Source organism: Lederbergia wuyishanensis (genome assembly GCF_022900255.1).
Lineage (GTDB): Bacteria > Bacillota > Bacilli > Bacillales > Bacillaceae_C > Lederbergia > Lederbergia wuyishanensis.
Genome location: NZ_JALIRM010000009.1, coordinates 1 through 57,671, shown reverse-complemented (window position 1 = coordinate 57,671; position 57,671 = coordinate 1). Strand labels below are relative to the sequence as shown.

General features: G+C 36.8%; 62 protein-coding genes and 2 riboswitches (1 of these 64 running past the window's edge). Of the genes, 25 read left to right on the top strand and 37 right to left on the bottom strand.

All coding sequences use genetic code 11. From position 1 onward, the window contains the following. Window positions 1-174 carry the 5' portion of a phytoene desaturase family protein gene (locus tag MT489_RS12750; protein WP_244681945.1) on the bottom strand. Its footprint begins 1,125 nt before the window's first position, so 174 of the gene's 1,299 nt are visible here — the first part of the coding sequence; the start codon lies at window positions 172-174; the stop codon falls past the left edge of the window. Window positions 175-386: 212 nt separating this feature from the next. After that, window positions 387-2,294, bottom strand: a complete 1,908-nt coding sequence (locus MT489_RS22325; RefSeq protein WP_307415721.1) for a family 43 glycosylhydrolase — start codon at window positions 2,292-2,294, stop codon at window positions 387-389. Window positions 2,295-2,703: 409 nt separating this feature from the next. On the opposite strand from MT489_RS22325, the gene MT489_RS12735 reads away from it, so the two are divergent. The 3 genes from MT489_RS12735 to MT489_RS12725 all read left to right on the top strand — a co-directional run bounded on the left by MT489_RS12735 (window position 2,704) and on the right by MT489_RS12725 (window position 4,297). Then, the gene (locus tag MT489_RS12735; RefSeq protein ID WP_244681944.1) at window positions 2,704-3,165 is read left to right on the top strand and encodes a VOC family protein; all 462 of its coding nucleotides are present in this window, start codon (window positions 2,704-2,706) and stop codon (window positions 3,163-3,165) included. A 75-nt stretch (window positions 3,166-3,240) separates the two neighbouring features. After that, on the top strand, window positions 3,241-3,651 hold the full coding sequence (locus tag MT489_RS12730) for a VOC family protein (protein WP_244681943.1): 411 nt from the start codon (window positions 3,241-3,243) through the stop codon (window positions 3,649-3,651). A 241-nt stretch (window positions 3,652-3,892) separates the two neighbouring features. Then, window positions 3,893-4,297, top strand: a complete 405-nt coding sequence (locus MT489_RS12725) for a VOC family protein (RefSeq protein WP_244681942.1) — start codon at window positions 3,893-3,895, stop codon at window positions 4,295-4,297. 261 nt (window positions 4,298-4,558) lie between these two features. Here MT489_RS12725 and MT489_RS12720 read toward each other — a convergent pair whose 3' ends face one another. The 6 genes from MT489_RS12720 to MT489_RS12695 form a co-directional block, all read right to left on the bottom strand. Beyond that, window positions 4,559-4,705 carry a YvrJ family protein gene (locus tag MT489_RS12720; protein WP_244681941.1) on the bottom strand — a complete coding sequence of 49 codons (147 nt, stop codon included), beginning with the start codon at window positions 4,703-4,705 and terminating at the stop codon, window positions 4,559-4,561. A 70-nt stretch (window positions 4,706-4,775) separates the two neighbouring features. Further along, window positions 4,776-5,000, bottom strand: a complete 225-nt coding sequence (locus MT489_RS12715) for a DUF2922 domain-containing protein (protein WP_244681940.1) — start codon at window positions 4,998-5,000, stop codon at window positions 4,776-4,778. Window positions 5,001-5,033: 33 nt separating this feature from the next. Beyond that, complete coding sequence (locus tag MT489_RS12710) at window positions 5,034-5,252, bottom strand: DUF1659 domain-containing protein (protein ID WP_244681939.1); 219 nt, start codon at window positions 5,250-5,252, stop codon at window positions 5,034-5,036. A 427-nt stretch (window positions 5,253-5,679) separates the two neighbouring features. Then, window positions 5,680-5,913: a hypothetical protein gene (locus tag MT489_RS12705; protein ID WP_244681938.1), complete on the bottom strand. Its 234-nt coding sequence runs from the start codon at window positions 5,911-5,913 to the stop codon at window positions 5,680-5,682. Between the two features lie 216 nt (window positions 5,914-6,129). Then, window positions 6,130-6,351, bottom strand: coding sequence for a hypothetical protein (locus MT489_RS12700; protein WP_244681937.1), 222 nt, complete (start codon window positions 6,349-6,351; stop codon window positions 6,130-6,132). 252 nt (window positions 6,352-6,603) lie between these two features. Further along, window positions 6,604-7,467: a gamma-glutamylcyclotransferase family protein gene (locus MT489_RS12695; protein ID WP_244681936.1), complete on the bottom strand. Its 864-nt coding sequence runs from the start codon at window positions 7,465-7,467 to the stop codon at window positions 6,604-6,606. 397 nt (window positions 7,468-7,864) lie between these two features. After that, window positions 7,865-7,969, bottom strand: a riboswitch (SAM riboswitch). 139 nt (window positions 7,970-8,108) lie between these two features. Between MT489_RS12695 and MT489_RS12690 the strand changes: the two genes are divergently transcribed. Continuing rightward, window positions 8,109-8,576, top strand: coding sequence for a DUF2269 family protein (locus tag MT489_RS12690; protein WP_244681935.1), 468 nt, complete (start codon window positions 8,109-8,111; stop codon window positions 8,574-8,576). A 45-nt stretch (window positions 8,577-8,621) separates the two neighbouring features. Here MT489_RS12690 and MT489_RS12685 read toward each other — a convergent pair whose 3' ends face one another. Continuing rightward, on the bottom strand, window positions 8,622-9,548 hold the full coding sequence (locus MT489_RS12685; protein ID WP_244681934.1) for a prenyltransferase/squalene oxidase repeat-containing protein: 927 nt from the start codon (window positions 9,546-9,548) through the stop codon (window positions 8,622-8,624). 128 nt (window positions 9,549-9,676) lie between these two features. Between MT489_RS12685 and MT489_RS12680 the strand changes: the two genes are divergently transcribed. Continuing rightward, window positions 9,677-9,940 carry a hypothetical protein gene (locus MT489_RS12680; RefSeq protein WP_244681933.1) on the top strand — a complete coding sequence of 88 codons (264 nt, stop codon included), beginning with the start codon at window positions 9,677-9,679 and terminating at the stop codon, window positions 9,938-9,940. A 233-nt stretch (window positions 9,941-10,173) separates the two neighbouring features. Beyond that, window positions 10,174-10,731, top strand: coding sequence for a GNAT family N-acetyltransferase (locus MT489_RS12675; protein WP_244681932.1), 558 nt, complete (start codon window positions 10,174-10,176; stop codon window positions 10,729-10,731). A gap of 65 nt (window positions 10,732-10,796) precedes the next feature. Here the strand turns inward: MT489_RS12675 and MT489_RS12670 are convergent, their stop codons facing one another. The 4 genes from MT489_RS12670 to MT489_RS12655 form a co-directional block, all read right to left on the bottom strand. Then, window positions 10,797-11,375, bottom strand: a complete 579-nt coding sequence (locus MT489_RS12670; RefSeq protein ID WP_244681931.1) for a hypothetical protein — start codon at window positions 11,373-11,375, stop codon at window positions 10,797-10,799. Window positions 11,376-11,452: 77 nt separating this feature from the next. Beyond that, window positions 11,453-12,526, bottom strand: a complete 1,074-nt coding sequence (locus MT489_RS12665; RefSeq protein ID WP_244681930.1) for an NAD(P)H-dependent flavin oxidoreductase — start codon at window positions 12,524-12,526, stop codon at window positions 11,453-11,455. Window positions 12,527-12,862: 336 nt separating this feature from the next. Continuing rightward, a complete protein-coding gene (locus tag MT489_RS12660) occupies window positions 12,863-13,054 on the bottom strand; it encodes a hypothetical protein (protein WP_244681929.1) in 192 nt (63 codons plus the stop codon). Between the two features lie 63 nt (window positions 13,055-13,117). Continuing rightward, window positions 13,118-13,220, bottom strand: a riboswitch (SAM riboswitch). 253 nt (window positions 13,221-13,473) lie between these two features. Next, window positions 13,474-13,695: a gamma-type small acid-soluble spore protein gene (locus tag MT489_RS12655; protein WP_244681928.1), complete on the bottom strand. Its 222-nt coding sequence runs from the start codon at window positions 13,693-13,695 to the stop codon at window positions 13,474-13,476. An 84-nt stretch (window positions 13,696-13,779) separates the two neighbouring features. Between MT489_RS12655 and pcp the strand changes: the two genes are divergently transcribed. Beyond that, window positions 13,780-14,427 carry a pyroglutamyl-peptidase I gene (gene pcp / locus MT489_RS12650; protein ID WP_244681927.1) on the top strand — a complete coding sequence of 216 codons (648 nt, stop codon included), beginning with the start codon at window positions 13,780-13,782 and terminating at the stop codon, window positions 14,425-14,427. 169 nt (window positions 14,428-14,596) lie between these two features. Here the strand turns inward: pcp and MT489_RS12645 are convergent, their stop codons facing one another. Next, the gene (locus tag MT489_RS12645; RefSeq protein ID WP_244681926.1) at window positions 14,597-15,961 is read right to left on the bottom strand and encodes an RsmF rRNA methyltransferase first C-terminal domain-containing protein; all 1,365 of its coding nucleotides are present in this window, start codon (window positions 15,959-15,961) and stop codon (window positions 14,597-14,599) included. A 180-nt stretch (window positions 15,962-16,141) separates the two neighbouring features. Between MT489_RS12645 and MT489_RS12640 the strand changes: the two genes are divergently transcribed. From MT489_RS12640 to MT489_RS12630, 3 genes are all read left to right on the top strand, one after another. Beyond that, window positions 16,142-17,284 carry a cation:proton antiporter gene (locus MT489_RS12640; RefSeq protein WP_244682114.1) on the top strand — a complete coding sequence of 381 codons (1,143 nt, stop codon included), beginning with the start codon at window positions 16,142-16,144 and terminating at the stop codon, window positions 17,282-17,284. 44 nt (window positions 17,285-17,328) lie between these two features. Beyond that, a complete protein-coding gene (locus MT489_RS12635; RefSeq protein WP_244681925.1) occupies window positions 17,329-18,009 on the top strand; it encodes an HAD family hydrolase in 681 nt (226 codons plus the stop codon). 448 nt (window positions 18,010-18,457) lie between these two features. Beyond that, window positions 18,458-19,657 (top strand): MFS transporter, encoded by a 1,200-nt coding sequence (locus MT489_RS12630; RefSeq protein WP_280518622.1) that lies wholly within the window; start codon window positions 18,458-18,460, stop codon window positions 19,655-19,657. Between the two features lie 174 nt (window positions 19,658-19,831). Here MT489_RS12630 and MT489_RS12625 read toward each other — a convergent pair whose 3' ends face one another. Next, the gene (locus tag MT489_RS12625) at window positions 19,832-21,244 is read right to left on the bottom strand and encodes an FMN-binding glutamate synthase family protein (RefSeq protein ID WP_244681924.1); all 1,413 of its coding nucleotides are present in this window, start codon (window positions 21,242-21,244) and stop codon (window positions 19,832-19,834) included. Between the two features lie 116 nt (window positions 21,245-21,360). Between MT489_RS12625 and MT489_RS12620 the strand changes: the two genes are divergently transcribed. The 10 genes from MT489_RS12620 (at window position 21,361) to MT489_RS12575 (ending at window position 32,265) form a co-directional block, all read left to right on the top strand. Beyond that, on the top strand, window positions 21,361-22,095 hold the full coding sequence (locus MT489_RS12620) for a YqjF family protein (protein ID WP_244681923.1): 735 nt from the start codon (window positions 21,361-21,363) through the stop codon (window positions 22,093-22,095). 83 nt (window positions 22,096-22,178) lie between these two features. Beyond that, window positions 22,179-23,735, top strand: coding sequence for a spore germination protein (locus MT489_RS12615; protein WP_370876395.1), 1,557 nt, complete (start codon window positions 22,179-22,181; stop codon window positions 23,733-23,735). A 25-nt stretch (window positions 23,736-23,760) separates the two neighbouring features. Next, complete coding sequence (locus MT489_RS12610; RefSeq protein WP_244681922.1) at window positions 23,761-24,930, top strand: Ger(x)C family spore germination protein; 1,170 nt, start codon at window positions 23,761-23,763, stop codon at window positions 24,928-24,930. After that, entirely contained in the window at window positions 24,923-25,156 is a 234-nt protein-coding gene (locus MT489_RS12605; protein ID WP_244681921.1) for a hypothetical protein, read from the top strand. Before MT489_RS12610 ends, MT489_RS12605 begins: the two co-directional genes overlap by 8 nt. A gap of 40 nt (window positions 25,157-25,196) precedes the next feature. Further along, complete coding sequence (locus MT489_RS12600; RefSeq protein ID WP_244681920.1) at window positions 25,197-26,303, top strand: GerAB/ArcD/ProY family transporter; 1,107 nt, start codon at window positions 25,197-25,199, stop codon at window positions 26,301-26,303. A gap of 34 nt (window positions 26,304-26,337) precedes the next feature. After that, entirely contained in the window at window positions 26,338-27,459 is a 1,122-nt protein-coding gene (locus tag MT489_RS12595) for a GerAB/ArcD/ProY family transporter (RefSeq protein WP_244681919.1), read from the top strand. A gap of 49 nt (window positions 27,460-27,508) precedes the next feature. After that, the gene (locus MT489_RS12590; protein WP_244681918.1) at window positions 27,509-28,615 is read left to right on the top strand and encodes a GerAB/ArcD/ProY family transporter; all 1,107 of its coding nucleotides are present in this window, start codon (window positions 27,509-27,511) and stop codon (window positions 28,613-28,615) included. 223 nt (window positions 28,616-28,838) lie between these two features. Further along, window positions 28,839-29,507, top strand: a complete 669-nt coding sequence (locus MT489_RS12585; protein WP_244681917.1) for an SIMPL domain-containing protein — start codon at window positions 28,839-28,841, stop codon at window positions 29,505-29,507. Window positions 29,508-29,888: 381 nt separating this feature from the next. After that, a complete protein-coding gene (gene ilvA / locus MT489_RS12580; RefSeq protein WP_244681916.1) occupies window positions 29,889-31,157 on the top strand; it encodes a threonine ammonia-lyase IlvA in 1,269 nt (422 codons plus the stop codon). A 187-nt stretch (window positions 31,158-31,344) separates the two neighbouring features. Beyond that, entirely contained in the window at window positions 31,345-32,265 is a 921-nt protein-coding gene (locus MT489_RS12575) for a DUF3895 domain-containing protein (RefSeq protein ID WP_244681915.1), read from the top strand. A 58-nt stretch (window positions 32,266-32,323) separates the two neighbouring features. On the opposite strand, the gene adhE is transcribed toward MT489_RS12575, so the two are convergent. The 15 genes from adhE to MT489_RS12500 all read right to left on the bottom strand — a co-directional run bounded on the left by adhE (window position 32,324) and on the right by MT489_RS12500 (window position 48,196). Then, entirely contained in the window at window positions 32,324-34,927 is a 2,604-nt protein-coding gene (adhE, locus tag MT489_RS12570; protein WP_244681914.1) for a bifunctional acetaldehyde-CoA/alcohol dehydrogenase, read from the bottom strand. Between the two features lie 427 nt (window positions 34,928-35,354). Then, entirely contained in the window at window positions 35,355-35,762 is a 408-nt protein-coding gene (locus MT489_RS12565; RefSeq protein WP_244681913.1) for a VOC family protein, read from the bottom strand. Window positions 35,763-35,862: 100 nt separating this feature from the next. Continuing rightward, entirely contained in the window at window positions 35,863-37,068 is a 1,206-nt protein-coding gene (locus tag MT489_RS12560; protein ID WP_244681912.1) for an ABC transporter permease, read from the bottom strand. Continuing rightward, window positions 37,065-37,745, bottom strand: coding sequence for an ABC transporter ATP-binding protein (locus MT489_RS12555; RefSeq protein WP_244681911.1), 681 nt, complete (start codon window positions 37,743-37,745; stop codon window positions 37,065-37,067). Before MT489_RS12555 ends, MT489_RS12560 begins: the two co-directional genes overlap by 4 nt. Continuing rightward, window positions 37,729-38,967: an efflux RND transporter periplasmic adaptor subunit gene (locus MT489_RS12550; RefSeq protein WP_244681910.1), complete on the bottom strand. Its 1,239-nt coding sequence runs from the start codon at window positions 38,965-38,967 to the stop codon at window positions 37,729-37,731. Before MT489_RS12550 ends, MT489_RS12555 begins: the two co-directional genes overlap by 17 nt. Window positions 38,968-39,095: 128 nt before the next feature. Further along, entirely contained in the window at window positions 39,096-39,857 is a 762-nt protein-coding gene (gene yidC / locus MT489_RS12545) for a membrane protein insertase YidC (protein WP_244681909.1), read from the bottom strand. A gap of 30 nt (window positions 39,858-39,887) precedes the next feature. Beyond that, a complete protein-coding gene (locus MT489_RS12540; protein ID WP_244681908.1) occupies window positions 39,888-40,163 on the bottom strand; it encodes a hypothetical protein in 276 nt (91 codons plus the stop codon). Between the two features lie 99 nt (window positions 40,164-40,262). Beyond that, window positions 40,263-41,087, bottom strand: coding sequence for a formate/nitrite transporter family protein (locus MT489_RS12535; protein WP_244681907.1), 825 nt, complete (start codon window positions 41,085-41,087; stop codon window positions 40,263-40,265). 185 nt (window positions 41,088-41,272) lie between these two features. Continuing rightward, window positions 41,273-41,638 (bottom strand): ArsR/SmtB family transcription factor, encoded by a 366-nt coding sequence (locus MT489_RS12530; RefSeq protein WP_244681906.1) that lies wholly within the window; start codon window positions 41,636-41,638, stop codon window positions 41,273-41,275. Continuing rightward, window positions 41,639-42,058, bottom strand: coding sequence for an SRPBCC family protein (locus MT489_RS12525; protein WP_244681905.1), 420 nt, complete (start codon window positions 42,056-42,058; stop codon window positions 41,639-41,641). A 182-nt stretch (window positions 42,059-42,240) separates the two neighbouring features. Then, window positions 42,241-43,251 carry a DUF3231 family protein gene (locus MT489_RS12520; RefSeq protein WP_244681904.1) on the bottom strand — a complete coding sequence of 337 codons (1,011 nt, stop codon included), beginning with the start codon at window positions 43,249-43,251 and terminating at the stop codon, window positions 42,241-42,243. Between the two features lie 258 nt (window positions 43,252-43,509). Continuing rightward, window positions 43,510-44,730: a sugar efflux transporter gene (locus tag MT489_RS12515; RefSeq protein WP_244681903.1), complete on the bottom strand. Its 1,221-nt coding sequence runs from the start codon at window positions 44,728-44,730 to the stop codon at window positions 43,510-43,512. 97 nt (window positions 44,731-44,827) lie between these two features. Next, window positions 44,828-45,805: an aldo/keto reductase gene (locus tag MT489_RS12510; protein WP_244681902.1), complete on the bottom strand. Its 978-nt coding sequence runs from the start codon at window positions 45,803-45,805 to the stop codon at window positions 44,828-44,830. A 202-nt stretch (window positions 45,806-46,007) separates the two neighbouring features. Next, entirely contained in the window at window positions 46,008-47,216 is a 1,209-nt protein-coding gene (locus MT489_RS12505; protein WP_342345945.1) for an MFS transporter, read from the bottom strand. Continuing rightward, on the bottom strand, window positions 47,216-48,196 hold the full coding sequence (locus tag MT489_RS12500; protein ID WP_244681900.1) for an aldo/keto reductase: 981 nt from the start codon (window positions 48,194-48,196) through the stop codon (window positions 47,216-47,218). Before MT489_RS12500 ends, MT489_RS12505 begins: the two co-directional genes overlap by 1 nt. Before the next feature lie 231 nt (window positions 48,197-48,427). Between MT489_RS12500 and MT489_RS12495 the strand changes: the two genes are divergently transcribed. Then, window positions 48,428-49,345, top strand: a complete 918-nt coding sequence (locus tag MT489_RS12495) for an AraC family transcriptional regulator (RefSeq protein WP_244681899.1) — start codon at window positions 48,428-48,430, stop codon at window positions 49,343-49,345. Between the two features lie 175 nt (window positions 49,346-49,520). Continuing rightward, the gene (locus MT489_RS12490; RefSeq protein ID WP_244681898.1) at window positions 49,521-50,066 is read left to right on the top strand and encodes a TetR/AcrR family transcriptional regulator; all 546 of its coding nucleotides are present in this window, start codon (window positions 49,521-49,523) and stop codon (window positions 50,064-50,066) included. A gap of 101 nt (window positions 50,067-50,167) precedes the next feature. On the opposite strand, the gene MT489_RS12485 is transcribed toward MT489_RS12490, so the two are convergent. Next, the gene (locus tag MT489_RS12485) at window positions 50,168-51,001 is read right to left on the bottom strand and encodes an alpha/beta hydrolase (RefSeq protein WP_244681897.1); all 834 of its coding nucleotides are present in this window, start codon (window positions 50,999-51,001) and stop codon (window positions 50,168-50,170) included. A gap of 224 nt (window positions 51,002-51,225) precedes the next feature. Continuing rightward, complete coding sequence (locus tag MT489_RS12480; protein ID WP_244681896.1) at window positions 51,226-51,855, bottom strand: DJ-1/PfpI family protein; 630 nt, start codon at window positions 51,853-51,855, stop codon at window positions 51,226-51,228. A 145-nt stretch (window positions 51,856-52,000) separates the two neighbouring features. Between MT489_RS12480 and MT489_RS12475 the strand changes: the two genes are divergently transcribed. Next, window positions 52,001-52,330, top strand: coding sequence for a four-helix bundle copper-binding protein (locus tag MT489_RS12475; protein ID WP_244681895.1), 330 nt, complete (start codon window positions 52,001-52,003; stop codon window positions 52,328-52,330). Between the two features lie 275 nt (window positions 52,331-52,605). Here the strand turns inward: MT489_RS12475 and MT489_RS12470 are convergent, their stop codons facing one another. The 4 genes from MT489_RS12470 to MT489_RS12455 all read right to left on the bottom strand — a co-directional run bounded on the left by MT489_RS12470 (window position 52,606) and on the right by MT489_RS12455 (window position 54,664). Beyond that, a complete protein-coding gene (locus MT489_RS12470; RefSeq protein ID WP_244681894.1) occupies window positions 52,606-53,157 on the bottom strand; it encodes a TVP38/TMEM64 family protein in 552 nt (183 codons plus the stop codon). A gap of 127 nt (window positions 53,158-53,284) precedes the next feature. Next, the gene (locus tag MT489_RS12465; protein WP_244681893.1) at window positions 53,285-54,100 is read right to left on the bottom strand and encodes an EcsC family protein; all 816 of its coding nucleotides are present in this window, start codon (window positions 54,098-54,100) and stop codon (window positions 53,285-53,287) included. 36 nt (window positions 54,101-54,136) lie between these two features. Next, window positions 54,137-54,523 carry a sporulation protein gene (locus tag MT489_RS12460; RefSeq protein ID WP_244681892.1) on the bottom strand — a complete coding sequence of 129 codons (387 nt, stop codon included), beginning with the start codon at window positions 54,521-54,523 and terminating at the stop codon, window positions 54,137-54,139. Between the two features lie 18 nt (window positions 54,524-54,541). After that, window positions 54,542-54,664, bottom strand: a complete 123-nt coding sequence (locus MT489_RS12455) for an FbpB family small basic protein (RefSeq protein ID WP_244681891.1) — start codon at window positions 54,662-54,664, stop codon at window positions 54,542-54,544. A gap of 572 nt (window positions 54,665-55,236) precedes the next feature. On the opposite strand from MT489_RS12455, the gene MT489_RS12450 reads away from it, so the two are divergent. Further along, window positions 55,237-56,085, top strand: coding sequence for a DUF2935 domain-containing protein (locus tag MT489_RS12450; protein ID WP_244681890.1), 849 nt, complete (start codon window positions 55,237-55,239; stop codon window positions 56,083-56,085). A 289-nt stretch (window positions 56,086-56,374) separates the two neighbouring features. After that, window positions 56,375-56,581: a hypothetical protein gene (locus tag MT489_RS22320; protein WP_307415704.1), complete on the top strand. Its 207-nt coding sequence runs from the start codon at window positions 56,375-56,377 to the stop codon at window positions 56,579-56,581. Window positions 56,582-56,934: 353 nt separating this feature from the next. Here the strand turns inward: MT489_RS22320 and MT489_RS12440 are convergent. Then, window positions 56,935-57,671: transposase (locus MT489_RS12440; RefSeq protein ID WP_244681889.1), on the bottom strand; the 737-nt coding region annotated here is incomplete at its 5' end.

Below are 57,671 nucleotides of genomic sequence, written 5' to 3'. Positions count from 1 at the left end.
TCCATGCGGTCCTAAATTCATAAGAACGCCATTTTTATTGTTCGTCATCGCCCTTCCACCAAGACGATTGGATTTTTCCAAAACAATAACCTTTTTTCCTTCCCTTGCTAAAAAATTTGCTGCAGTAAGCCCTGCTAATCCCCCACCAACAACAGCAACATCATATTTAAACATAAAAAAATCCCTCCTGATTATCGTTCTGTAATCAAAACGATTAAGGAAAGGATTTTGTGACAGCTGATTTTTTAAAAAAAATAAATATTCATCTCATATCTACACAAAAGGCTGCCCCACTTTTTTAGACAGCCTTTTCCAATCTTTCTTTTTTTATTTACATAATTTTTTCTCTAATTATTCCAGAGCAACCATTTTCTTTAGTCTCATAATCAATCTAGTTTGTAAAATAACCACATTTGTGCAATTCCACCTGGGAGGTCCTCCCAGGTTCCTACATTCTCATTTTCAATACTCGCCCCACCCACATCTAGTGCCTTTCCGCTTGCGACATTGAGTAATTTGTAGTATCCATTACCTACATGGGCTAATCTCCATTTTTGTATATCAGTACCATTCCAATCTTGAACATTCACATTTACCCATGCCTCCGCAGGGTTGCCATCTAACGAAAGCACTTTACCATTGGCGGGATGGATAACTTTATAACTTCCATCTGCCAACTCAACCATTTGCCAAGTTTGAGAAGCTCCTCCATTCGAGTCATCCCATGCTAACACATTATTTCTATCATCGACATGTAATGCTTTATTTCCATTAGGATTCACTAGTTTATAAGTTGCATCAGCTTCAATTGAGAAGCTGACTTCGCCGGAGATCTCAATATAATCAATTTCAACCAAATGTTTATCTTTCATAAATTGTATGGTATTGTTATATCCCTTTTTAAGATCAACTTCCATTGTAACTGTACTGAAATTATTCTTGCCAGTAGTTGGATAAGTTAAAATAGACTGAGATTTTCCATTAACAGATACGTAGTTTGTCGCATCTGCCCCTGCATAATTGGAATACGTAACTGTCATCGTATACGTTCCTGCCTCTGGAACATTTATATCCTCGATGAGCAAGGAGCTATTCACATTATTAAGGGTTACTGTTTGATTGGAAGCACCTTTTCTACTATTTAATTTTACTTTATGAAGAGTACCGTGTTCCGCTTCAATTTTATATTCAGCAGATGGAACTTCTAAAGGACCATTCGTTGGAACACCGAAGTTTGGTGTGCCATCATCATTCCAAGTGATTTTTTGCATCCTTGTTGGACGCGCTCCACATCCTTGTCCAGGTGCACTGTTTCCGTGATAAACAATCCACTCTTCAGTTCCATCTTTTGTTTGAACAAATGAATTATGCCCTGGACCATATACACCGTTTTCTATAGATTTACTAAATAATGGCTCTGGTGACTTCGACCAAGAAGCAGGATCTAACAGATTACTATTCACTGAAGTTGTTAACATCCCGATAGCATAATCATCTTCCCAACAGGCACTTCCTGAAAAGATGAGGAAGATTTTATCATCTCGCTTTAGGATGACAGCGCCTTCATTAACGTGCATCCCTTTCTTTTCCCATTCATATTCTGGATAAGTCAAAATATTATTTTCTCCACTTAATGTCCATGGATTAGACATCTGGGCTATGGCAATAGCACTGCCGTGTTGACCAGACCAGTTTCCATATGCTGCGTAAGCGAAATACATTTGACCATTATGTTCAAATACGGTTCCATCAAGTCCGGAGTATTCCGTATTAACTTTCCCTTTATCAACCCATTCCCCTTCTAAGGGATCGGCAGAAGAATTCTCCAGAACATAAATCCCGCGGCATGCATCTCCACAACCAGTGTTGGCTGTATAGTAGATATACCATTTACCATTAATAAAATGAATTTCTGGAGCCCAAATGTCTCTTAAATGTGGCGGAGTTGTCCATACAGTTTTACGCTCGCCAAGGTCAATTCCGGTTAACGTCCTTGACTTCCATACATCAAGCCGATGTCCTAAAGTACGAGTAAAATAATAGTAACCATCTGAATGTAGCATAACGTGTGGATCTGCTCCTGCAATATTAACAGGATTTGCAAATTCCGAAGTGCTAACTGTCCTAGAATAAGCGTTCATTTGACTCACCTTACCTAAATTAATCCTCTCGGAAGATACATCCAAGGGATTCGTCCCCGTAATGTTTTCAGCGCTAAATGAAGATGTAAGTAAAAGTGAAAATAACAACACGATTGTAGCAATCCCAAGAAACTTCACTTTTTTATTCCGCATTTTTCAAACTCCAACCCCTCTCTCAATTATTTCATTTAAATTTTGTATCTTCTCGATAGCTTTAAGTTATAAGCACCACCCTCTTACAAAAACTGTTATATTTAGATTCCATTATTCTAATTTAATTACCTTTATTAATTTTCATTTTAGGTATTTGTAACTAAGATTGCTGGTTTGCATAAGGATATTAGTCACAGTTTCCATAAGAAAAGGTACACCGAATTCACTTTTAGGTGACTTCTTGTGTACCTTCATTAAAACCCTACCACACGTTATTTTAGATTGTAAAAAAATATACTTAAATATATTCGCAAAATCCTCTTTTTTTAAAAAAAATAGCAGGAAAACGTTTTTTATAAACAGAAGATAATTATAGATTATTTACCACATTACGGAGAGGAGATGGAGTATGCAAACAAATGAAGAAACCAAAGTAGAAAAAAGATTACGAGATATTACAGGAATGACTTGTATTTATGTTCCAGTCAGCGACGTCTATGAGTCAGTAAAATGGTATCAGAAAAATTTAGGGTGCCAACCTGCGGACAACCATGAAGTTGAACCTGGAATGAAAATGGCCATCATGAGGTTTTTCGAAGCAGACGGAAACACTTCAGACCCAGCTACGTGTACGATACCTGCTTTGTTCCTTCACGAGTCGGCGGAAGAAGGCGGGCGGTTAGGTTTTTCGTGGACACTGGACGGGGGTAAACGGCATGCGGTTGGCTGTTTCATTACCCCGCATATCCAAGAACTGTTCGAACGTTTTAAGGAAAATGGAGTGAACATTATTGGCGAACGGGTGACTTGCGGTCCAAATATAACATTCGCTGACCCTGATGGGAACATGTGGGAAATTTGGCAACCTTAATTGTTTAAGCATGAATAAAAAGAAGAAAGTGAATGAAAATGAGAAGCTATTCCAAAAGAAATGGAGAAAAGCGTTATGAGTGAAAAGGATGAAGCAGTAGAAGAGAAAATTGTTATGCAACCATTATTAAAAGCAGTCAATTGTATTTACATCCCAGTTGCTGATCCCAAAGAAGCAGCGGATTGGTATGAAAAACACTTAGGTTTAAACAGGGTGAGTCCTGGAGGAGATGTTATGTTACTTGGTAATGGAATGTGGATGTTCCTTTCTAGGTCTCCTGGCCAAACATCGAATTTCGTAGGAGGAGACGGGAGCGTGATATCCCCATTCACTTTTGAAACAGAAGATATTTCCACATTGCATCGATCCTTAACTATGAGTGGAATTTGCGTTGAACCTATTGAAGATTTTGGCGGATGTGGTTTAAAATTTTGGTTTAAAGATCCAGATGGTAATAAGTTTCATGTCTGGCAGGATTCCGTATAAGCGTTCTGAGAATACCGATTAGAATCTAACGGTTTTAGATTCAAGAAGGAGTACGCCAATCAGCGACTCCTTTTTGATTATGTTCTGACGCTTTATTAACTGTTCATGAGGCTACTACAAGGATGATTAGCAGCTTTGTTCACCTATCGGAAAGTTGTGTTGAGTAATGTAAAAAAGAAGGAAACGGTTAATTATTAGCGAATATAACATGAATGAAAATATTCTATTAGGAGTGTGCTTAATGACAGAAATCAACATCAATGGATCTTCTTTCGTCTTGCTAGTCAAAAATTTGGAACAAACCATTCAGTTTTATTCAGAATTAGGCTTCAAACATGAAGTGATTGGTGAGAAAGTACCACATCATCATGTTTCGAGAGGTAAATTGACTCTCATTCTCGTTGAAGCGAGACATGAGGATGAGGTGAAACCAATTAGCTCTAGTTATCAGGAACAATATTTTGATGTGTACTGTTATACTAATGCCGTAGATTTGCTAACTAGTGAGTTCATAGATAAAAAGGTTACCATCGTTAGAGGGCCTAATTATGATGAATTTTGGAGCGAGGTTACCATTCGGGATATTAACGGATATCAAATCACTTTCGGTGGAGGAATTGTAGACAAAGAACTTATTTTGAGTTAATCATAGAGAGAATTCCGCTAACGGGAACTTGAATAATCCTATCTAAAAGTCCGTATCATTACGTACAAAACTAAAATGTATAGATTAAATTTTACAATTAGTATTTTTAATACTTTTTTAAAAATGGGTATTTTGGGGAAAGGCAAGCCTATTACCCATGTTTACATCTATCTAGCTTGAAAAATTTCCACTTTCAAATTCGACCCTGTTATTAAGAACTTAACGCCTGCCCTAAACGGCAGGCTGTTCCTTCCCAATAACTCATTCCCTCATTTTCTGCATTTGCTCTGGAAGGCTTTGCAGGGTTTGAAGGACGGCTTCCAGTTTTGTTTCGATCCGGTACAGTAAGTAGAAGGTTACGAGTGCCGGAAAACCAACCTCACTTAGGAATGGGAGAATTTGTTCCACTTTTGGGTCAACTCCTTTCTTTATTTATAGACAAGATAGGCTGACCCACACTCGAGTCAACCTATTGTAATTATTCAAAATCTATGTCGATTTCCTCAACGTTTCTTTCAACGAGTCGTGCTGACTTGGCCTCAACAAACGGATTGCCATCCGTGTCGACGAAAACGTTAGAAGCGATGATGTTTTCCATTGCCTCTTTTACTTGTGCAGGATTTACTGGCTCAAGCGGCTGATCAACGGTCAATTTCGAAGTTTTTCCCTCTGCTGATAAAAAGTTAAGCTCTAATACCTTCATTCCTTCTCACCTCACTTTCTACTAATTTCGCTTTTACTCACCAATCTCGTAACTATCATTTCTTTCAATTGCCCAAATTGGTTCTTTCGATAAGGAGCCAATTGCTGTAGCAGCGCTGTAAAGCTCATCTGCTGTAGAGTTTCGACGAATGCGATTTAACGTCTTTGTTTTGAAGATTGGCTTGTTATGCTCGTCAACTCCGTAATCAAAAACAACTTTTAAACTGCTTGACTTCAAAATCCCCTGTGCCATTTGCCTCACCTCACTTTCACCTTCTATATAGGAGGCAGACGTAAAAAAGGACACCCTGTATAAAAATTCTTAAATTAATCACTAACCACGACGACCATGTAGTGGTAGTTATTCTTTTTCTTTTTCTTTTTCTTTTTCTTTTTGTCCACGTATCGTGGTACGTACCGTGCACGTATCGTCCAAACCCTTGTTAATACGGATTTTATTGCTATCGCAACAAAAAAAAGAGACTATCCGGACATAGATATGCTTCACCTTAGATAGACAGATGATAAAAAAATAATCTGTTTTTCTAAGGGTAGCATACTAGCCATCGATAGCCTGACCTGTGTATAAAAGTTCTACATAGGTTTGGTAATTTCTCTTGATATGTTCATGGCCTATTTTTACCATTCGCTTTCACCACGTTCGTGAGCGAATGGTAAATCTAGACTATACTTGTCTTCTGTGCATTATTGTCATTGACATCCATATCATTGACAAGATTGAGAGGTACATTATTGATGACAAAATCCCCGTTTTCTTCCCCAAAACCGTAATTTTGTTTATTCGTTAAGAAGGTATCTATACGCGGAGAAGCTGCAAAGTTTAGTGAGGCATTTCGATCCATGGCATTTATTTTAAAACCCAACACGTTTATAACTACAGGTCCAAATACCATTTCATCCTCCCTTCCTCTTTTAGTGATTATATTACAAAGTCTTATTTTTTATGAGATAAAACCAAAAGAATTCCAATGCTTCGGGAATGTATCAGTGTAATGATTGCATCACTGTATTAATAAAAAGGTAATTTGAACTAAAATTCAGGGAGGACTCCTGTTTGTAACTTGAATGAGGATATATCCAACACGAAATGCTTCAGATTTTATAGAGTGTTATATCCTCCAAATAAGGGAATCAATAAAATCGGAATCCTCTACGACTGAAACAGTAAAATGCTTTAGGATGCCATCACCACTTTGCTCACCAAATCCCTCACTACGATGATTGAAAACAAAGTTGCCATGCTGAATTGCCCTGCTCATATTAACGAAAGAGCCTCTATCCATTGACCGTATTTGCAAATCACCTAATTCAATAATCGTCTTATTTTCCATTTGAAAAATCTCCTTACATTTTTTTATTGGACAACCTTTTTTATAAAATAAAAGGGTCTCAAATGTTAATGCCTATAATAAGGATTATTCAATTGAAATGAAAATCATACTGATGAATAGAAAGATAGGAAAAGAAGAGCGCAGCTACCTTCCTAATTAACAAGACTTTTTGATTGCCTAAAAACACAAAAGAAAAACCAAAACCAATAGACATCGTATGTTTCCATTAGTTTTGGCTTATATTGATGAAAGCTAAACAATCGATTCCTTACCTTTTAGGTAAATCACTTTTTCTTTTATCTTTTCCAAATAATCGAGACTTAACGTACCCTCACCACCTCGCAAAATCTCCTCGGAATAATGATCAGGTGGTGCTAGTTCTTCCTCCTTTTGCACAACAATAAAAGTTAATGCTTCTTTTACCATTCCATTAATCTTAATCTCTATGATGGCTGGACGGTAAAGACGGTCGCCAACCCCTTCTCTTCGAAAAAGATAAGGAACAGCATCAGAGGTAATTTCATAAGCTTTTCCTTCAACGACACCGCCTGTTTCTAGAATATCAGCTCTACCTCCATCTGAAAACCGTACAGTAAAGCCCAGAGAATAACCATCCAAAACACCAAGGCCGACCAATTTCTCAAAATGATGGTCTTCTCCCGCTATTTTAAAACGCTTATCATCCATACAGCTTCCGTAAGCAAAATACAGAAAGTGATTCTGCTTGATAAAGTTCTGTACTTTCCAGTCTTCATGCTCTACTTTGACACGAAGCATATCCGTTTGTTGTTCGGTCATGACATAAACGAATGCATGGTAAATTTCTTTATCTGTAAAAATGGTTTTTACAACTCTATCATAAAAATTAATTTTTCCTTCTCCGTAGTAACCTTCCAATTCATCTAATCTAGCAAGTTGATTATCATCCACTTCATACAATTCACCATAAACAACATCTATATCATTAATATTTTTCAAAATAGGGTAGCCATTGTCTGTATTAAACAAGATTCCATTTGTCCAAGCCTGTTCTGCAATACAGGTAGCCCCATTTAACAAATGATGGTTTCTTTCGTTTCTCCTTAACGTACCATAAACAAATACGAGATTACTCATAATAACCCATCCCCTTATTAATTATCCCTAATTTCTCTATGCTGTAGACGTCTTATAGTCATGAGTTTAATGTTTTCCGAAGATACGAATATTCCCCCTTTTTATTCTCAAAATGATACTTCCCGTACTATTATCAGTTTATTGATGATACCCTCGTGTTCCTCATCTTTTGATACATGAAGCTCCTGCTCCAAATCTAATCTCGAAGGCGTCATCATGATATGATATTGCCCATAGCTATTTGTTTTCATCTTAAATATGCTGTGTGAGCTCTCATTATTCCAAGTTCATCTGCTATAACTTTTAAAACGACTTTTCCACTCTTTATCATATTCTTTCCTTCGCCAAAAATAAGACCTCCTTTCTGCATTGAATGCCGAAAAGAGGTTCTGTCTCCGTTTTATCAACCAAAGCATGTGCTTTGCTGGTATTAGCACCTTACTTAAAAAGCAGGTTGCTGTGGTGTCTTTGAGCCAGTTCTCTCGACCACTCTTGATAACTATTCAATTGTAAATATTATACCATAAATATCCACTTAATACCACTCCAAAAATATTTGCGCCATACCTTTTCTCCCCATTCTAACCTACTCAAACTATTCATATATAAATATTATTTATCCACATTAGGAGGGAAGACCTATGTTTACGTTTTTATTAATTCTTCATCTAATTGCAGTTTGTTGTTGGCTTGGAGGGGCATTGTATGAACGCTTCTTTATCGTAGGAGGAATTCGTAAAGCCAAAGGTACGGAGTTGGAAGCATCGATGCTAAAATTAATGTTAAGTACAGTTCCTTTCTTTTTAACATCAGTATTAACGATACTCATAACGGGAATCATCATGACGATTATGCATAATTATATTTTCCTTAGCTGGTCATGGATTGGATTGAAGCAATATATTATGCTTATCGCCCTCTTAGGCTTTTTCTTCTATATCGGTCCGCGCATGGGTAAAATAGGAAAGCAGTTAAACAGAAATTTAGAAGTGGGAAAAGGGCTGGACGATGAAATGCGTTCCCAATTCAACCATATCATTGTATTATTTGATATTATGCATATTGGAGTATTGATCAATTTGATTCTTGGGCTAACGAAATTCTTTTAATGTCGAGAAATTCCCCTTCTTTCTAACAAAAAGAAGGGGTGTTCGTTAAATATACTCAAACGTCTTCAATGTTTTATATCTATTAACCGCAAGGATTCCTTGCCAATATCTCCTTGCAATCGGAAATTCCTCTGGATAACTTCCCCAGTTCCATGGAATATCCCAAATCCCTTCCTCCGACACCTCATCTTCGAAAAATTGGAGATTCCTCTCCACTAAGGTCCTAAATTCGCAATACAGAGGATGCTTCGGACTATCGATGATATCTAACGGAAGAACTTTATAGCCTGATGACCATGTTGAAACATCGCGATCAATACATTTAGCTGCAAGTGTCATGGTTTTATCGGAAACTTCACTCAAATCTCGGCCAACTTTCGTATAAAATGTTTCTTTTTTAGATTCCATAACCTTTAAAAACTGTTGATAATTATTGACTTCATGCCTGTCCATTTCATTTGCATTCATTAATCGCTCTACTGCTTTTTCAATAGAATTCCAACCAATCTGTGCAGCCTCATGATGCTCAGGAGACCAATGGATAAGATATGCAGCTAATTCAACGCTAGGGTTAAACATCCAATTATTTTGCACTCCTTCGTTCCAGTGCCACCAAGGAGCATGTGGATATTGATTGTTTTCCTGAAGTACTGACTCCCACATACCTGTTTCAATGTTAACGTTAGTCGCTAAATACTTGAGCATTTTTTCAACGATTTCTTCCTTTTCATTTTCACCGATTTCCATTAACAATTGCCCTGCTGTCCAAGTTGCCATCGGAGAAGAAGATGGCAACCAAAAATCAGGTTCAATCCCGTGTCCAAAACCACCATCTTCGTTTTGATAAGCAACTAAATAGCGAATGAGGTGATCCCGAGAACCCCCTTCAAACAAATATTCCCATCTTGCCGCTTCTAAAGGACGTGCATTGCGTTTAATCCAATCGCCTGCTGTTTGAAATGGATGTTTCATGTATATCAACCTTCCGTTTTATTGATATGTATATATTTCCATGCAAGTACCGAAATTCCTTTGCGGTTCTAAACTTTTCGTACAAGCATTATGGTAGACTATCTCTAATGTGAAAGGTGGTGAAATAATTGGAGAATTCAGGAGTTCAAGAAATTTTAAATGTGTTAAAGCTTTATTCAGAGCAAATTGATGTAAAGTTGGAGAAAATAGAAGACGGACTAAACACCCGTATGGATAAACTAGACTCTCGTATGGATAATTTGGAAGCTACATTGAATGGACGCATGGAAAACATGGAAGCTAGATTTGAAGATCGATTCGATCGCTTGGAGAAAAAGCTAGACGTCTTCCGAATTGAATTACAAGAGACTCAAAAAACGGTCGACTCTTAGCAAGCAAGAACTTACAACACGAACGAAAACTGCGTAACATTACAACTTAACCCACTCATTTTGACCCTCTAAAAAAATTTTTTTCTCATCCACTGAATGGAAGGAACAAGATGAAGCTGTCGGTCTTACGCTGATAGCTTTTTTTTGGCTCGTGAAATCCAGCTTCCGGTGTTTTTCTGAAAGATTAGGTATAATAAGAGTATTCGTTAATAGAAAATAGGAGTGCAACCACCATGATTAGACAGGCACAAAAACGAGATTATCAAGAGGCAGCCGTCCTTATTTATGATGCGATACATGATATAGCCCACGCATTGACCGGGGAAAAACAAAAAGAGAATGTATTAGAACAGTTAGGAAACTATTTTATTCAAGAAAAAAATAGATTAAGTTATCGAAATTGCTTTGTAAAAACAGTTGATGATATCCCTGTTGGCATTATTGTCGCCTACCACGGAAAAGATGCTTACGAACTTGATGAGCCCATTCGCACTCATATTGAGGAGAAAACTGGAAAGGAAGCTTACTTTGATCAAGAAGCGGATGAAACAGATTTCTATTTAGATACATTAAGTGTGAATCCACAATTTGGAGGAAAAGGGTTTGGAACGGAGCTAATCCAATCAATGACTACCTATGCAAATGAACAAGGCTTTGCTACTTTTTCTTTAAATGTAGAAGAATCGAATTATAAAGCGTGTAAGCTGTATGAGCGACTTGGTTTTATTTATAAGAAAACCATTACGATTAACCATCACCTTTATCATTACCTGGTAAAGACGTTATCGTAAAGGACATGAAAAAGAGAATATCACATAAGGATTCGTTACCATGTGATACTCTTCTTTTCATTCATTTAAAATGAAGCATGAATCATAAATAATAGGAGAAATGCAATGGCCAATTTGAAATGCCATTTATTATCTTTCCGTTTAAATCGCTTAACGCCCATAAAAAGTAGAAAAACTAAGATTATCATCGAAATGATGCCACTTATATTTGTAAAGTCCCATTTAAATCCCCGTATTATCGCTAAATAGCCATGAATCAATGCCACTCCAGTTGCTGCTATCGCAAGGGGTACGTGCCACTTTCTCACTAACTTCCCAAGAAGCTGAATAAAGCTTTTTAATTGAAATTTCCCCCACTCTATCGTTTTCAGACGTTTCCATTTTAGTAAAAGAAACACAGGGTAAATAGCCAAAACGGCAAAATATATGATTCTTGAAATTGATCCAAATTGTTTAAAAAATTCCTTATAATGTTTGTACTCTTGCATCATGAGCTGTTGATGATTTAAGGATATGAGTAAAAGTGCAATCAAAAATAAACAAATAGTAATAATAAAACTAACAACGATGACTTTCCGATCTTTTGGATTTGGAATATATCTGGATAAAAGGGTGTTTTTACTAGCATTCGTCTTTGTGTTCATTTTTAAAACCCCTAGCATATGAATTAAATTTCATTGTTAGTATAGGTTATAAAAATGAAATTACGATGAAAATATTATTAACTATTTTTTATTTTTATCGCTTCATCCACTATCTTTTTCATTAACATTTCAACTGATTGATTTTTAGCTAATCTTGGGCTTTGACCGGACCACAATGACATGAAATCTCGATTGTTTTGTAGAGAAGCAGCTTTTCTAATATCTTGGGTTAAAGAATTTTGAATGGGGAAGTCCGGTAATGCTCTTTCGTCTTCATGTAAATCCTTGATAAACTTATTTTTAACGCCTCTTGCCCATTTGCCTGAAAACGCACGCGTTAATACGGTTTGGTCTTCGGACGAATGAAGGATAGCTTCTTTGTGCAGTTCATGTGCTCCACTTTCCATGCAAGTCAAAAAAGCGGTACCCATTTGCACTCCTTTGGCTCCTAAACAGAGGGACGCGATTAACCCTCTGCCGTCCATAATCCCTCCTGCGGCAATCACCGGAATCATAACATTATCAACAACTTGTGGAATTAGCGACATTAAGCCGACTAAACTTTCCTGACCATCATTAATGAACGTTCCACGATGACCGCCAGCCTCACTTCCCTGAACGACAATCAAGTCCATTCCAGTTCGTTCGATTTCAATAGCTTCACTAACAGTTGTGGCCGTTCCGATTACAATAATATTATGCTGTTTTAACCTATTAATGATTTCTAAATTAGGAATTCCGAATGTAAAAGAACAAATCGGAACTTTTTCTTCAATAACTACATCTACTTGTGCATTGAATGATTCTAAAAGACTTTCATAAGTAGGAGTGGAGATTTTACTGTTCTCAATTTCTAGTTGCTCACGTATTGGACTTAATAAATCATCAGCTAAACGTATTTTTTCATCTGAACGCTGAAATTCAGTTGGGACAAATAGATTTACTCCAAAATTGTTTGAGGTAGTTTGTCTCACTTCCCTAATCTGGTCTCGAGTTTGTATAGCATTCATATAGCCCGCCCCAATCATTCCAAGACCACCATAATTGGAAACGGAAGATACTAATGCTGTTGTCGATATTCCTCCAGCCATAGGCGCTTGAATAATGGGGTAGTCAATGTTCAAAAGTTCTGTAATTTTATTGTTTAACATTTTTATACCTCTTTCCGAAAAGACTACCAAAGTAGACTTCCTATTAATGTTCCAAATACCCCCCTAATCTCCAAAATTCATTGTTTCTAAAACATTTTTTGAAATCGGGTTAAATATCAAGCATAACGATTGCTTGAGGTGCAGGCTGCAAAGTTAACATACTGAAAAACCTATAAACACCAAAATAGTTTTCACGGTATCTTCCTCAAAAAATTGTATAGTCTTTCATGCATATATGTATAACTACGACAAAAACACCCTATAACCTTTGTTATTTTGTAAAGACAACTAAGCTCATAATTGAATTTCAATTATGAGCAGTATTAAATAAAGAAACTATGTTTTCTTTTTCTTAATAATCTGCGAACCATTTTGATCCAAGAACGGTTTTATAAACTTCTGGTAACGCTCCCTTTTAAACGCCTCTAATTCTTCAGGAGTCATTGCTTTTATTACTTCCATCATTTTGGGTTTCTCCTTTTTCTTTTCTGATACTTTTTTCACATTTTCATTGTTGTTTAATTCCATCGCTGTCCTCCTCCCGGAATAAAAAGAACCCTTCTGCATTGGATACAAAAGGGTTCTAACTCCGTTTTATCATCCAAAGCAATTGCTTTGCTGGTATTAGCACCTTACTTTTAGCAGGTTGCTGTGGCGTCCCTGAGCCAGATCTCTCAGCCACTCTAGATAACTATTTAATTATTTGTATTTTATGCTGATTTTACATTTTTTTCAATATTATCTCCTAAATCTTCGTTAATTATTCACATTAAGTAATGTCTTAATTCAAATTCAACAACCGCTCTAATTTCCATATTACTCTAAAATTCTAATAAAAAATAAATGCTTTATATTCTTTTTTACAGATTTAAAATTTTAAAGAGAAAAATTGTAAGTGTGACACCTCAAAGGAAGGTGCCACGTGTTAGGGAATTTTGAACTTTCATTTATTCATCTCTTTGCATCGCCTGCTGATTTTTTCTTTTTACTTCTTCAACATTAGTGTCACTATAAATCCAAGTCCCGCGTCCTCCGGTTGTTTTCGCGAGCAACTCTTTCACTTCATTATAGGACATGCCAGAGCGCTCGTTTGCTCTTTTTACAGCATCAATGTTAGTTCCTGCCACAGTGAATGTATCTTGTTGGTTACTTTTGTAGTTTTCTTTCAATTTGGACACCGCCTCTATATTGTTTGAGGATATTTTCTCCCATATAATGAGATTTAGTCTTAAGTTTAATGGGAGGTACGAGCAATGGGTAAAAAAGTTTTAATCACAGGTTTCGATCCTTTTGGTGGTGAAAAAATAAATCCTGCACTTGAAGCGGTTAAGCAATTAGATGGTAAAGTTATTGAGGGAGTTGAAATCGTAGCCCAAGAGGTTCCAACCGTCTTTCATGAATCAATTAAAGTCGTTATTCATGCAATCGAACAGCATAATCCCGATATTGTTATTTGTGTTGGACAAGCAGGTGGTCGAACTCAAGTCACTCCTGAGCGTGTCGCCATTAATATAGATGATGCTAGGATCCCTGATAACAAAGACAATCAGCCGATAGATGAGCCTATACATCAGGATGGTCCAGCCGCATATTGGACTACACTACCAATAAAACGTATTGTCCATGAAATGAAGAAAGCAGGTGTTCCAGCTTCTGTTTCTAATTCGGCAGGCACATTCGTATGCAATCATCTATTTTATGGGGTCATGCATTATTTAGAAAAAAACGCCCCTCACATTCGAGGAGGATTTATCCATATTCCATTCATCCCGGAGCAAACTCTTGGAAATAATGCTCCAAGTTTAAGTCTTGATCTTATTGTGGAAGGCATTAAAACAGCGGCTGTGGTTGCTGCCAAAGAAAATGAAGATATTCGTGAAATTGGCGGTACAACACATTAGAATTCGAAAGAGGTCTTTCAATAAGAAAGACCTCTTTTATAGTGTAGTCATCATTGTTTATTACCGATCTCGCCTGACATATTACCGATTTTAGACGCTTTACTTCCGATACGCTCAAACCTTTTACCAATATCGGATGAATTACTCCCGATTGTTCATATTTTAAAAACTACTTCCCTACCCACCTTAAACCTTTCGGATAGTGATTTTTTAACATATCTCCAGCAAGCTTTCCCCATCCGATAGAGAAGCCATCCACTTCTACTAAGTACCAGCCTTTAGAACCTTTTGCAGATATGGATTCCCCTCTTAAATAGGATTCGATTTCATCAGAAGCAATATTCCATGTATGCTTCACTTCTTCTCCCTTTAAAGATAAAGCCAGCGCATGAGATGGTTCGAATCGGTTCTTTTTATTTGTTCCTAAATGCCATCCAGGACGTAGCACTTTCAAATTTTTTAAAGAGAGTGTCTCATTCGGAAGCATGTATAATTGATCACCGAAAAGAATAAAATCTCCTTGTGGTTGTTTGATAAAAGTTTCCTTTGCAAACTGAGTATAATCCTTCAACACTTTTTGGTCCCTTAACACTTCGGCATATTTTCTCTTACCCTCTTCTTCTCCATCTATCTTCGTTAAAACTGCGATATAGTGTCCTTCCCCCTGTAACTTATGGGGCCAGAGTCGAAGAGTTTTATCTATGTCTGAAGCAGCGTCCGGAATCCAGTCTTCCCGCCCTTTTCCAAAACCTTCATAAGCCTCAATTCTCTCAAGTTTAAACCTCGAATCATTTTTCAAGAAATGACTGATGACCCCTTCATTCTCTTCTGGAGAAAATGTGCAAGTAGAATAAACAAGCCTGCCGCCTGGTTTTAACATATTTGCAGCATTGGCCAAAATATCGCCTTGACGACTAGCACATAAAGCAACATTTTCAAGACTCCATTCATCACATGCGTCCTGATCTTTTCGAAACATTCCTTCGCCTGAACACGGAGCATCGACTAAAATTCGATCAAAATAATCTGGGAATCTTTCCGCCAGTCTTGCAGGTGTTTCATTAGTAACGACTGCATTTTTAATTCCCATCCGCTCAATGTTTTGCGAAAGAATTTTAGCACGTGCCGGATGAATTTCATTCGCAAGCAGGAATCCTTCTTGATTCATTTTTGAAGCTATATGTGTCGTTTTCCCACCCGGGGCCGCACATAAATCCAGCACTTTCTCTCCCGGTTTTGCATCCACCATCTCCCCAACGGCCATGGCACTCGGCTCCTGTATGTAATACAATCCAGCTTCATGATATGGATGCTTTCCTGGTCGTTCCTCATCTTGATAAAAAAAACCTTCCTTTACCCAAGGTATTTTTTCTAATTTAAAGGGGCTTTTTTCCAAAAAATCATCTATCGAAATTTTTAATGTGTTCACACGTAAACCTTGCTTCTTTGGTTCATAATAACTTTTATAAAAATCTTCATACTCATTTTTTAAAAGATTCTTCATTTTTACTAGAAAATTTGCAGGTAGATTCATGACTTGTTCACCTCAATGACAAATTCCTATTTAAAAAAATAACACATTACCTAAAAAATATGCTATGATATTTTTAATCAAATATAAATGTTCTTGGAGGAGTCTGTCACCAAGGGATAACTATGTCCTTTGGTTGACGGGCTCTTTTTGTTTTCTAAATAGAAAGGTGGAAATTACATGATATTAATTCTTCAACTTGCGATTATTTTGGTGGCATCTAAAATAGCCGGAAGTATAAGTGTAAGGCTGGGTCAACCAGCCGTATTAGGTAAACTGCTTATTGGAATTGTTCTCGGTCCCTCTGTATTAGGATTAGTAAACAATACAGATACATTACAGGCGCTTAGCCAAATCGGAGTTATTTTACTCATGTTTATTGCTGGGCTTGAAACAGACATTGACGAATTTAAACGAACTGGAAAAGCAGCAACGTATGTAGGATTTGGAGGAATTATCGCTCCTCTTGCACTTGGTTATGCATCTGGAATTGTATTGGGCCTTTCTACTTTCGAAGCATTATTTTTAGGTCTTTTACTATCCGCAACAAGTGTTAGTATTTCCGTGCAGGCGCTTAAAGAAATGAATAAGTTGAAAAGTCGGGAAGGAACTACCATTTTAGGAGCAGCTGTCATAGATGATGTAGTTGTAATTATTGCACTTGCCTTCCTTATGAGCTTTGCCGGCGGAGACGTAAATCTTTCAATGGTCATTTTGAAAAAAGTAGTGTTTTTTGCTGGTGCTATCCTTGTTGGTTGGAAGGTTGTTCCATGGTTCTTAAATAAGTTTTCAAAATTAAAAGTAACCGAAACCGTCATATCCTCCGCTCTCATCGTTTGTTTTGTCTTTGCTTATTTTGCAGAGTATACAGGTGTAGCCGCCATTATCGGAGCATATATTGCTGGTGTGGCAATCAGTGTGACAGGTTTCAAACCTGAGATTTTTGAAAAAGTTGAAACGATCAGCTATTCTATTTTTGTACCTGTTTTCTTCACTTCAATCGGGGTTATGGCACAATTTAATGGGATTGCTCAGAACTTATGGTTAATTGTTGGACTTAGTATTTTAGCGATATTAACAAAACTAGTGGGTGCTGCAGTTGGTGCAAAGTTGTCTGGCTTTGGGTGGAGAAGCTCCCTAGGAATTGGTTCCGCCATGATATCTCGTGGTGAAGTGGCGTTGATTCTGGCAGCAATAGGTCTCGATTCCATGTTATTGACAGAAGATATGTTTGCGGTAATCGTAGTTGTTATATTAGTGACAACAATTGTTACACCTCCAATGATGAAAATGATTTTTAAGACAAATGAGCCGTCAAAAGCTTAATATGATACACTTATAGTAGAATAAAATTGTAAAGGAGAAATACATTGATTAAAGCCGTTATATTCGATTTCGATGGAACAATCATTGATACTGAAACCCCGTGGTTTGAAATTTATCAAACTGTATTAAAAGATGACTATCATTTCGATCTTACGCTTGAGGAATTTGTAAAAATAGTTGGAACGACGAATGATACGTTATTTGATAAGATTGATCAGACACTTAAGGAGCCAATGGACCGTCTTCTTTTTAAAGAAAGAACCCATGAACATTATTTGAAAATTAAAGACGATCTCCCATTAAGAGATGGATTTTTGGAGACTTTACAACGCATTCAGGAAAATGGCATCAAGCTTGCCATCGCGAGCAGTTCCCACCGTGAATGGATTGTTGGCTTTCTAGAAAAGTACAATTTGACCGAATACTTTCCAATCATTTGTTCAGCGGAGGATGTTGAGGAAGTAAAACCGAACCCTGCTTTATACATTAAAGCGATTGAAGCTCTAGGAATTGAGCCGGATGAAGCAGTCGCAGTCGAGGATTCCGTAAACGGATCTTTGGCAGCCATTCGCGCTGGAATCAACTGTCTCATCATCCCTAATGATGTGACAAAATCCTTAACCTTCCATGAAAACGCGAAGTTAATTCAATCATATGCTGAATTTGATTGTGATCATTATTTAAGAAAAGATACTTGGATAGCTAAACTTATGGAGCAATCATAATTTGATTGCTTCTTTTTGTGCTCGAATTGCATATAAAATGTTTTGAGAGGTACTAGAGCCTGCCCTAAAAGACATTAAAGCTGTTTGAAGAGAAATAGAGCGCACTCGAACAGGAATAGAAACCATTCAACGGGAATTGAACGCACTCGAACGAGAATAGAGTCCACTTGAACAAGAATAGACCATATCCGAGTCGGATTTGAAACAGCTCAGAAAATTAAACATATCAATACCAATAGTTCATGCTTATATAACAATAGAACCAAACCAACTGCATTTTTACCTGCTCAATACACCCGCCAGCTTCGAATAGAATCTTCAAGAATATTATTTACTAAATCTCTCAAGAAAAATATAAAAAATTGCAATCTACGGTTAGAATTTTCACATGAAGTCGTGTAGAATATTAATTATCTTTCGGGAGACTAAATAATTGGAGGAGATTGTATTGGGTAATCCACTTTCTAAGGAAGCTCCTCGTCAGGGTGTGAGTTCCGATAAAATCTGGACAAGGGATTTTATTTTAATCTGCCTGTCCAATTTTTGTGTTTTTCTTGGATTTCAAATGACATTACCTACTCTTCCTTTGTTTGTTGAACAGCTAGGTGGGAATGATCAGCTGATTGGAATTGTTGTTGGTATTTTCACCTTTTCCGCTCTTCTTATTCGCCCGAATGCCGGGCATTCGTTAGAAACGAAAGGTAGACGTTTTGTTTATTTAACGGGATTAGGTATTTTTGTGTTTTCAGTCGGTACGTTTGGATTTGTAAAAAGTTTGCTTTTCCTATTTATTATGAGAATTATTCAAGGTTTGGGATGGGGCTTTTCAACGACAGCTTCCGGTACAATCGCAACTGACCTTATACCAGCTAATAAACGTGGTGAAGGTATGGGGTATTATGGCCTATCAGGGAATATTGCGCTTGCCTTTGGCCCCTCATTAGGACTTGCTTTAGTAGGTGTTATTTCATTTACACAGCTTTTTTTAATATGTGCAATTTTAGGGCTATTAGCTTTATTATTATCCTCTACGATTCGTTTCAAAAAGGTAGAGGCTAAAGCAACTCCTCCAGTAAAAAAATGGGACTTTTATGAAAAAAGTGCATTACCGCCATCATTATTATTATTTTTCATCACCGTTACTTTTGGGGGGATAGCATCCTTTCTACCCCTTTATTCAGCGCAAAAAGGTATTGAAGGTATTCAATGGTACTTTCTGCTTTACGCTGTAGCCCTAATGGTAACACGTACTTTTGCAGGGAAATTATACGACTCAAGAGGTCACAAAGCTGTATTTCTTCCGGGAACTTTATTAATTCTCGTTTCCATGCTACTTCTTTCTTGGCTTCCTAACAGTACGATTCTTTTTACAGCGGCAGTCCTTTACGGATTAGGCTTCGGAACAGTCCAACCAGCCTTGCAAGCATGGTCTGTTAAAGAATCATCTGCAAATCGAAGAGGGATGGCGAATGCAACCTTCTTTTCATTCTTTGATTTAGGGGTCGGTATTGGAGCCATCGCTTTTGGGCAAATCGGCCATTGGTTAGGCTATAGCTCAATTTATATGGTCGCTGCAATTTCTGTACTTTGTTCCATCCTTTTATATTTTTATATTGTAATGAAAAGCAGTGTTCGAAAGCCAGCCTAAGTGCTGGCTTTTATGTTTGCAAAATATCATTATTTTAACTAAGTCCATTCATTGTTTAGCTCCTGATTCCAATGTCTCGTGACCATAAATCCTCTATGCTAAAAGTAAAGTTACGGACTTCTTTCATATCACGTTATTTGCTTGTCGCCTAAGGCTGTGCGCCTTGCGCTTGTATTATTTCTCCTTCTTTTTATCGCTCCAAGGCTCAAATGAAAATGGGACACCCACATATTTGGCAATCGCTTCATCATAAGAAACTAAATCTTTTTTCGATAATTCTTTTAAAGACCTTTTCCCCATTGCTCTTAATGCAATTTTGATTTCTTCAGTACAGGCTGTGAGAAATTTTTCTGCCGCAGTTACCCCATCATTTATTTTGAACTCATCCTTAAACTTTCCCTCGTTCCATACAACTTGTGTAGGAGGTTCAAAAGGAATTGATTTTAAAACTTGGTCATGAGCAACGGCGAACAGGATGGCGGAGCCTATATAAACTGCATCAGCTCCTAATGCCAAGGCCTTTAAGAAATGTCCCGGTACTACTAGCCCTCCTGAAACAATCAAGCTAATTTTCCCTTTCATTTTTCGTTTTTCTAAATGATTGACGGCGCGGACGACTGCATGCAATGTAGGAATACCGAAATCATCCGAAATAATAGGGGGGGCGCCGAGCGTAGCTGCCTGTGCTCCATCAATTGCAATGAAATCGACACCGACTTCAACTAAATGGTCGATATCTTCTTCAATTTTTCCACCAGCCCCCATTTTCGCTCCAATCGGGACTCCTCCTGTTACTCTACGAAGTTCATCCACAAGTTCCTTTATATCTTTCAATGTCTGGTTTTCGAAAAAATGCTCATGTATAACCGCAGTTTCATTTTCTTTTAATCCCATCGCTTTACGGGCTTTGCCAGTTAAATTTTTTGGAGAAATCTTCATCCCCATTGCCATCATTGCACCTTGACCAAGTTTAATTTCCACCATATCAGCTTGTTTGATGATATCTTCATCTTTTCCCCATTCTGTTTTTCCAAACTGTAAGATATATTTCCCAGCTTTTTCAATCTCTTCCGGCATAACGCCACCCTCACCGGAATTTATCGCTGTTCCAACATTGCTGGCTGCTTCTGCTAGAGACAAACGCACTTCTTCACTTAAAGCAACCCCATAACCCATTCCACTGATAATAATTGGGATATCAATAGACATTGGTTTTTTAGCATTTGGCCCAATTGTTACTTTTACATCCACCTCTTCTTCGCCACTAACTGCAAAAGGTGATGTCTGAGCTGGTAAAAATGTAATGGAATCGAAATTCGGCCATTTTTTCGAAGATCCTAAAGGACGGTGGAGAAGATCTCCCGAAGCTGAACGCAAGTTATTTTCTAGTACATTTTGAAATCCGATATGCCGAAATCCTGGAATCATTTCAATTATATTTTCTTGATAGCTATCAGATAATACTATTTTTCCGATTTTCGCTGCCATTTTTTTCATCATCCAGCGCCAACCGAAAAGCATAAAAAGGAAAAACAAAAACATCATCATAACAAGTCCTAATATCATTAACAGTAAAATGGTATTCATCATTTTTTCCCCACAATTTTATTTCTCCTATTATTTCCGTGAAAGGGAAAAATATGTCTTTTAACAGTATGAAATAAAATGTTAGCGAAAGAATAAGAGAAAAAGGAGTTTATCTAATGGATGTCATGAAAGAAACAGGTCATCGGCCTTATCCTTTACCATCAAAGTATTGGTTGATGCGGCAAAGATGGAGCGATGTATTATTTATGCATTTGCCTATCCAACCTGAAAAATTACAGCCGTATATCCCTTCACCGATTGAAATCGATATTTTTGATGGTACAGCTTGGTTAGGTGTCATTGTTTTTAATATAAGCGGCATCTACCCTCGCGGATTTCATAATGTTTCCATTCGACCTGCTTTTCCAGAAATAAATCTACGAACCTATGTAAAATGCAATAATAAACCGGGAATTTATTTTTTGTCTCTTGATGTTGATGATTGGACTTCGTATACACTCGCAAAAAAATGGCTTCACGTTCCGTATTACCCAGCAAAGATTTCATTTCAGAAAAATAGACAATCATTTCACTTTGAAAGTGTTCGAAATAGAGAATCTCCTATTATTTGCAAAGGGTCGTATACTCCTAAATCAGAAATCTTTTTCCCAAAAAAGATGACGCTCGATCATTGGCTAACTGAACGATATTGCTTTTTTAGTCAAGATCAACGTTCCAATATGTATTGTTTAGATATTCATCATCAGCCATGGCCCTTGCAGAAAGCTGATGCTGTTGTACATACAAATGATCTTTTTAACCCTTTTCATTTTGACATTACGAATGAATCACCTATTTTTCACTATTCTCAAGGATTAGATGCACTAATCTGGAACATAAAGAAAATGTAATTTTTTCTTACACCTGCATAAAAAATCCTTAAAGTAGAATGATAAAAATGTTGAATAGCGATTTATAGAAACGGGTGGTAGGCTTGATTCGCAACGTAAATAAATTATTCAAAGCTTCAAAAAAAGAAAAACAGCAACCTCCCAAGCTGCAGGATGTCTTGCAAAACAATATGGATGAAAACATCGAGAAGTTTCGAGCAATCTACGAAAACTGCTATGATGTAGTATTTCGCTCTGTTCTACTATTTGAAAATAAGCTTGCGATGATTATATATATTGAAGGTCTTTCAGATGTAGAGGGGATTGAGGAATATGTTATAACCCCACTTAAGAAAAATCAAACGATTAAAAAAGAACCTTTCGATGAACTGCTTTATAACCAATTGGCCGTAGGCAAAATACAAAAGATACATTTACTTGCTGACTGTATTGAATCCATTTCAAGCGGCTGTCCAATTCTTTTAATAGACGGGGAAAATTACGCACTATCTTTAGGACTTGCCAAATGGGAAACGCGATCAATAGAAGAACCTGAAGGTGAGTCTGTCATAAAAGGACCAAGGGAAGGTTTCATTGAATCACTTGGTGTCAATACATCTTTAATACGTCGTATTATTAAAAGTCCTGCCTTAAAAATAAAAACAATGAAAATAGGTACATATACAACAACAACCGTTGCTATTACATATGTTGAGGGGCTTGTTGATCAAACATTGATAACTGAAGTTGAGAATCGATTAAATCGAATTAAGATAGACGGAATTCTCGAGAGTGAATATATTGAGGAATTAATAGAAGACAACCCTTATTCACCTTTTCCACAATTTCTTTCAACAGAACGGCCAGATGTGGTATGTGGCAATTTATTAGAAGGCCGTGTGGCGATATTAGTGGAGGGGACCCCCTTTGCTATTATTGCTCCGATTACATTCTTTTCATTGCTTCAAACACAAGAAGATTATTATCAACGGTATATGATCACCACCTTAATTCGTTGGTTGCGTTATTTATTCACAGGGATATCCCTTTTTCTTCCTTCAATATATGTAGCAATAACTACTTTTCACCAAGAGATGATTCCAGGGGCATTATTGTTTAGCATTGCCTCTGCAAGAGAAACAGTTCCTTTCCCTGCAATAGTTGAAGTTTTATTAATGGAAATAACCTTTGAAGCACTACGGGAAGCCGGAATTCGGTTACCGAAACAAATTGGATCAGCTATCAGTATTGTCGGGGCCCTCGTAATCGGACAGTCAGCTGTTCAAGCGGGATTAGTGTCGGCACCAATGGTAATCGTTGTGGCGATTACGGGAATTGCTTCATTTCTTATTCCTAGGTATGTTGCTGGAATTTCTATCAGGATGCTGCGTTTCCCAATTATCTTACTTGGAAGTAGTTTAGGGTTGCTTGGGATAATGCTAGGGGTTATTGCCATAGCTATTCATTTATGTAGTCTCCGTTCTCTAGGAGTCCCTTATTTAACACCACTTGCTCCTATTCAAAAAAGTGAGGTGCACTCTGTTTTATGGAGATATCCAATGTGGAAGATGGATAAACGGCCACACCTTACTGGAAGTTACAATAAGTACCGACAAGCACAAAATCTGAAACCTGGACCTGAAAAGGGAGGAAAATCTTAAAGATATCCGTAAAGGATTGAAGAATATGAAGAGAATATTGCATTTAATATTTTTCTTAGGAATGCTCGTTTTATTAACGGGGTGTTGGGATAGAGTTGAAATTAACGACCAAGCTATCATTACCGCAACAGCTATTGACCAAGATGATAATGGTAAAGTCGAAATCACATTACAGATTTTTATACCAAAGTCTTTTTCTACTGGTGGTTCAGGTGGACCAGGAAGTACGGGACCTGTTACCTTCAACACTTCCCAAAGAGGCGATAATATTGCAGATGCATTATCAAAGATTCAAGGAAAGTTATCACGCAAGCTTTTTTGGGGGCAATGTAAAGTTTTTATATTTGGAGAAGAGGTAGCGAAAAGCGGCATAAAAAATCATATCGACTATCTACTACGCCAACCCCAACCTAGAGAAAGAGCATTATTGTTTGTAGCAAGTAAAGCAAAAAAAGCCCTTGAAATGCCCGCTGTGCTAGAGCGTTATTCTTCAGAAGGAATTAAAGAGCAATCAAAACTAACCACAGGCATTAAAGTAACTTTACAAGATTTTGATGAAATGCTCGTAGGAAATTCAAGTGCTGCATCCCTCCCTTATCTTAAAATTTCTAAAGAAAAGCATATGCAAGGACAAACTAATAATTATGCTCATATTTATGGAACAGCTATTTTTAAAAAAGATAAAATGATTGGAAAAATGTCAGAAAGAGAAACACGAGGCTTACTTTGGATTAAAGACGAATTAAGGGATTACACTGTTACGATTAAAATAGATGATGATCATCATGGAGAAATATCATTAAATCCAGTATCTGCTCAAATTCATTTAATCCCTAAAATACAAAATAATAAATGGAGCATGATCGTAAAAATAAAGACAGAAGGGGCTATCGCACTAAATACAACAAATTTAGATATTACAAAGGCAAAAGCAATAAAAACAATAGAAAAAGCATATGAAAAGAAAATTCATGGAAGGGTCAAATTAGCAGTCGATTTAATGCAAGATAAACTAAACGCCGATATTGTAGACTTTGCCAAAGAATTTCATCGTAAATATCCAAAAGAATGGGAAAAAGTCGAAAAAAACTGGAATGAAAAATTTCCGGAGGTAGATGTTGTGATTGATGTAAATGCCCATGTTAAAAGACAGGGTTATATAAATGATTCAGCTGGAAGAAAGAAGAGTGATTAATGTGAGATGGGGAGTTTTCTTTTTAGTAGCTGGGCTAATTGTAGTCATCATATTATTTCAATGGCCCAAGATAAAACAAGCTCCTAAAAAAGATAAGTGGGCACTTTTTATTCTCTTTTTCATTGCTTGGGGATTATCTTTATTTAATTTGCAGTATATTGAAGGGCCCAATTCAATACTTGAAAAGCTGTTAGACCCAACTTTTGGGAAATTCATGAAAAAATAAATCATTCTATAGAATTTTTGAAACGGAAGGAGAAATGGTGATGGAGAAAGGACAGATTTCGCCTCTTCAAATGGCTATGCTGCTATTTCCAACGATCGTAGCTACAGCCATACTTTCTGTGCCAAGTACAACAGCAAAGTATGCGCCTCACGATTTATGGATGACACCTATTTTTTCTTCCGTTACTGGTTTTGTTACAGTTCTCTTAGCTTTTAAACTACATCAGTTGTATCCAAAACAAACGGTAATTCAATTCTCAGAAAAAATATTAGGAAAATTTTTCGGCAAATTCATTAGTCTATTTATTTTGTTATATTACATTAAATCTACTGGAGAAATTGTTAGGGACTACAGTGAATTTATCATTAGCTCCTTTCTATTTAAAACTCCAATGGTCGTTATTACCTCTACGATGATCTTACTTTGCGCAATGGCAGTGAGGTCAGGGATAGAAGTCTTGGGAAGACTCGCACAATTGTTTTTTCCACTCTTTGTCATTCCACTCTTTATTTTAATTTTATTATTAATTCCAAATTATAATTTAGGCAATATATTCCCAATACTTGAACATGGAATAGGACCGCCTCTAAAAGGTTCCATTATCCTAAGTGGATGGTTTGCAGAATTTTTTATTATTACTTTTCTTATTCCCTTTCTAGTTGATACCCAAAAAGGAATAAAATACGGATTATTTACTGTTCTGTCCGTCATGATGACATTAGTTTTGGTCAATCTAACTGTTCTATTCGTGCTTGGAATCACAACTTCTTCAAAAGTTTATCCTTTAATGAACGTTGGACGGTATATCAGTTATGCAGACTTCTTCGAAAATTTAGAGTCTGTCATCATGGCAGTTTGGATTGTTGGAGCCTTTATAAAAATTTCTCTTTTTTACTATGTAGTTGTTTTAGCTACCGCACAGTGGCTTAATCTATCTAATTCTAAATTAATAATATGGCCGAGCGCGATTATCATCGTAGAATTTAGCTTTTGGGCAATACCCAGTACGATGAAATATCAAGGTTATCAAATAGTTGTCCTTCCTCCAATCGATTTGCTAATTCAAATAATCATTCCATTTTTATTGCTTTTTGTAGCATTATTTAAAAATTGGAAGAAAAAGAAAGTTCATACGAGTACAGGTTAATGATTTTTGTATTTAAAAGGAAGGAGATATGGTGATGGAAAAAGAAAGAATTTCGTCTCTTCAGATGACTATGCTTATATATCCAACAGTCGTGGCCACCGCTATCCTTTCAGTTCCAAGCATTACAGCATACTACGCTCCACACGACTTATGGATGTCACCCATTTTTTCTTCCATTGTCGGCTTCATCACGGTATTCATTGCATATAAACTTTATAAACTTTATCCGAAAGAAACAATCATCCAATCTGTAGAAAAAATAATCGGCAAGGTTCCAGGGAAAATAATCGGTTTTTTCATTTTGTTTTTTTATATCATGACTACTGGAGAAATTATAAGAGATTACAGTGAATTTATCGTTGGATCTTTTTTGTTTAAAACCCCGACGGTTGTAATAACTGGAACGATGGTTTTACTTTGTGCAGCAACTGTTCATGCAGGTTTGGAAGTATTGGGAAGACTAGCACAATTGTTTTTTCCGTTGTTTGTCATACCTCTTTTCATATTTTTTCTATTATTAATTCCTAATTATGATATAAAGAATATATTTCCAATTTTAGAACATGGAATCCTCCCTCCTCTTAAAGGTTCCATCATACTAGGCGGTTGGTTTTCGGAACTTTTTCTTATTACTTTTTTTCTTCCCTTTCTGAAAGATGAAAAAAAGGTATTAAAACACGGTTTCACTAATGTTCTGGCTATCATGGTTACGTTGGTTTTGGTGAATCTAACAGTTCTTTTTGTACTAGGAGTTGCAACTGCTTCTAAAGTATACCCATTAATGAATGTTGGGCGTTATATAAGCTACGCTGATTTCTTCGAAAACTTAGAATCCGTTATTATGGCAGTTTGGATTGTCGGAGCTTTTATTAAAATTTCTGTTGCTTACTATGCTGTTGTAATAGGAACAGCACAGTGGCTGAATCTTTCTGATTACAAGCTCATCATATGGCCAATCGCGATATTAATCGTAGAATTTAGCTTCTGGTCCCTCCCAAGCTCAATGAGGAATTTTATGATTGCTATCACCGTTTATGCACCGTACTCAATCTTTATGCAAACGGTTCTTCCATTCTTTTTACTCCTAATTGCGTTGTTTAGGAAGAGGAAGAAAAAGAAGACCAAGATAACAACCAATACTAGCAAGAGTTCATGAAAGGCTATTAAAAGTAATCCTCTTATTCTTAACGGAAGGAGAAATGGTGATGGAGAAAGGAAAAATATCATCCCTTCAGATGTCAATGCTTATGTATCCTACAATCGTAGCTACTGCGATTCTTTCAGTTCCAAGCATTACAGCAATGTACGCTCCACACGACTTATGGATTTCTCCTATGTTTTCTGCCGTTGTAGGCTTTTTCACGATGTTAATCTCATATAAGCTTTATAAATTATATCCAAAAGAAACAGTCATCCAGTTTGTAGAAAAAATAACTGGAAAGATTCCAGGGAAAATAATCGGCTTTTTTATCTTACTTTTTTATATTACGACTACTGGAGAAATAATAAGAGTTTACAGTGAATTCATCGTAGGTTCTTTTTTGTTTAAAACCCCCATGTTTGTAATTATGGGGACGATGGTCCTTCTTTGTGCAGCGGCAGTCCAAGCAGGATTAGAAGTGTTAGGTCGACTTGCTGAATTGTTTTTTCCGCTCTTTGTCTTACCTATTGTCATTTTAATTCTTTTATTAATTCCTAATTATGACGTTGACAATATATTTCCAATACTAGAACATGGCATTGGTCCTCCACTTAAAGCCTCCATCGTACTAGGCGGTTGGTTTTCGGAATTTTTCCTTATTATTTTTCTTCTTCCTTTTGTAAATGATGGAAAAAAAGCGCTAAAATACGGATTGTCTACTATAGCAGCGATTATGGTGACATTAGTATTCGTCAATCTCACAGTTCTTTTTGTATTAGGAGTTGCAACTGCTTCTAAAGTATACCCACTGATGAACGTTGGTCGGTATATCAGCTACGCAGATTTCTTCGAAAACCTTGAATCAGTTATAATGGCGGTTTGGATTGTCGGAGCTTTTATTAAAATATCTGTGTTTTACTATGCCATTGTTTTAGGAACCGCGCAGTGGCTTAATCTTTCAGATTACAAACACATCATATGGCCAATTGGGATTTTACTAATAGAATTTAGCTTCTGGTCCATCCCAAGCTCAATGAGGTTTTTTATGATTGAAATAATCGTTTTCCCACCCTACGCAATCTTTACACAATTGATTCTCCCATTCTTTTTACTGCTTATAGCATTGTTCAGGAATAGGAAGGGGAAAAAGGTAAAGTCGAGTACGGGTTAAAGAAAATTCTGCAAGACCGGCCTGAAGTAGCGGGTACGCCCATCTATATAATAACGACGATTTCAAGGAAACAGGATTAGCATGGGTAGAGGATGGACTAATAGATAGATAAATACTTTTCAAATGTTAATAACTATATTTCTTAACTAAAAAATAATCTCCCTGTATCTTTCTGACCACTTTTACGTACAAATTAATAAACAACCGAAAGTAGGGAGAAAAAATGCATTATCAATCTTATCGTGAACTTAATCCAGACTCGGAAAGGAAACGAGATCTTATTAAAGTAATAGGTGAAGGAAGAATTACTGTTCAACCGGATTATGCTAATGTAACGTTAGGAGCTTCAACTGAGAATAAAGAGTTACGTCTAGCGCAAGAAGAAAATGCCAAGATTATTTCTGATATTAAAAAAGCATTAAATAAAATGGGAATAACTGATAAACAAATCCAAACGAAAGATTACTTCATTTATCCTCAATATGATTATGTTGAGGGAAAGCAGGAATTTCGAACTTATAAAGTTGAACATTTACTGCAAATAAGAGAGCTTCAGATCGAGAGTACTGGTTTAGTGGTCGACACGGCTGTCCAACATGGTGCTAATACGATTTCAGGATTGAAGTTTGAAATATCCAATTATGACCAATACTACAAAAAAGCAATGTCTTTGGCTGTAATAAATGCTTACGAAAAGGCAGAGACAATTGCGGACACGTTAAAGGTGCAATTAGATAAAACCCCTACTTTAATAGTAGAAAGCCCGAAGCAAGAAGGTGGACCGATCCCTTTAGAGACTACCGCTTTTGTAAAAAGCGCAGCGACTACACCCATTCAGCCTGGAACAATGGAAATAACTAGTAAAGTAAACGCCGAATATGAATTTCATTAATTTTTTTAGGGAATAGTTTGATGATCCAAGAATCTATTTTGGACAAAGCTCTAACGAATTGCCTGTCTAATATAGTGTGGATATTGGACAAACCTCTAACGAATTATGATAACCTATCCAATAGAGTACTGATATAGGAAAAAATATAATGGATAACTTTGCGATTTGTCCTGTAAAGAATCTATATATAAACAAGACCCTTTTAAAATCAGTGTGTTTTGTAGTAGTCACTACAAGTATCACAGAGAACAGTATATACAAAACTTAGTTATAATTGACAACGCTTTCACCAAATATTGTGAATATTCATATGTTCATTACGCCATGAACATGTTATAATGTACAAATATTCAAAAGTTAGCGAAGGAAGTGTACAGCGCGATGAATCCGACTAAAGAAAAATCAAAGACAGTACATGTGGAAGATATTCTAATTGCATATCAGCGCTTAAAAGATGTGGTAGCACATACCCCTTTGCAAAAAAATGAGCGTTTATCCGAAAAATATGACTGTCATGTTTATGTAAAAAGAGAAGATTTGCAACACGTACGTTCGTTCAAATTACGTGGTGCTTTCTATAAAATTAAGTCCATTGAAAATGAAGCACGTGAAAAAGGAATTGTTTGTGCGAGTGCAGGAAATCATGCTCAAGGTGTAGCATTTGCTTGCTCCCATCTTGGAATCTCCGGAAAAATCTTTATGCCACAAACGACTCCAAAACAAAAAATTGACCAAGTTAGAATGTTTGGCCGAGATTTTGTAGATATCGTTCTTGTCGGTGATACATTTGATGATTCCTCTGAAAGCGCGATGGAATATGCTAAAAAGGAAGATAAAATTTTCATTCACCCATTCGATGATCTTGATATTATTGCTGGCCAAGGTACGGTTGCAGTTGAAATAATGAATGATATTGAAGAACCGGTTGATTTTGTATTTGCAAGTATTGGCGGCGGCGGACTTGTTTCCGGATTAAGTGCGTACATTAAAAATGTGTCTCCGCACACCCAAATCATTGGGGTGGAACCTGAAGGAGCAGCAAGTATGAAGGCCGCTTTGAAAAATAACGGTGTCATTGCTCTTGAAACAATCGATAAATTTGTCGACGGTGCTGCTGTAAAATGCGTCGGCCAACAAACTTATGAAATTTGCCAAAAATATGTAGATGACATCATTCCTGTACCTGAAGGCAAGGTATGTACGACTATCCTTGATTTATATAATCAACACGCAATTATCGCTGAACCTGCGGGTGCCTTACCTATTGCAGCCCTTGATTTTTACAAAGAGGAAATCAAAGGGAAATCTGTTATTTGTGTAATCAGCGGCGGAAACAATGATATTGGTAGAATGCAGGAAATCAAAGAAAAATCCTTGATTTACGAAGGGCTGCTCTACTATTTCATTATTAATTTCCCTCAGCGCGCAGGTGCGTTGCGTGAATTCCTAGACGGCGTTCTCGGCCCAGATGATGATATTACAACGTTTGAGTATACAAAGAAAAACAACAAAGAAAGCGGCCCTGGACTTGTAGGAATTGAATTAAAACGCAAAGAGGACTATGCAGGTCTAATCGAGCGCATGCAACAAAAAGGTTTTCCTTTTACAGAAGTGAATAAAGATAGCACTTTGTTCCATCTTTTGATTTGATAACATGTGCCTATTACGAAGAACGAGGCTATGACCTCGTTTTTTTTCATACAATTTTTCCCCTTAAGAGGCTGGTGTAGTAAAGTTAGTCAAAATCCAAAAACGACTTTTTCACATTAGAGAATCTTTAATGTAAACTAATTTTAAATTAAGATTGATGAAAAGGGATTATATGGAGGAGTTCAAAATGAAAATTGTATTATCAAGAAGCGAAAAAGATTCAATCCTTGACTCCCTTACCCCTGAACAGAAAGAATTTATTCAGCATCATGTAAAAAGAGGTAAAAAAACAGCTTTTGCCAATGTACTAGCTGTCGATAAAGGATTAGTCATCCCCGAACATGCAGGATTGGAAGAAGCAGAAATGCTGTTAGACGAATGGATATTAGAAGAATATATCGATAATGGTTTTGTTAATCCTGAGACCCCTTGCGAATGTGGAAGGCCGCTCCGACATCAATATATCGTCAGACATAAAGGTACGAATGAAACGAGACGATTCGGAATTGAACATTTTAAAGAACATACTGGTTTTTCATCTGAAATAATCAATGAGATTAGAAAAGGATTTAACATTGTAGATTATGAAATGGATGAAATTTTGTATAAAATACAAAACCGCTGGGAGCTTAAACAGGAAATCCCCTTCTTACCAAATGATTTTGAAATGCCAAAAACGTTCCAAACGTTTTTAGAATTAGGTCTACCTTTGCTAGATAAACATGTTCACGAATTAAAAAAACTCATTCGGGAACAAACGGAACAAGCACGAGAGCAACGATTTTTCGAACCATCTGTAAACGAACCACCATCTCTTCATATAACTTTTAATCTTGATGATTACCTTTTCGAAGATACTTTCCGAACAGCTCCTGATTCTTTCAGTAAAGACAAAACTCTAGAGCTTTTGGAAAGCGGGGTATCTAGTACAAGAATTCTTTGTGAGCTATTAATTAAGCATGGCTACGCAAGTATGGAACGATATATAACTGGCAAACCCAAAATCTATGGACCTGTTTGCATGTTTTTAGAGTCGCTTGTTGCCCGAGAGGTTTTGCAAAGAGGTAAAAAACTTGGGGAAGATGATCGGTACTATCATTTAAAATAAATAGTGCTTAACTAACGAAAAGATCGGGCAACCTCACCCGATCTTTTCATTTTGGTAGTTATGCTCCATTAAAAGCAAGCCTATAAATCTCTGCCAACTCAGTTACTAATGGTAGCTTAGGATTTGCTGTAGTACATTGATCTTCAAATGCTCTTTCTGCTAGATAATCTACTTTTTTCTCGAACTCTTCTTTGCCAACACCGTTCTCTTCAATACTCATTGGAATATTTAGTTCTTCAGCAAGCTTGATCACTGCTTGAATAAGACTTTCGACCCCTTCTTCTGTTGTTCTAGCAGGCAAACCTAGAACTTTTGCAATCTCAGCATATCGTTTATCTGCAATAAATTTTTCATACTTAGGAAATGCTGCAAATTTCTTCGGTTTTGTTGCATTGTAACGAATAACATGAGGCATTAGTACCGTATTCGCACGTCCGTGTGCGATGCCAAATTCAGCTCCGAGTTTGTGTGCTAAGCTATGGTTAATTCCTAGGAATGCATTTGCAAAAGCCATCCCTGCTATCGTTGAAGCATTATGCATTTTTTCACGAGCTATTTCATTGCTTCCATCACGATAAGCTTGTGGTAAGTACTCGAATACGAGTTGGATTGCTTTCATCGCAAGTGCATCCGTATAATCATTGGCCATGACAGATACATATGCCTCAAATGCATGTGTCAAAACGTCCATCCCTGTATCGGCTGTTACAGTTTTTGGTACCGTCATAACAAACTGAGGGTCGATTATCGCCACATCCGGTGTCAATTCGTAGTCAGCAAGCGGATATTTCGTTCCCGCCGTTTTATCTGTAATGACTGAGAATGATGTAACCTCAGAACCCGTACCAGATGTCGTTGGAATGGCTACAAATTGAGCTTTTCTTCCAAGCTTCGGATATTTAACAATCCTTTTTCGAATGTCCATAAACTTTTGCTTCAATCCATGGAAGTCTACATCAGGGTATTCATAAAAGAGCCACATTCCTTTAGCAGCATCCATTGCTGAACCGCCACCAATAGTTATGATTACATCCGGTTCGAAGCTTGCCATCATTGCGGCACCCTTCATTACCGTTTCTATGCTTGGATCTGGCTCAACTTCAGAGAAAATTTCACAGTGAACGTAATCAGGACGCTTTCTTAGGTAATAAAGGATTTTATCGACATAGCCGAGCTTCACCATTCCTGGGTCAGTCACGATTGCCGCTTTTGAGATATTAGGCATTTTTTCTAAATATTGTATGGAATTTTTCTCAAAATAAATTTTGGCAGGCACTTTAAACCACTGCATGTTTACATTCCTTTTCGCTACTTTTTTCGTATTGATTAAATGAATTGCTCCTACGTTTGTAGACACTGAGTTTCCACCATATGTGCCGCATCCAAGTGTTAGTGAAGGCATATAGGCGTTGTATATATCACCGATTGCACCTTGGGAAGATGGAGCGTTCACTATGATTCGGCCTGCTTTCATTCTGATTCCAAATGCTTCTATAACAGCATCATCGGTTGTATGAACGACTGCAGAGTGTCCGATTCCCCCAAAGTCCAGCATTTCTTCTGATCTTTTTAAACCGTCTTCCAAAGAATTTACTTTATAACAAGCTAGAACAGGACTCAATTTTTCACGAGAAAGCGGGAAGTCAGGACCAACACCTTCCAACTCTGCCACTAGAATTTTTGTTTCTTCCGGAACGTTCACACCTGCCATCTGTGCAATTTTATACGCTGTCATACCTACAATATCAGCATTGACTGTGCAAGACTTTTCATTGATAACGAGCTTCTCAACTTTGCGTTTTTCTTCTTCGTTTAAAAAATGACAGTTATGATCAATCATTACTTTTTGGACAAAGGCATAGATTTCTTTATCAATGATGACTGCTTGTTCGGATGCACAAATCATTCCGTTATCAAAGGTTTTTGATAAAATTAAATCATTCACAGCACGCTCAACATTAGCTGTTTTTTCAATATAACAAGGCACGTTCCCTGGACCCACACCTAGTGCAGGCTTTCCTGAACTATAAGCGGATTTCACCATGCCTGCTCCACCTGTTGCCAAAATTAGCGATATCCCCGGGTGATTCATTAGAGTACGGGTAGCTTCAACAGATGGTTGCTCAATCCATTGAATGCAATCGTCAGGCGCACCAGCTTTAATCGCTGCATCCCTTAACACTCTAGCTGCCTCCCTACTACATTTTTGCGCAGAAGGATGGAAAGCAAAAATAATCGGGTTTCTTGTTTTAATGGCGCTTAACGCTTTAAACATAGTAGTTGAAGTAGGATTTGTTACAGGCGTAACCCCGGCGATGACGCCAACAGGTTCAGCAATTTCGATGACTCCATCATGTTCCTTTTCATTAATGATTCCGACCGTTTTATCGTACTTAATATTATGATAAATATATTCTGTGGCGAAAAGATTCTTAATGATTTTATCCTCGTAGACTCCTCTTTTCGTTTCCTCTACTGCCATTTTAGCAAGCGGCATATGCTGATCCAAGCCTGCTAAAGCCATAGCCTTTACAATTACATTAACCTGCTCTTGGTTGTAATTTCGAAACTTTTCTAGAGCTTCTAAACCATTGTTTACTAACTGATCAATCATCGAAGACACATCAAGTTTTTCTTTTAATACTTTTTCAGTAATCGCCATTTCGATCCCTCCAAAAATTAGTTTGTGAATATATTCACAAGTATCCTTTTAAAAAAAGATACTTTAAAACAAAAACTTGTGAATTAAATTTCATGAGTCCCTTTTAGATACAATTGGCATTTTTTTAGTTTTTATTTTCTTGTTGAAAAAATGGTTTTTTTATTCCTATTTAAGTCTAACACCTAAAAATAATCCCCCTCGACTGGATCAGTTTTCCTCCTTTGCTAATATTTATACTTTCAATATAGCATACATCTTTTTGTTTGTGAAGTATTGAACAAACTTTTTTGATTTGTATTTTTTCGAAAAAAGTTCTTTTCCCCAATGCAATCATTTTTACGAGTAAAAAAATAATACGGGACAGGAATTATTAGAATTCCCTGTCCCGTATATCTTCCTATTAATAAAAGCTCTTAGATTCAGCCTGTTAAGCTTTAGGCATTTTGTCCATATCCATATACAGCACATTCCACCGATGCCCATCTAAATCAGCGAAAACACACCCATACATCCAGCCCTGACTTTCCCCTGGCTTTCCAAATATCGTTCCGCCAGCATCTTCAGCAGTCTTAGCCATATTATCTACTTCTTCTCTGCTTTCTGCATCAATGGAGAACAACACCTCGGTTGATTTTTTAGTGTCTATTATTTCATTACTTGTAAAGTTCATGAATGTACTTTCAGGAAAAAGCATCACTTGAACATTATTATCTCCAATGGTTAATTCTGCAAAGCCACCGTGCTTTGTACTACAGGTGAATCCAAGCTTGGTGAAAAATTCTTTTGATTTAGCGACATCATTTACTGGGAGATTAATCCAAAATTGTTTTGTCATACTCAATACTCCTCACTTACATTTTACCTAATAACTTTCGGCGTTCTTAACTAAATACCTGCCGCATAAATCGAAAGCAATTAAAAAATTAACCTTATTTTTATTCATATCGTAAAGCATCGATCGGGCTGAGCTTTGAAGCTTTGCTTGCAGGAAGAATCCCGAAAACTACACCTATAAATGCCGAAAAACCAATGCCAATGACAACAACTAAAGGACTGATTGTTGCTGTAATTGGAGAAAGTTCGGATATAAGCAATGTTCCTAAAATGGCTAGCCCAAGTCCAATTAAACCACCCAAGGACGTCAATGTAACGGATTCAATCAAAAACTGTAGTAAGATTTTCCCTCTAGTCGCCCCCAAAGCCTTGCGAAGTCCGATTTCTCTTGTTCTTTCAGTGACGGAAACGAGCATAATATTCATAACACCTATTCCTCCAACCAAAAGAGATATTCCAGCAACACTTCCGATAAATAACGTAATGATCAAAATAAATTGATTGAATTCGCCTTCAAATTGTGAGTAATCAAATATATTATACTTTCCATCTTCAAGCTTTTTGCTTTTAGTAAGAGTATCTGCGGCGAGATGGCCTGTTTCTGAAATTTTATCCGGATCACTCGCAATAATGGCTAATCTCTCAATCTCTCTATTTCCGAACATCAACGATATTAAAGCACGGGGCATAAGCATCTCCCCGTTTTCGGAGTGGCGAAATTGTTCTGGTGTTGGTGATTCATATACGCCCACGATTTTATAAGGATTATCGTTTAAATCGACAATTTCACCAATCACATTTTCATTTTCCTTAAAAAACTTTTTCCTAGCCACTGTGTCTATCATAATAATGCGGTTCATGCCGTCATTATCTCTAACATTTATTGGACGACCCTCAACGATTTTAATATTTCTTGCGGCGAAGTACTCCGGGCCAACTCCTGTTATTTCCATATCGCCTTGCTTGTCATTATAGACAAGTGATCCCCAACCTTGGTTTGTTGCGAGCACTGCTTTTACTCCGGGAACCTTCGCAAGGGTCTCTATGTCTTCGTGGGTTAGTTCCGGTTCCATCCACATCATTTCTGAACCATCTTCAGAAGGGTTTTGTTCATAAAAAAGTTCTATGGCGTTTTTATCGGTGCTGAATAATTCGTCTGTCAATTGGGTTTGGGCGCCTTGACCAATGGCTACAATCGTAATGACTGCTGCCACACCAATAATGATGCCAAGCATCGTCAATATCGATCGTATCTTATGATTCCAAATGGAAGAAAGGGCAATTTTAAAACTTTCCCATATACTCATAAGCTCTTCCTCCGGTCATCTGTAATTCTTCCATCCTTCAATGTAATGATTCTATTTGTATACTCTGCCACTTCTTCTTCATGGGTAACAATGATTACCGTTTTCCCCTCTTTGTTTAATTGAACTAACAGCTGCATTATTTGTTGGCTCGTCTTGGAATCAAGGGCTCCCGTCGGTTCATCCGCAAGTATGATTGAAGGCTGGTTCACAAGTGCTCTAGCAATTGCTACCCGTTGTTTTTGTCCTCCAGATAATTGGTTTGGCAAATGCTTCATTCGATCTTCCAAACCAACTTTTTCAAGCATTTGCTTCGCTCTTTCTGTTCGCTCGCGTTTTGATATCCCGGCATATATAAGGGGGGACTCAACATTTTTTTGTGCATTCAATCTTGGCAGCAAAAAGAATTGTTGAAAAACAAATCCAATATGTTCATTTCTCAATCGTGCTAATTTATTCTCTTTTACTTTCCCGATTTTTTCACCATTTAGTTCATATGTGCCGGATGTTGCGTAATCGAGAAAACCGATAATATTCATTAAAGTAGATTTTCCTGATCCAGACGGCCCCATAATGGCCACAAATTCCCCGTCCTCGATTGTTAAATTAATATCATGTAGAACAGGCACTTGAAGAGCACCATTCCCATAAACTTTTGTAATCTCACTTAACTTCATCATAGGAGGCCACTTCCATTCCATCATGCATGCCTTCAAATGGCATAGTGACGACTAGTTCACCTAAGCTGACACCGTCTGTAACTTCAATAAATTCGTCGTTCATTTTACCAGTTTGTATTTCACGTCTTTCTAATTTTCCATCATTTAAAACATAAATCAACGACATTCCATCTTCATCCACTATTGCCATGTGAGGAACGACAAGAGATTTTCCACCTCCACTGATTTTCACTTCTAAAGAAACATGGAAGCCTTGACGAAGTTCTGAAGTATCATCTGTAATGGCCACTTTAAAAGGATACATCGTAACATTTCCTCCACCCATGCCACCACCAAAGTCTCCGCCTCCTCCTTCATCGTTCGGAAATTGGGAAACAGACTCAACTACACCTTTCCACTCTCGGTCTTTATAAACTTTTGGTCGGACGACTACAGCTTGATCTTTTTGAATTTTGACAGTATCAAATTCACTCATTGTTCCAATTACTTTAAATGGTTCACTTGAAGTAATATGTATGACAGGCTCATTAGCACCAGTTTCATTTATTACAGTATTTTTATTAATTTTCACTATGATACCATCAATTTTACTTGTTACCGTCATAGCTTTGATTTGCGCATCAATTTCGTTTATTTGTTCCTGTGCTCCTTCAATTTCAGCTTTTGTGCCTTCATATTGGATTTCCAGTTGTATCTTATCGTTCATGAGTTGGTTCACGTCGTCTTGAGTTACCGGAATGATTGTTACATCCTCAGCCTCTGGGTCATCTGACTTAACCTTTTGTGGTACCCCAACTTTCTTTTTTGTCTCTGCAATCTTCTTATTCAATTCCGCAATTTGGTTTTGTTCCGTTTTTGCTCTACTTTGAATTAAGTCTCTTTCACGAACTGCTCTATTAAACTGTGTTTTTAGTTTGGAAGAATCATAAATAAATAAAGGATCTCCCGCTTTTACTTTTTGGTTTTCCTCTACTTTATACTCACTTATCTCACCTTTTTCAGGTTCCAAAAACACCTTTTGTTCATCCTCAGGTACGATTTTGCCTGTAACTAGAATTGTTTCTATTAATTCTTCTTCTTTTGCTTTCTGCACCATTACAGGTGTTTCATCAATAGGATTATCTGCCATTTTCGGCCCTTTATTCATAGTAAAGAAAACAGTCACTCCTATTGCCAATACTACAATGATTGACAATATCCAAATCCACACTTTCTTTTTCACTCTTTTTCCCCCTAATATCCCTTTTTTTTATATAACTTACCATTATACAGACGAGTTACTATGACAAATTGTTTCAAATATGTAAAAAAAAAGAATAGCCCTCTTTTTGAAGGCTATTTCTAAACTTACTATTCTTTCGCTTTTTCAGGATGCTGCATATAATATTTATGCCCAATCCATGTCTGAATGATTAAGAATGTTCCACCAACTACCCAATATAAAGGCAGAGCCGCAGGAGCGGAAAATGAAATGAACATAATCATGGCCGGCGAAATAAAAGAAAACATTTGCATTTGCTTTTTCTGTGCTTCAGGTACGGTAGCCATGGAAACCTTGGATTGAATAAAATAAACCACGCCGGCAATAAGCATTAATGGTATATCCCTTTGTCCCAAATCAAACCATAAAAATGAATGGGTCGCAATTTCCTCAGAACCACGAATCGCGTAATAAAGCCCCATTAATATCGGCATTTGGATCAGCATTGGAAGACATCCCATATTGAGCGGGTTAACATTATGCTTTTGATACAATTGCATCATTTCTTGCTGAGCTTTTTGCTTTTCTTCAGGAGTTTTTGCTTCTTTCGTACGCTTTTGGATTTCTTCCATTTCCGGCTTCATTTTTTCCATATTAACTTTCATCACTTGTTGATTCTTATACGTTTTTAACATAAAAGGCATAAGCGCCAATCGAATGAGAAGTGTAATAATGATGATGGCCAAACCGAAATTACCACCAAAGAAAGACCCTATTTCATGAATTAAAAACGCAAATGGACGAACGAATGTGTTATAAAAGAACCCTGTCTGGTTTTGTACGCCTGAACATCCTCCAAGAAACATGGATGCAAAGATAATAATTGAAAATACTGTTGTGTTTTTTTTCAATGATTTCACCCTTCTATTTATAAAATTTGTCTATAAAAATAGAAGATGTGGTCCTTCCGGATCATCCGGAGCTTCTTTTCTTTTTACTGTTTTAATGAACCTCATTACATTGCAAATATTACACTCTTTTGGAGGAACTGGAATTGAAAAATGCTCTATATGAAAAGTAGTATCTAGTTTCCCTTTCCTGCTTGTTTGAACAGGATGGGACAATAAAATGATTTGCCAACTTAGAAGCCACGTAATAGCCAGAGTTAGCGGGACTACCCATTCTGTATATGAATCTTGAAAGAGAAGATCGAACATCGTACCACCTTATTTCTTATCAATACAGAAATTATAGTCGTATTTTTAACGAATGTAAAAGATTTTTATCAAAATACATTCATTTACCATATACGTTTTTCACATTGACTTTTTTGTCCTCAGCTTTGTAACTTTCGTTGTAGTCTCCTTTTTAACATTTAACCATGTATAAAGTGCCCCCATAAATAAGGCACCTCCAATAATATTGCCTAATGTTGCGGGGATTAAATTATGTATGGCTTTACCAATTGTAATAGTTTCAGGATGCGGAATAATTAAAACTAGCGAAAATGACACTAAATTAGCAATGACGTGTTCAAAGCTGGAGACGAAAAATACAGATACAAGCAACATAAGTGTAAAGATTTGTGCAAATTCATTTTTCAATGTTTTTGGTAAAAAAATCGCCATACATACCATCCAATTACATAGAATGGCCCTAAAAAATATTTCAATTGCTGTATGATTCATTTTCCCTTCCACGAGTGCAAATAACCAATTTTGCATTCCAAGTTCTTGAATAATTCCAGTTGGTGCCATCAGCAACGCAAAAAACAATCCTCCTAACGCATTTCCGATAAAACAAAAAGTCCATACACGAATCGTCGTTTTCACTGATGTATAGCCAGTTAATGTAGAAATGGTAAAGTACATTGTATTGCCAGTAAATAATTCCGCCCCTCCATACATAATCATGACAAGAGCTACTCCGAATAGTATAGCTGCAACAAATCCAGTCATTGGCTCTAAATCCATGTACATTCTATTAACTGTTTTCAAACAAAAAATGGTCGCAAATCCAAGATAGATCCCTGCCAGCATTGACCGAACTAAATATTCCACTGGGCGATGTTGTACCATTTGAGCTGATGCTTGTGCTTTGTTTCTTAACGTTTCAAGAGCTTTTGATTCCATTGTAGCCATTTTAAATCATCTCCCATTTGCTCACTATTTCACATATATATTTAAAAATTTAAATCCTTTCGGTACTCACCGTGTTTATTTGCTCACTAATTCACAATATTAGTTATTAAAAGAGGGGTCCATTTACTGGAATACTCCCCTATTCTTACATATATTTTACTTTATATTTAATGTTTTTACCATTATCATTTCTTTTCTTCTTCTGTTTTAACTGTCCTTAAACTTGTTTCTTCCTTATTTTCAACCGTATTTTTTAGCATAGACAACTTATTACTCCAAAATTGGTCGTAATAAGAAAGCCATTGTTTTAATTCCTCAAAAGGCTCTGGCTTTAATGAATATATCTTTTCCCTTCCAACCTTTCTTCCATTAACTAATTCTGCTTCTGAAAGTATGTGAAGATGCTTAGCAATGGCCGTGCGGCTCATCGAAAAATGCGATGTGATAGTGGAAATTGGCATTTCTTTTTGTGCAAGTAATTGAAGCATCTTTCTTCGGGTTGGATCGGCGATCGATTGAAAAACATCATATTTTTTAGCAGGTGAAGACACTTAGCCCTCCACAACCTTTCGAAGTTTCTGAGTGATAACAGCCCAACCTTGATTCATTCTATCACGAATAATAGAAGCTTTTTCCCCTGCTTTTGGTACTATCGAATCTGCTTCCTTCCACCCTCCATGGATAAGTGTAAACTCTGTCTTATCACCTAATTCTTTTAATATAAACGTAACGACCCATCCATCTGTATCCCAAGAAAAAGAAAGTCGATGAGGTTTTTCTACTTCTAACACTTTACATGGAGAAGGTCCGAATGGCGATTGCACATGAAATTCATGACCTACTTTTGGTTCAAAATCATTCGGCATAAACCAAGATGAAATTCCTTCTGACGTGGACACTGTCTTCCAAACCTGTTGAATTGGTGCCTCGATTATCACTGTTTGCTTTATATCCTCTACTTTATTTTCCATTGTTGTTCTCCTTTAGTGTAAATATAAAACCATTTGGTTGCATATTAATAATATAACACCTTATGGTTTCATGTCAAAAAATATAGGCATAAAAAGTCCCCTACTTTTTTATCAGTAGAGGGAATGCTATAACCTCATTATTCGTTATTACTCACGGCCTCTCAAAAGTAATTATCTATAGTCTACTTCTCTTTAATTAATTGGTTTCGGTTTGGCGCCCCTGGTGGCTGTTCTAGCCAATTATGATCAATCATTAGATTGGCACCATCTTCAACATATAATGAAACATCTAATAAACAACGAGCGTATAAAACACCGATATCTTTCCTTCCGTTAAGTGAGGCTCCATTGGCATATTCCCTTATCTTCATTGAAAACATATCGATTTTATGAAAAACCATAAGTTTATCAGAAAACGGCGCAGAAGTAGAGGTCGTAACCAAATGGTCTAAAAGAGTTGGAGAAGGTAAATGGTCTTCGGACAGTTTTTTCGAAAGCCCCTCTATATGCTTATGATTAATATCTTTTCCGCGCTCTAAGTATTTTCTTACCTTTTCATTTCTCGTTCCTTGGCTAAAACCAATAATGAGAGCTTTGCTTGTCACATCATTATTAAGATTTCCATAAAGGTGAGCTATTTCCAACCCATGAAGAGGTCTTTTATTACCAACAAAACCATTTAAATAATTTTGCTTATCAATAAAATCAGTACCTTTAGGATTTGGAATATAAGGCGAATTTGCTAAGTGCCCTTTTTCCTTAAGAATATCGTTTACCTCTCCCAACAATTTAGAAGTATCATTAAGACCTTTTATATACAAATTTCTTATATCTATTCTTGATACCAAAGGAATGGCTACAGAATAAATACTCATTCCTGCCTTGCCTAAATATTGCAAGTAATGGAGATAAAATTCATCATGAAATAGTCTTGGAACATCTAAATTTACGTCCTCTTCAGAAAATCCAACTGGTATAGGAAATTTCTCTTTTTCAAAAATAGATTTTATATTCCTTATCCATCCTTCACTTAAACTCAATGCATCCTTTAAAACCTTTTTAATATCTCGGTCATCTATATGTTTAAGATAATAACTAAGAACGCATTTTCCCATAGTATTACCTACATAGGTTGCCCAAAGTTTTCCCATTTCCGCAGATGTTAACCCAGTTTTATTTTGATTATTCTCCATTTTGGACCTCCAACTTATCCCACTTATATAAATTATATGATTACCAAAATAAAAAAAAATATTTATATACATGTTCTATACATACATTGTACCTTTCAATACATTTCATTCTAGGTGTGCTAAATAAGAATCCGTATAAAAACCGTATATCACTTTTTTATTATTGGAAAGCATCGTTGAGATATTTTATAGCCAGAGTAAATTTAACTTATAGGACAAGGAAAAAGATAGCTTTTTTAAGGCTATCTTTTTTGAAGACTATACAGATCGAGTGTATTCAGTAGTTATATCTTTATCCCCTTGAGGTCTTGTTTTCCAAAATATAATCAATGAAAGAATTACTAGTATCAGACACATCCAAAAAACTTGACGAAAACCTACCACTTGGGCTATAAATCCTCCGCTAAGACTTCCCACCAACCTTCCGAGCGTGGACCCGTTAGAATAGATTGTCGTAGCAAGTCCTGGTGAACTAGGCAGTCGTTCCGTAAAATAGCTTAGTCCATTACCCATGACAATGGCTACAAACGTTGCCTGAAGAAGCTGTGCCGGAATCAACTGCCAAGGATGCGTCGCTACACTTAAAATAGTGTAATAGATTACTAAGATAATGCAGCTATATATCATCAATGTATGATTTGATATCTTTTTTCCTAGTGCTCCGAGTCCGAGCATAATTGGAATTTCCAATCCAGCACATATACTAACGACCAACCCGACATCCTTATACGTTCCATGCAGTTCATTCACAATAAATAAAGGTGTAATGATCAAATGAATAGTATTGATAGCAAATAGAAATAAAAAGGCGATAAGCGGCAGTCTAATCTCCCTATTTTTGATCCAAGAGGCACCTAAGCTTATTTTCTTTTTGGCATCGCTTTTAGGCGCTTCAGTTTTATTCAAAAACAGGAAAACAAGAGACGCAACTGAAAGGTAAAGAATGGATGTCCCAAGAAAGATTCCCGTGTACCCAGCAAGTGCTAGTATCAATGTTCCACATAGTGGTCCTATCAGAAATCCAAAAGAAATAAGAGAACGCAATGTGGACATAGCAAAAGTCTTGTCATCGGATTTACTAGCATTTGCCGATTCATGTGCGTATGCGTAGATTTGCGGCATGACCGGTGCAGCTAATCCGTTAAAAAGAGTGACGACAATAAGTAGAATAAAGAAGTTATGGAATATAAGATACGAAGCATACCCTAAGGTAGCTGAAAGAGCGGCAAGTATGATAATCCATTTTCGGTCCATCCCACTATCCGAATGTTTTGCAATAAGCGAGTTCACAACCACACCGCTCAATGAACTGATCGCCATGAAAATCCCAAAGGATCCAGCACTCATTCCAAAATCTTCTGTTAAAAATAAAGGAATGTATGGTGATGTAATAGAAATACCAATACCAATGCATAGCATACAAATAACTAATACGCTATACCCTTTGATGGCAAATAAACTTTTTAACCGTGTATACAAAGTATGTCCTCCTTAGAAGAACTCATATTTAAATGAAAAGCAGAAATACCCTTTAATAAAACGGTATCTCTGCTTTTCTCCATACTTCCATCATTATTTAAAAACCACTTATCGGATGAGGAACATAAGGCTCTTCAAGAAAAGCCATTTCCTCAGGTGATAACTTGACCGAAAGAGCAGCTACCGCATCTTCAAGATGAGATATTTTTGTAGCACCTACAATCGGAGCTGTTACCGGTTCTTTATTCAACAACCAAGCTAATGCGATTTGAGAACGAGGAACTCCATGTTTTTCCGCAAGCTCCGCAACCCGTTCTATTACCAACCGGTCGTGTTTAGCAGTCTCATCATATTTCGCTTTCTGAGCTCGATCCGTTTCGGAACGATAAGTTGTATCCTCCACGTTTCGAGTCAATCTTCCTGATGCGAGCGGGCTATATGGAATTACAGCGATATTTTCTTCCTTACAAAGAGGCATCATTTCCCTCTCCTCTTCGCGGTACATAAGGTTGTAATGATTCTGCATCGATACGAATCGTGTCCAACCATTTTTCTCCGCTACATGCAAAGCCTTTAGGAACTGCCAAGCATACATGGCAGAAGCGCCAATATACCTTACCTTCCCAGCCTTCACCAAATCGTGCAATGCTTCCATTGTTTCTTCAATTGGAGTATTGTAATCCCAGCGATGAATCTGATAAAGATCCACATAATCCGTTCCAAGTCTCTTAAGACTTTTATCAATTTCACTCATAATGGCTTTTCGAGAAAGCCCCTCTCCATTTGGACCATCATGCATTCTGAAACGAACTTTCGTCGCAAGTACAATTTCATCACGATTGGCATAATCCTTCAATGCACGTCCAACATATTCCTCGCTCGTTCCATTTGAATACACATTTGCTGTATCAAAAAAGTTAACCCCTAAATCAAGAGCTTTTTTAATAACTGTTCGACTATTCTCCTCGTCTAGCACCCATGGATGAAATCCAGTGTTAACATCCCCAAAACCCATCGTTCCAAGACAAATTCTTGATACATCTAGACCTGTATTCCCTAGTTTTACATATTCCATTGGAAAATCCTCACTTTCCTATAGTTGAGTTTTTTTAAATTTAAAGAAAGAAACCAGTTTGTAGACAAATTTATTTTGAATTACATTAAGACTAGTTGAAAGCATTTGTCTTTCGAGTCACGAATTCTTCTGTGGAGCGAAGTTGCCATAATGGACAATGAGCAACGAAGAAAGTTAACGTTTATCAGCAGTCAAATCATTTTTAACTTGATTTGCTAATTTGTAAGCTTTTCTTTTTCAACAAACGAATTACAAAGAAAGTAAACAGTAACAAAGACAAAGCTACCGACATTGCACTAACCGTGAATAATATCTGATAACTCGTATGCTGAGAGACCCATCCTAATACAATTGCTCCTAGGCCAATTCCTAGATCTGTAGCAGTTGTAAAAGAAGCATTTGCTACTCCTATACGTTCTGGCTGAACAAGATTGATTGTCGCTGCTTGAAGTGCAGGTTGAGCGGAACCGAAACCAATTCCGAATAAAATTGCCGAAACAAGCACGCCAATCATCCCAGTTGAAAATCCCAAGGCAATTAAAGCTAAAATGGTAACAGCAAGTGCGGGCACAATGATAAATGCTTCACCGTACCGGTCGGAAAGCTTCCCAGCAATCGGACGGACTAAAAGAAGTGTCAAAGCATAGATTAGAAAAAATGTACCGGAATTGACATGAATCGAGTCAGCAAATAATGGTACAAAGGTGGTGATGCTGCCATAAGCAATAAATAGAAAAAATACTGATGCTGTAACGGGTAATACCGACTTTTCAAACATTTCAATACGCTTTGTACCTGGCTGCGGCTGAAATGGCATTTTCGCTCCAAATGTCAAAAGTAACGCTGCGATTGTGAGGACCGAACCAAAAAGAAACAAAAAGTGATATGATAGATTATCCGAAAACCAGATCCCTAAAAGTGGACCGATTGCCATAGCTAGGGTCATAGCCATCCCTGACCATCCCAACCCTTCTCCTCGCCTAGTTTTTGGAATCATATCTGTTATCGCTGTTAGCATTGAAGTTGTGGACACACCCCAACTTATTCCATGCAATATTCTAAGCGCAATCAAAACAGCTATTCCTGCAATCCATTCATACATATACATTGCAATGGCGAATAAGAGGAGACCCCATACCATGAAAGAACGGCGACCAAAACGGTCCAGCATCCCACCAATAATTGGACGAAGAATAACAGCAGATAACATAAATGCACCCATCGCAAGACCAACATGTGATTCGTTTCCACCTATCTGTTTAATAAACAGCGGGAGCGTTGGGTATAGCATATAAAAACCTGTAAACAGAAAAAACATCCCAACCATCATTAGGATAAATGACTTCGTCCATAGGCGTTCCATGGTGCAATCCTCCTTAGATGTATATCTTCGTTTGGTTTCAAATTTTATTATTCAAAACCAACAATAGAATGTGGTACATAAGGTTCCTCCATGTAAGCAATTTCTTCAGGTGTTAATGCAACCGAAAGTGCAGCAACGGCATCATCAAGATGTGATAATTTCGTCGTACCAATAATAGGAGAAGTAATTGGCTCCTTTTGCAATACCCAAGCAAGTGCAACTTGTGCTCTTGGTATCCCGCGTTTTTCTGCAACTTCTTTCACTCTTTCTACCACTACTTGATCTGCTTCTGCAGTTGGATCATAAAACCACTTAGCCGTTTCATCGATTTCCGAACGATGCGTTGTTTCTACCCAATCGCGAGTTAATCTTCCTTTTGCAAGTGGGCTCCAAGGAATCACCGCAATTTTTTCTTCTTTACAAAGCGGAAGCATTTCCCTTTCTTCCTCACGATATAAAAGATTGATTTGATTTTGCATGGATACAAATCGAGTCCATCCGTTTTTCTCTGATACGTTTAATGCTTTCAGAAATTGCCAAGCATACATCGAAGAAGCACCAATGTATCTTACCTTTCCAGCCTTCACAACATCATGTAATGCTTCCATCGTTTCTTCAATCGGAGTAGTGTAATCCCACCGATGAATTTGGTATAAATCTACATAATCTGTTCCAAGTCTATTAAGACTTTTATCAATTTCACTCATAATTGCTTTTCGAGAAAGTCCGGCACCATTTGGACCATCATGCATGCGGAAATAAACCTTTGTCGCTAAAACAATTTCATCACGATTTGCATAGTCTTTTAGAGCACGTCCTACTATTTCCTCACTCGTACCGTCTGAATAAATATTTGCTGTATCAAAAAAATTGATCCCTAACTCAAGTGCTTTCTTTATGATCGGCCTGCTTTTCTCTTCAGTAAGCGACCATGGTGCAATGCCTCTCTCAGGTACACCAAAACTCATACATCCGAGGCAAAGGCGAGATACATCCAAACCGGTATTTCCAAGTTTCACATAGTCCATTCACTTGTTCCTCACTTTCCTATATTTGCAATTTCCTATCTTTATAGATAGAAAGAAAGCATTTACATTAATTAAGATTATAGCAGTGTCTGCCTTATTATTATGACAGATAGGAAAAAGCGCCAGATATCGCATTCCTCCTAATTGATTGCCTAATCCTCTCACAACACTTACTCAAAGAAAAAATATGTTTTATAATAAAACCATGAAGGTCGGAACACGGAGGTAGTCATGTCTGAAGAAATATATAAAGAACACGATAAGCTCGCCGAAATAATAAAGCGTTATTCAGGTCAAGATGGTGTTCATGCAACGGAAATCCCTTCTCTATTTTTCATTCGTGAGTCTAAAGTTACTGAACCAAAACACGGAGTTTATAAGCCTTCTTTATGCATTATCCTCCAAGGTGAAAAAGAAGTATTTCTTGGTCAGGAACGCTTTTTGTACAGTCCAGGTGATTACCTCGTTGCTTCGGTTGACTTGCCAGTTACTGGTAAAGTCATCAAGGCAGCTTCTGATGTTCCGTATTTGTGTATCAAGCTTGAATTCACTCCAAGTCAAATATTAGAGATTTTAAGTGATTCTGATATACAAGTTGGGACGAAAGAAAAAACGAAGCGAGGTATGTTTGTTAGCCGGATCGAGCCAACCATTTTAGATGCGGTAGGCAGGTTGGTTCGTTTAATAGACAAACCGAAAGATATTCCTGTGCTTGCTCCTCTTTTTACAAAGGAAATTCTATATAGAGTCCTTCAAGGTCCATATGGAGTTAGATTGGGCCAAATTGCAATAGAAGAAAGTTATACCCATCGAATTGGAGACGTCATCGAGCAAATCAAAAATAACTACGATCAACTGATACGTATTGAGGAACTTGCGGAAATAGCTAATATGAGTGTTTCTTCGTTGCATAGGCACTTTAAAGAGGTAACTGCTATGAGTCCAATTCAATTCCAAAAACAATTGAGACTGCAAGAAGCTCGACGCCTATTATTATCCGAATCTACAGATGCCGCTGATGTCGCATTTCGAGTTGGGTACGAAAGTCCATCACAATTCAGTCGTGAATATTCACGCATGTTTGGTTTTCCTCCGAGAGAAGATATCAAGCGTTTGAGGGAAATATATGACCAAAGGTTAAATGCATAAAAATATAAAGTTGTTAAGTTTCGAAGTAATGTACTTAATGATGCTTTATATCTAAGTCATTCATGCCGCAAAAGTTAAAAGCATCTTTTGCGGCATGAAATAGAACTGGTTTGTTCGTTCATGAAACAAACTAAATAATATATTCATTATATTTAAGGATGTGGGATCTTTATTAATGTCTAGTATTGATAGAAGAAGACTGAAATCACAAGAAGTAATTAAACACGCTGTTATTGAACTAATATCTGAAAAAAATTTCGACGATATTACCATGCAAGAGATTTCCGACAGGGCGAATGTAAGTCGGGGCACGATTTACTCTCATTATATAGATAAATTTGATTTACTTGATAAGCTCATTGAAGAACACATGAGCGAAATGCAGGAAATGTGTGAATCTGCACAAGAAATGGATTATATAGATGCAAATCAAATCTGGTTTGAATATATCAAAAGCAATTATCAATTCTTCTCTACAATGTTAGCAAGTAAAGGAGCGCCGTATTTTCGTACACAGTTCATTGAATTTCTAGCAGAAGCATTCAAAAATGCAGTTAAAGTCAAATTTGGAAAAAATCGTGGATTAAATGAAGATATTGTCCTTCAATTCATTATGATGTCCTTTGTTGGGATTGTGGAGTGGTGGATAAAAAACAAAATGCCCTATCCATCATATGTTATGGCGGAGCAAGTTGGGATATTGTTAGAAAGAAACTTGTGAGTAGATCAATTGTATTTTAAGTCTGATATTTAAGCTGAATTTTTTTTAGTATTGTAACGCGGATATCACATTAGATATCCGCGTTGAGTTAGAACATCTGATTAGATTCCAACATTTCCACTATTAATACCTTCAGCTTTATTTTCTAAAGGCAGCCATTCTAATACTCTCTTAATATACTGCCCCCAGTAATCCCAATCATGTCCTCCTGGCCCTTCTTCATAGGTTACCTCAATATCAAGATTCTTAAGGTAATTTCTGAAATCTTGATTTGCCTCAAGTAGACTGTCTTCTTTACCACATGCCAAATAAATGTCGGGGATGTTTACTTTATCTTCCACCAATTTATTAGCAAGCCATTTTGGATTCATGTCACTTTCCGCTACCTTAGTGAGATCACCAAAACAACCTTCTAAATAGCCTCGAGTTGCAAAAAACGGACCATCGTTTGTTGTGTTTTCAATTCCATCAATGATTAGGGCTGAGGATAGCGCTGCAATACATCCGAATGTATCATGATATTTTAAACCATTTCTAAGAGCTCCGTATCCTCCCATCGAAAGACCTGCTATATATGTATCTTCTTTTTTCTCAGATAAGGGAAACATCTTTCTCGTAATATCTACTAGTTCTTTCCCAATAAACTCACCATATTGATTGGTAACTGTCCATGGGTTGTCTACGTAAAACATATTATCACCAGATGGCATGACAACTGCAAGGTCCCTTTCCATGGCCCATCTAACAATATTTGTTCCAGTGACCCAATCAGTGTAGTTACCTAAAACACCGTGAAGAAGATATAATGTCTTGTAAGGTTTCTCCGCTCTTACTGGCATCCCTGGAAAAGTCATCTTATCCACTGGCAATATGACATTCATCGGGACTGATCTGCCTAATGTCTTTGACATGAAATTTACTTGGATTACTGCCATCTAAATCTCCCCTTCTCCTATTATTTCTTCAAAGATAACAAATCTTCAGTAAGAATGCCATTTGATAATTAATTTCTTAGATTTTGCATTTTCGGTACTGAACGGGATTCAACCATTAACGATTAACTTTTACCATTTCGTCATCTTGGTTGCAACATATCTCACGTCATTTCCCTGGTTGATATAGAAGCGTTAAAATACTAATCAAACTTGATTCTCTTAGATTAATTTTGATGATATTCAATAGCATTTGCTGTTCGAGTAGCTGCATCATTACCTAAGAGTCTTCCAACTACATGTAGTGACATATCAATTCCAGCTGATATCCCTGCTGCAGTTACAACATTTCCTTGATCCACAAACTTGACTCCTCCTATCACTTCCACCTCTGGATAAGATTTTTCTAATAAGTCTAAAGCAGCTTGATTAGTCGTAGCTTGTTTTCCATTTAACAATCCTGCTTTTGCTAAAAATAAAGCCCCCGTACAAACTGACAGGATTAACTTATCATCTTGTTGATTGGCAATCCAATTAATCACTTTTTCATTATGGGAAACAGTTTTTACAGCTCTATACGGTCCCCCAGGTATAACGACGATATCAAAAGATGGTGCAGTCTTAAAGCTGTAATCTGGATGAATCTTTAATCCATTATGTACTGTTATAAGTTCGCCATCTTGTGAAACTGTATTAACTTTAAAAGGTTTATCTTTTACATCCAATTGGTTTAAAAACAATTTTGATACGTCACTATCTTTATAAGTTGAAAGATTAAAAACTTCGTAAGGTCCTACGAAATCCATGGCATCAACATCATTGAAAAGCAGGATTCCTACATGGAATTGTTTCATCATCTTTATTCAGCTCCTTTCCTTTTATTATATACCTATACGGGGTATAAGTAAATCGAATGATGAATACGATTCATTTTTATACAGTTTATATATTTTTCAATCGGGAAGATTAATAATGTTCATATTCTAAAGGAAGGATGATAGTATGATTACTCACTCTTACGAACAGTGCATCCAAGCTTGTTTGGAGTGCATGGAAGCCTGCAATACCTGTTATGATTCCTGCCTAAAGGAAAAAGATATGGACATGATGGTAGATTGTATACGCATGGATCGTGAATGTGCAGATATATGCAGTTTTGCTGTCAAATCTATGCAGTCTAACAGCCCATTTGCTAAGCAAATTTGCCAATTGTGTGCAGAAATTTGTGAAGCTTGCGGTAATGAATGTAAAAAGCATGACCATGATCACTGCCAGAAATGTGCAGACGCATGCTTTAGATGTGCGGAAGAATGTAGGAAAATGGCTGCTTAATTAGAAAAGCGCAAGGCTCTCTGCCTTAGGCGACAAGCAAATAACCTGAGTCACCAAAAGTCGCTCTTTGACTTTTAGTGGCTCAGGTTATTTAAAGCTTCTGGAGCTAGACAACAATTATCTTAGTTCAAAAACGGGCTTATTCTATTAATTTCTTGATACATATGCTCAACCTCTGAGGTTTAATTATTAACATTATATCAAATGCTGTATCAGACATATGATTGTAATCCAAGAAAAACCAAACATATGATTTAAAAAAACTTTATAATGAATTAATTAGCGCGTTTTCGCTTCAAACATATATAAGTAATGATGAACAAAATCATTACCAAACTAATGCCAATTTGCCATTCTACTGATAATTTCAGCACTCGATCTACGGAATACGCTTCAATAAATAGCGATGGAACTTTTCCTACGGTGCTAGCAATGATGAAAGAAGGCAATCGCATTTGACTATACGCTGCAGCTAAAGTAACAGCTCCCGAAGGTACAAAAGGAAATATTCGTAGTAAGAGTACCAAGAGAACTGCTTCTAGCCCACGTGTATACTTTAATTTGTTTAAAAATCTATTCTTCACTTCATCGCTAGAAAATATTTTATTTAACCCTTTACGATAAAGGATAAAACTTACAATAGCTCCTGCAGCCTCTCCAATAATAGAGACTAATAGCCCTACTTTAAAACCAAAGAAGACTATATTTCCAGCAGTAATGGCAGCGCTAGGAAGCACACCTGAGATGGCTACAACAATATTAAGAATCACACTAATGACACTTACTATAATTGGATGATTTGGGAGCCCTTCTAAGACATACTCCATATTCCCCACCCATCCCCTTCTAGACCGCAGTAATATCTATGTTAATTTTGATTGAATCTCTTTATTGTTACAAGCCTAGCATATAACAGTTTTTTACTAATAAGTTTTCCAGTCTGCGATTTTATGTTTATTTTTCTATAGTGTATTTATCTAATTGAACTAAACGTTCTTCAATCCTTCTCTTTCGATAAAGCATTATCCCAGCTTCAGAAAGTTCGTTAATCGCAGAACGGTTAATGAAAGCCCCAAAAACTATTCCGGCTATTGGAATCATTTGAAAAATCTTCTTCCAACCGACATGATCCCGATATTTTATCACAACCTCTCTCCATCCTTGAAGTTCTGAAATAACATTTCTTTTTGCTTCTTCATCTGGGGAATCTATGAGAGATATTTGTTTTATTATCGCTTGTTTTCCTACAATATCTGAGGAAACAAATTGTAGGATTTTTACAATAAATACTCTTTCCTTTTTATCATTCGGATTATAACCGTAGCAAATAGCAATATCCTGAAGAGTTTTTATTTGAAGCCCGAGAAGCAACGGTATATCAATTGATAAAGTGAATAATCCCCCAATACCTGTGCTTGCCCCTTGAACTGTTGCTAGTCGTCTTCGGCTATTTTTAAGTTTGCTAACTGCATGATCCATTTCAGAAATAGATACCATATCCAAATCCTCTAACGATTGGATGTTTTTATGAGGATAATAGGACTTTAGTGAAGACACTGAGCTTAGATATCTTCCTCCTGATTGAATATATTGACCTAACTCATCTAGTATTACGCCAATCTTCTTGTGTATAAAAGCAGGTGTAAGTTTGTCCAGAATCTTGAATGGAAGACGACCAAGCTTTTCCCAAAACCATAATCCGTTCTGGTTTTTCTCCCAATCTTTACTCTTTTTTAATTCAACTAGTAGTTCTTCTTTCGTTTCCACCATCAGTGACTCAATCCTTTCTCATCTTAATGATTGTAACTAAATGATGCGAATGATATCCTGGTCTCTACTTTCTACCCCTTCATTAAAAGTTAGCTTCGTTTTAAAACAATAAGATATTTCTTCAGACGAAACAAAGATAGAACTTGGCAGTTTAAACGAAAAAGTGATTTTGTATATTTCTTCTGATTCGATTCGTTTCGATGTCAAAATGGTTTGTATATCAATTATTTCTTCATTACCCATAAGTTCTTCTCTCTTAATCAATTCACAGTCAATTCGCCTTAATTGTTGATCTATTGTACCGCCTTTAATTAAAAAGTATCCCTCTATATGTTCCCCAACCTTGTAAGTATCCTTAGACAAAATAAGATCAATCTGTGCAGATCCTATTCCTATAAGAGACATGTATTTCCTTAATAACAAGAACAAAAACCCCCTATATCATTTATTTGTATATTTTTCGTCAATACGTTTTTCAATTTCCGCAATTACTTCCCTATCTTTAAGAAGTTCTTCCTTGTTTTTACTTATTAACTCAGATAAAGTTGTTTTTAATTTTCTCATGTAATTACCTTCTTTCGTATAATCTCTATAAACCTAAAAAAACCTTTACCATTTTCGGTAAAGGTTTTATCCAAATAGAAACCTTTACCAATTGGTAAAGGTCTCGCTAACAACGATATGTTGCCGACAAAGCCGAGAGTGCAAACTCCGTAATGACGACTTTGTCATAAAAGCTACTCCCCTTTAGGAGACAGATTCAACTATGAATAAATCATAAAGCACTTTTTATTGAATTGTCAACTGACAACGTTATTTCAATTAGTAGATAAGATAATAATTCTTCGTCATAACTCCTTCCAACAATAAGATACTGCTATTACAAACGCAATACTATAAGTAAGAGCATTCCCAGATCTGTTTAAAAACTACAGACAATACCTAAATTATTATTTCTACTAAGACAATGGAATAGTTCATCATATCTCTTTCTTATCATTGGACAACTCACTTTTGAATACAATTAGAATAATCCATCATTCAGTTATTATATTTACCTCTATTTCAGGGTCACCTTCATTTTTGGAATTACATTTTTGACAGGCAATAATAAGTAAAATTGGAGGGATTTTGATATGAATTGGAATGAACAACCTGATGAATCAATAAATCAAATAAATCCAGTATTGTTTGTTGCACGGTCCTTAGAGGAAATCCGCTTTTGGTCAAGAATCATGAAAGAGCATTCATTATTCCTTAGATTAGGTTTTAGGTGTGAAGATACACAATTAATAGCAGAAGCAAATCAATATTATCATTTATTCGAACAGATTGAACAAAGATCTCATTTATTCACAGAACAAACTGACCCCGAACAAATACGAAGATTTAATTCGGAAGTTCAATTAGCTGCGACTAACATATTTGCATTTAAAAGAAAAGTGTTAGGATTAATATTGTCTTGCCAATTACCTGGTGCCAATAATTTTCCACTTTTAGTTGATCACATAAGTAGAGAAGCTAACTATTTTAGAAAACGTTTAATTGAATTAAATGAAGGGAAATTAAAAGCACTTCCCGACGCCATCATTAAGGAAAATGTTTTCTTTTTAAGAATAATGGGGGATCATGCAAAATTCATTGGCCACCTTCTTGACCCATCTGAAAGAAAGCTTGTAGATATGGCTAGAAACTTTAGTCATGATTTTGATGAGCTGCTATTTCAAGCTAGGGATTTAGAAGGAATGAAACCACAATCCCAAACAGTTCCGCTTTTAGATCAATTCCTTGATCAGAATCGTGTATCTGTGGTTTCTCTTAGAGATTTCAAAAAAACCGCACGAGATTTAATAGAAGAATGCAGAATAAAAAGTATTATTCATCCTCTACTCGCAGACCATGTTTTCCGTGAGGCAGAACATTTTCTTGAAATTATCGACATGTTTGAAGCACATCTTACTGGGTTAAAGCCTCAAATGCGCTAAAGCTATATTCTTCATAAAAAAACATAAAAGCCATCTATTCAAATCTGGTTATTCTTCTATAAACCTATGCATTGCAATGACTACAGACTATTCCCTCAAAACCTTCTCAAAAAAATTGGAATAGTTCCATTATGTTTTAGATTTGTCTTCTAGAAAAATGAAAAGACAATTATCAATGCTAATACTTAAAAACCATACTGCTCAAAATAAAAGGAAATTAAGAATATTGATGAGTTTAGTAAAACAATAAGGAAGTTTCGAAAAGAATAAGAAAGGTGGAATATCAACAATGGAAATCCCTATCACAGGTTTTATCGTTTCCCCTGATTCTAATATGGATTCTGAGCATTCTCATATTTTATTACTAACTTCATGGGACGGAAGACCGCTGCACAGTCATCATTTCGCCGGAGTAACCTCATTTAATGCTGGACATTGGCACCGATATGCTGGAAGAACAGAGCCAACTCCAACTGGAGTGCCTCATTGGCATTAGTACTTTACCGTTACTTCTTTTGATGATGGACATAATCATGATATACGAGCAGTTACCGGACCTGAAAATACCTTACCGAATGGAGGACATTATCACCATTTTCTTGGTGTAACTTCAGTTAGCGGCACACAGACATGAAATCTAGTCCAAGTAATTGATTTCAATAAGTTTCACAATTTATCCTAAGCTTCTAGATAATTATTTTTGATACAAAAATATGGACTTCTTTATCATTTATAATTAACGATATAAACATAACTAAAAACACACGTGGAAACGTGTGTTTCAGATTGTAGACAAAAGGCATTTCGAATGGAAACATTCGAAGTGCCTTTTGTGTTTTTTCTTGGTTTTTAAGGATATAGATGCCTCGAAGAGGTATTTTCTTTGGCCATTTCTGGACCTTGCCATGTCCAGCTGGCCATCTTTTTCAGATTCATGGCAGCAAAAGTAAGCATCGCTTGCATGGACAATTTTTTAAGACCCCGTAGGGTTGTCCAACGCATACCATGCTTTTCTTTTCCATCGGCGAATACACGCTCGATGGTTTCTTTTCTTCTTGCGTAGATTGCCTTGATGTCGTCTTGATGACGAAGATGGTCCGCTTCCTCCACAGCATCTTGCCACACGTGCCTTTGGATCACCTTCTGGTGATTCTGGCTCAAAGTACATTGTGAAAGTATGGAACAATCCTTACAGATGGCGGGAATCGACTTATACTGACGATATCCTTCCTTCGTAGTGGTGACATACTCTAACAACTGCCCGTCTGGGCAGATATAGCAATCATAGTACTCATCATAGACATACTCGTGTTTTCTCAGGAATCCCTCTTTTGTGTGGGGACGAGTGTACGGTAATACTGGCTTGATATCATTACCTAACAGATACTGTGCAATAGCAGGGGTTTTATAGGCAGCGTCAGCAGCAACAGCTTCAGGCTTTCCAACTTTCTCAATTACTTTCTCTATCAAAGGCTCAAGGATATGACTGTCATGAGTATTTCCAGGCGTGACAATAGCACCAAGGACAAAACCGTTCCTGTCAGCTGCGGCGTGGTAAGAATAGGCGAACTGTTTCGTACGTTCAT

Bases quoted from the DNA above. Each gene is read 5' to 3' on its own strand.
- MT489_RS12450 (WP_244681890.1), top strand. From the start codon at position 55,237: ATGAATTGGAATGAACAACCTGATGAATCAATAAATCAAATAAATCCA.
- MT489_RS12490 (WP_244681898.1), top strand. From the start codon at position 49,521: ATGTCTAGTATTGATAGAAGAAGACTGAAATCACAAGAAGTAATTAAA.
- MT489_RS12600 (WP_244681920.1), top strand. From the start codon at position 25,197: ATGGAGAAAGGACAGATTTCGCCTCTTCAAATGGCTATGCTGCTATTT.
- MT489_RS12700 (WP_244681937.1), bottom strand. From the start codon at position 6,351: ATGGAAAATAAGACGATTATTGAATTAGGTGATTTGCAAATACGGTCA.
- MT489_RS12510 (WP_244681902.1), bottom strand. From the start codon at position 45,805: ATGGAATATGTAAAACTAGGGAATACAGGTCTAGATGTATCAAGAATT.
- MT489_RS12645 (WP_244681926.1), bottom strand. From the start codon at position 15,961: ATGAATCTACCTGCAAATTTTCTAGTAAAAATGAAGAATCTTTTAAAA.
- MT489_RS12725 (WP_244681942.1), top strand. From the start codon at position 3,893: ATGACAGAAATCAACATCAATGGATCTTCTTTCGTCTTGCTAGTCAAA.
- MT489_RS22325 (WP_307415721.1), bottom strand. From the start codon at position 2,294: ATGCGGAATAAAAAAGTGAAGTTTCTTGGGATTGCTACAATCGTGTTG.
- MT489_RS12715 (WP_244681940.1), bottom strand. From the start codon at position 5,000: ATGAAGGTATTAGAGCTTAACTTTTTATCAGCAGAGGGAAAAACTTCG.
- MT489_RS12495 (WP_244681899.1), top strand. From the start codon at position 48,428: ATGTCTGAAGAAATATATAAAGAACACGATAAGCTCGCCGAAATAATA.
- MT489_RS12480 (WP_244681896.1), bottom strand. From the start codon at position 51,855: ATGATGAAACAATTCCATGTAGGAATCCTGCTTTTCAATGATGTTGAT.
- MT489_RS12465 (WP_244681893.1), bottom strand. From the start codon at position 54,100: ATGGTGGAAACGAAAGAAGAACTACTAGTTGAATTAAAAAAGAGTAAA.
- MT489_RS12475 (WP_244681895.1), top strand. From the start codon at position 52,001: ATGATTACTCACTCTTACGAACAGTGCATCCAAGCTTGTTTGGAGTGC.
- ilvA (WP_244681916.1), top strand. From the start codon at position 29,889: ATGAATCCGACTAAAGAAAAATCAAAGACAGTACATGTGGAAGATATT.
- MT489_RS12535 (WP_244681907.1), bottom strand. From the start codon at position 41,087: ATGGCTACAATGGAATCAAAAGCTCTTGAAACGTTAAGAAACAAAGCA.
- MT489_RS12735 (WP_244681944.1), top strand. From the start codon at position 2,704: ATGCAAACAAATGAAGAAACCAAAGTAGAAAAAAGATTACGAGATATT.
- MT489_RS12620 (WP_244681923.1), top strand. From the start codon at position 21,361: ATGGATGTCATGAAAGAAACAGGTCATCGGCCTTATCCTTTACCATCA.
- MT489_RS12470 (WP_244681894.1), bottom strand. From the start codon at position 53,157: ATGGAGTATGTCTTAGAAGGGCTCCCAAATCATCCAATTATAGTAAGT.
- MT489_RS12555 (WP_244681911.1), bottom strand. From the start codon at position 37,745: ATGATGAAGTTAAGTGAGATTACAAAAGTTTATGGGAATGGTGCTCTT.
- MT489_RS12675 (WP_244681932.1), top strand. From the start codon at position 10,174: ATGATTAGACAGGCACAAAAACGAGATTATCAAGAGGCAGCCGTCCTT.
- MT489_RS12590 (WP_244681918.1), top strand. From the start codon at position 27,509: ATGGAGAAAGGAAAAATATCATCCCTTCAGATGTCAATGCTTATGTAT.
- MT489_RS12685 (WP_244681934.1), bottom strand. From the start codon at position 9,548: ATGAAACATCCATTTCAAACAGCAGGCGATTGGATTAAACGCAATGCA.
- MT489_RS22320 (WP_307415704.1), top strand. From the start codon at position 56,375: ATGGAAATCCCTATCACAGGTTTTATCGTTTCCCCTGATTCTAATATG.
- MT489_RS12520 (WP_244681904.1), bottom strand. From the start codon at position 43,251: ATGGAGAATAATCAAAATAAAACTGGGTTAACATCTGCGGAAATGGGA.
- MT489_RS12565 (WP_244681913.1), bottom strand. From the start codon at position 35,762: ATGACAAAACAATTTTGGATTAATCTCCCAGTAAATGATGTCGCTAAA.
- MT489_RS12540 (WP_244681908.1), bottom strand. From the start codon at position 40,163: ATGTTCGATCTTCTCTTTCAAGATTCATATACAGAATGGGTAGTCCCG.
- MT489_RS12670 (WP_244681931.1), bottom strand. From the start codon at position 11,375: ATGAACACAAAGACGAATGCTAGTAAAAACACCCTTTTATCCAGATAT.
- MT489_RS12525 (WP_244681905.1), bottom strand. From the start codon at position 42,058: ATGGAAAATAAAGTAGAGGATATAAAGCAAACAGTGATAATCGAGGCA.
- adhE (WP_244681914.1), bottom strand. From the start codon at position 34,927: ATGGCGATTACTGAAAAAGTATTAAAAGAAAAACTTGATGTGTCTTCG.
- MT489_RS12485 (WP_244681897.1), bottom strand. From the start codon at position 51,001: ATGGCAGTAATCCAAGTAAATTTCATGTCAAAGACATTAGGCAGATCA.
- MT489_RS12660 (WP_244681929.1), bottom strand. From the start codon at position 13,054: ATGGAATTAAACAACAATGAAAATGTGAAAAAAGTATCAGAAAAGAAA.
- pcp (WP_244681927.1), top strand. From the start codon at position 13,780: ATGGGTAAAAAAGTTTTAATCACAGGTTTCGATCCTTTTGGTGGTGAA.
- MT489_RS12575 (WP_244681915.1), top strand. From the start codon at position 31,345: ATGAAAATTGTATTATCAAGAAGCGAAAAAGATTCAATCCTTGACTCC.
- MT489_RS12665 (WP_244681930.1), bottom strand. From the start codon at position 12,526: ATGTTAAACAATAAAATTACAGAACTTTTGAACATTGACTACCCCATT.
- MT489_RS12560 (WP_244681912.1), bottom strand. From the start codon at position 37,068: ATGAGTATATGGGAAAGTTTTAAAATTGCCCTTTCTTCCATTTGGAAT.
- MT489_RS12455 (WP_244681891.1), bottom strand. From the start codon at position 54,664: ATGAGAAAATTAAAAACAACTTTATCTGAGTTAATAAGTAAAAACAAG.
- MT489_RS12695 (WP_244681936.1), bottom strand. From the start codon at position 7,467: ATGAGTAATCTCGTATTTGTTTATGGTACGTTAAGGAGAAACGAAAGA.
- MT489_RS12705 (WP_244681938.1), bottom strand. From the start codon at position 5,913: ATGGTATTTGGACCTGTAGTTATAAACGTGTTGGGTTTTAAAATAAAT.
- MT489_RS12585 (WP_244681917.1), top strand. From the start codon at position 28,839: ATGCATTATCAATCTTATCGTGAACTTAATCCAGACTCGGAAAGGAAA.
- MT489_RS12595 (WP_244681919.1), top strand. From the start codon at position 26,338: ATGGAAAAAGAAAGAATTTCGTCTCTTCAGATGACTATGCTTATATAT.
- MT489_RS12730 (WP_244681943.1), top strand. From the start codon at position 3,241: ATGAGTGAAAAGGATGAAGCAGTAGAAGAGAAAATTGTTATGCAACCA.
- MT489_RS12625 (WP_244681924.1), bottom strand. From the start codon at position 21,244: ATGAATACCATTTTACTGTTAATGATATTAGGACTTGTTATGATGATG.
- MT489_RS12610 (WP_244681922.1), top strand. From the start codon at position 23,761: ATGAAGAGAATATTGCATTTAATATTTTTCTTAGGAATGCTCGTTTTA.
- MT489_RS12500 (WP_244681900.1), bottom strand. From the start codon at position 48,196: ATGGACTATGTGAAACTTGGAAATACCGGTTTGGATGTATCTCGCCTT.
- MT489_RS12710 (WP_244681939.1), bottom strand. From the start codon at position 5,252: ATGGCACAGGGGATTTTGAAGTCAAGCAGTTTAAAAGTTGTTTTTGAT.
- MT489_RS12690 (WP_244681935.1), top strand. From the start codon at position 8,109: ATGTTTACGTTTTTATTAATTCTTCATCTAATTGCAGTTTGTTGTTGG.